Annotated in this window: 51 protein-coding genes and 1 pseudogene (1 of these 52 running past the window's edge); 20 read left to right on the top strand and 32 right to left on the bottom strand. The window is 60.6% G+C overall.

All coding sequences use genetic code 11. The annotated features are described in order from the left end of the window. The 3 genes from EOS_RS01980 to EOS_RS01970 form a co-directional block, all read left to right on the top strand. On the top strand, positions 1-966 hold the final stretch of the coding sequence (locus EOS_RS01980; protein ID WP_235442670.1) for a TonB-dependent siderophore receptor. It extends 1,269 nt beyond the left edge of the window; only the last 966 of its 2,235 coding nucleotides appear in the window; its start codon lies off the left edge, out of view; the stop codon is at positions 964-966. Between the two features lie 44 nt (positions 967-1,010). Then, positions 1,011-1,862 (top strand): hypothetical protein, encoded by an 852-nt coding sequence (locus tag EOS_RS01975; RefSeq protein WP_152693061.1) that lies wholly within the window; start codon positions 1,011-1,013, stop codon positions 1,860-1,862. Positions 1,863-2,319: 457 nt separating this feature from the next. Continuing rightward, complete coding sequence (locus EOS_RS01970) at positions 2,320-2,544, top strand: hypothetical protein (RefSeq protein WP_047844921.1); 225 nt, start codon at positions 2,320-2,322, stop codon at positions 2,542-2,544. Here the strand turns inward: EOS_RS01970 and EOS_RS01965 are convergent. Next, positions 2,533-3,726, bottom strand: a complete 1,194-nt coding sequence (locus tag EOS_RS01965) for a glycosyltransferase (protein WP_047844959.1) — start codon at positions 3,724-3,726, stop codon at positions 2,533-2,535. The genes EOS_RS01970 and EOS_RS01965 overlap by 12 nt on opposite strands. Before the next feature lie 80 nt (positions 3,727-3,806). Then, complete coding sequence (locus tag EOS_RS01960) at positions 3,807-5,270, bottom strand: hypothetical protein (protein ID WP_047844920.1); 1,464 nt, start codon at positions 5,268-5,270, stop codon at positions 3,807-3,809. A gap of 735 nt (positions 5,271-6,005) precedes the next feature. Here EOS_RS01960 and EOS_RS01955 point away from each other — a divergent pair. Together EOS_RS01955 and EOS_RS01950 are read left to right on the top strand one after the other, a co-directional pair. Continuing rightward, entirely contained in the window at positions 6,006-7,151 is a 1,146-nt protein-coding gene (locus EOS_RS01955; protein WP_047844919.1) for an acyltransferase family protein, read from the top strand. 178 nt (positions 7,152-7,329) lie between these two features. After that, the gene (locus tag EOS_RS01950; protein ID WP_053063719.1) at positions 7,330-8,511 is read left to right on the top strand and encodes an acyltransferase family protein; all 1,182 of its coding nucleotides are present in this window, start codon (positions 7,330-7,332) and stop codon (positions 8,509-8,511) included. Between the two features lie 54 nt (positions 8,512-8,565). Here EOS_RS01950 and EOS_RS01945 read toward each other — a convergent pair whose 3' ends face one another. Further along, complete coding sequence (locus EOS_RS01945; RefSeq protein ID WP_407639094.1) at positions 8,566-9,753, bottom strand: glycosyltransferase; 1,188 nt, start codon at positions 9,751-9,753, stop codon at positions 8,566-8,568. Positions 9,754-10,092: 339 nt separating this feature from the next. On the opposite strand from EOS_RS01945, the gene EOS_RS01940 reads away from it, so the two are divergent. Together EOS_RS01940 and EOS_RS01935 are read left to right on the top strand one after the other, a co-directional pair. Beyond that, positions 10,093-11,340, top strand: coding sequence for an oligosaccharide flippase family protein (locus EOS_RS01940; protein WP_047844956.1), 1,248 nt, complete (start codon positions 10,093-10,095; stop codon positions 11,338-11,340). After that, on the top strand, positions 11,340-12,419 hold the full coding sequence (locus EOS_RS01935; RefSeq protein WP_047844918.1) for a glycosyltransferase family 4 protein: 1,080 nt from the start codon (positions 11,340-11,342) through the stop codon (positions 12,417-12,419). The genes EOS_RS01940 and EOS_RS01935 overlap by 1 nt, the downstream gene beginning before the upstream one ends. Before the next feature lie 120 nt (positions 12,420-12,539). Here the strand turns inward: EOS_RS01935 and EOS_RS01930 are convergent, their stop codons facing one another. Beyond that, entirely contained in the window at positions 12,540-12,686 is a 147-nt protein-coding gene (locus EOS_RS01930) for an MFS transporter small subunit (protein ID WP_047844917.1), read from the bottom strand. Positions 12,687-12,719: 33 nt separating this feature from the next. Next, on the bottom strand, positions 12,720-14,117 hold the full coding sequence (locus EOS_RS01925) for an L-lactate MFS transporter (protein ID WP_047844916.1): 1,398 nt from the start codon (positions 14,115-14,117) through the stop codon (positions 12,720-12,722). 708 nt (positions 14,118-14,825) lie between these two features. Here EOS_RS01925 and EOS_RS01920 point away from each other — a divergent pair. Beyond that, the gene (locus EOS_RS01920) at positions 14,826-15,647 is read left to right on the top strand and encodes an alpha/beta fold hydrolase (RefSeq protein WP_047844915.1); all 822 of its coding nucleotides are present in this window, start codon (positions 14,826-14,828) and stop codon (positions 15,645-15,647) included. Positions 15,648-15,711: 64 nt separating this feature from the next. Here the strand turns inward: EOS_RS01920 and EOS_RS01915 are convergent, their stop codons facing one another. From EOS_RS01915 to EOS_RS01895, 5 genes are read right to left on the bottom strand one after another with little or no spacing between them, the layout of a single operon-like run. Further along, positions 15,712-16,821 carry an MraY family glycosyltransferase gene (locus tag EOS_RS01915; protein ID WP_047844914.1) on the bottom strand — a complete coding sequence of 370 codons (1,110 nt, stop codon included), beginning with the start codon at positions 16,819-16,821 and terminating at the stop codon, positions 15,712-15,714. Positions 16,822-16,872: 51 nt separating this feature from the next. Then, on the bottom strand, positions 16,873-17,907 hold the full coding sequence (gene galE, locus EOS_RS01910; RefSeq protein WP_047844913.1) for a UDP-glucose 4-epimerase GalE: 1,035 nt from the start codon (positions 17,905-17,907) through the stop codon (positions 16,873-16,875). Between the two features lie 23 nt (positions 17,908-17,930). Beyond that, complete coding sequence (locus tag EOS_RS01905) at positions 17,931-19,082, bottom strand: glycosyltransferase family 4 protein (protein ID WP_047844912.1); 1,152 nt, start codon at positions 19,080-19,082, stop codon at positions 17,931-17,933. Positions 19,083-19,140: 58 nt separating this feature from the next. Next, entirely contained in the window at positions 19,141-19,959 is an 819-nt protein-coding gene (locus EOS_RS01900) for a glycosyltransferase (protein ID WP_047844911.1), read from the bottom strand. Beyond that, entirely contained in the window at positions 19,956-21,224 is a 1,269-nt protein-coding gene (locus tag EOS_RS01895; protein WP_047844955.1) for an oligosaccharide flippase family protein, read from the bottom strand. Before EOS_RS01895 ends, EOS_RS01900 begins: the two co-directional genes overlap by 4 nt. Before the next feature lie 574 nt (positions 21,225-21,798). Between EOS_RS01895 and EOS_RS01885 the strand changes: the two genes are divergently transcribed. From EOS_RS01885 to EOS_RS47860, 6 genes and pseudogenes are all read left to right on the top strand, one after another. Then, positions 21,799-23,214 carry a phosphomannomutase/phosphoglucomutase gene (locus EOS_RS01885; RefSeq protein ID WP_047844909.1) on the top strand — a complete coding sequence of 472 codons (1,416 nt, stop codon included), beginning with the start codon at positions 21,799-21,801 and terminating at the stop codon, positions 23,212-23,214. Between the two features lie 753 nt (positions 23,215-23,967). Next, positions 23,968-24,972 carry a lipopolysaccharide heptosyltransferase I gene (gene waaC / locus EOS_RS01880; protein ID WP_326972891.1) on the top strand — a complete coding sequence of 335 codons (1,005 nt, stop codon included), beginning with the start codon at positions 23,968-23,970 and terminating at the stop codon, positions 24,970-24,972. A 293-nt stretch (positions 24,973-25,265) separates the two neighbouring features. After that, positions 25,266-26,150, top strand: coding sequence for a Kdo hydroxylase family protein (locus EOS_RS01875; protein WP_047844908.1), 885 nt, complete (start codon positions 25,266-25,268; stop codon positions 26,148-26,150). Between the two features lie 115 nt (positions 26,151-26,265). After that, positions 26,266-27,591: a lipid IV(A) 3-deoxy-D-manno-octulosonic acid transferase gene (waaA, locus tag EOS_RS01870; RefSeq protein WP_047844907.1), complete on the top strand. Its 1,326-nt coding sequence runs from the start codon at positions 26,266-26,268 to the stop codon at positions 27,589-27,591. Positions 27,592-27,652: 61 nt separating this feature from the next. Beyond that, positions 27,653-28,096: pseudogene (locus EOS_RS47865) on the top strand (YDG/SRA domain-containing protein); the annotation flags it as partial. Between the two features lie 99 nt (positions 28,097-28,195). Continuing rightward, positions 28,196-28,558 carry an HNH endonuclease gene (locus EOS_RS47860; protein WP_235442676.1) on the top strand — a complete coding sequence of 121 codons (363 nt, stop codon included), beginning with the start codon at positions 28,196-28,198 and terminating at the stop codon, positions 28,556-28,558. 65 nt (positions 28,559-28,623) lie between these two features. On the opposite strand, the gene EOS_RS01860 is transcribed toward EOS_RS47860, so the two are convergent. The 20 genes from EOS_RS01860 to EOS_RS01765 form a co-directional block, all read right to left on the bottom strand. After that, the gene (locus EOS_RS01860; RefSeq protein ID WP_326972890.1) at positions 28,624-29,901 is read right to left on the bottom strand and encodes a glycosyltransferase; all 1,278 of its coding nucleotides are present in this window, start codon (positions 29,899-29,901) and stop codon (positions 28,624-28,626) included. 121 nt (positions 29,902-30,022) lie between these two features. Further along, positions 30,023-30,673: an urease accessory protein UreG gene (gene ureG, locus EOS_RS01855; RefSeq protein ID WP_047844906.1), complete on the bottom strand. Its 651-nt coding sequence runs from the start codon at positions 30,671-30,673 to the stop codon at positions 30,023-30,025. Between the two features lie 7 nt (positions 30,674-30,680). Further along, positions 30,681-31,361 (bottom strand): urease accessory protein UreF, encoded by a 681-nt coding sequence (locus EOS_RS01850; protein ID WP_047844905.1) that lies wholly within the window; start codon positions 31,359-31,361, stop codon positions 30,681-30,683. Further along, positions 31,348-31,998 (bottom strand): urease accessory protein UreE, encoded by a 651-nt coding sequence (gene ureE, locus EOS_RS01845; RefSeq protein WP_047844904.1) that lies wholly within the window; start codon positions 31,996-31,998, stop codon positions 31,348-31,350. Before ureE ends, EOS_RS01850 begins: the two co-directional genes overlap by 14 nt. A gap of 20 nt (positions 31,999-32,018) precedes the next feature. Beyond that, on the bottom strand, positions 32,019-33,725 hold the full coding sequence (gene ureC / locus EOS_RS01840; RefSeq protein ID WP_047844903.1) for an urease subunit alpha: 1,707 nt from the start codon (positions 33,723-33,725) through the stop codon (positions 32,019-32,021). 22 nt (positions 33,726-33,747) lie between these two features. Then, complete coding sequence (locus EOS_RS01835; protein ID WP_047844902.1) at positions 33,748-34,053, bottom strand: urease subunit beta; 306 nt, start codon at positions 34,051-34,053, stop codon at positions 33,748-33,750. Positions 34,054-34,081: 28 nt separating this feature from the next. Beyond that, on the bottom strand, positions 34,082-34,384 hold the full coding sequence (locus EOS_RS01830) for an urease subunit gamma (RefSeq protein WP_031362362.1): 303 nt from the start codon (positions 34,382-34,384) through the stop codon (positions 34,082-34,084). A 66-nt stretch (positions 34,385-34,450) separates the two neighbouring features. Beyond that, positions 34,451-35,170, bottom strand: a complete 720-nt coding sequence (locus tag EOS_RS01825) for an amino acid ABC transporter ATP-binding protein (RefSeq protein ID WP_047844901.1) — start codon at positions 35,168-35,170, stop codon at positions 34,451-34,453. Continuing rightward, positions 35,157-35,807 (bottom strand): amino acid ABC transporter permease, encoded by a 651-nt coding sequence (locus EOS_RS01820; protein WP_047844900.1) that lies wholly within the window; start codon positions 35,805-35,807, stop codon positions 35,157-35,159. The genes EOS_RS01825 and EOS_RS01820 overlap by 14 nt, the downstream gene beginning before the upstream one ends. Further along, positions 35,804-36,481 (bottom strand): amino acid ABC transporter permease, encoded by a 678-nt coding sequence (locus tag EOS_RS01815; RefSeq protein ID WP_047844899.1) that lies wholly within the window; start codon positions 36,479-36,481, stop codon positions 35,804-35,806. The genes EOS_RS01820 and EOS_RS01815 overlap by 4 nt, the downstream gene beginning before the upstream one ends. A gap of 51 nt (positions 36,482-36,532) precedes the next feature. After that, complete coding sequence (locus EOS_RS01810) at positions 36,533-37,336, bottom strand: transporter substrate-binding domain-containing protein (RefSeq protein ID WP_047844898.1); 804 nt, start codon at positions 37,334-37,336, stop codon at positions 36,533-36,535. 203 nt (positions 37,337-37,539) lie between these two features. Beyond that, a complete protein-coding gene (locus EOS_RS01805; protein ID WP_047844897.1) occupies positions 37,540-38,421 on the bottom strand; it encodes an urease accessory protein UreD in 882 nt (293 codons plus the stop codon). Between the two features lie 43 nt (positions 38,422-38,464). Next, entirely contained in the window at positions 38,465-39,157 is a 693-nt protein-coding gene (gene urtE, locus EOS_RS01800) for an urea ABC transporter ATP-binding subunit UrtE (protein WP_047844896.1), read from the bottom strand. A 13-nt stretch (positions 39,158-39,170) separates the two neighbouring features. Continuing rightward, positions 39,171-39,998 carry an urea ABC transporter ATP-binding protein UrtD gene (gene urtD, locus EOS_RS01795; RefSeq protein WP_407639095.1) on the bottom strand — a complete coding sequence of 276 codons (828 nt, stop codon included), beginning with the start codon at positions 39,996-39,998 and terminating at the stop codon, positions 39,171-39,173. A 59-nt stretch (positions 39,999-40,057) separates the two neighbouring features. After that, the gene (urtC, locus tag EOS_RS01790) at positions 40,058-41,248 is read right to left on the bottom strand and encodes an urea ABC transporter permease subunit UrtC (protein ID WP_047844895.1); all 1,191 of its coding nucleotides are present in this window, start codon (positions 41,246-41,248) and stop codon (positions 40,058-40,060) included. Between the two features lies 1 nt (position 41,249). Then, complete coding sequence (gene urtB, locus EOS_RS01785) at positions 41,250-42,869, bottom strand: urea ABC transporter permease subunit UrtB (protein ID WP_047844894.1); 1,620 nt, start codon at positions 42,867-42,869, stop codon at positions 41,250-41,252. Positions 42,870-43,014: 145 nt separating this feature from the next. Beyond that, the gene (urtA, locus tag EOS_RS01780) at positions 43,015-44,316 is read right to left on the bottom strand and encodes an urea ABC transporter substrate-binding protein (protein ID WP_047844893.1); all 1,302 of its coding nucleotides are present in this window, start codon (positions 44,314-44,316) and stop codon (positions 43,015-43,017) included. Between the two features lie 464 nt (positions 44,317-44,780). Further along, positions 44,781-46,100 (bottom strand): MFS transporter, encoded by a 1,320-nt coding sequence (locus EOS_RS01775; RefSeq protein ID WP_047844892.1) that lies wholly within the window; start codon positions 46,098-46,100, stop codon positions 44,781-44,783. A 191-nt stretch (positions 46,101-46,291) separates the two neighbouring features. Further along, a complete protein-coding gene (locus tag EOS_RS01770) occupies positions 46,292-47,050 on the bottom strand; it encodes an SDR family oxidoreductase (RefSeq protein ID WP_047844891.1) in 759 nt (252 codons plus the stop codon). Between the two features lie 13 nt (positions 47,051-47,063). Further along, on the bottom strand, positions 47,064-48,503 hold the full coding sequence (locus tag EOS_RS01765) for an aldehyde dehydrogenase family protein (RefSeq protein WP_047844890.1): 1,440 nt from the start codon (positions 48,501-48,503) through the stop codon (positions 47,064-47,066). A 349-nt stretch (positions 48,504-48,852) separates the two neighbouring features. Here EOS_RS01765 and ppa point away from each other — a divergent pair, with 349 nt between their 5' ends. Beyond that, positions 48,853-49,380 (top strand): inorganic diphosphatase, encoded by a 528-nt coding sequence (gene ppa / locus EOS_RS01760; protein ID WP_047844889.1) that lies wholly within the window; start codon positions 48,853-48,855, stop codon positions 49,378-49,380. Between the two features lie 73 nt (positions 49,381-49,453). Here ppa and EOS_RS01755 read toward each other — a convergent pair whose 3' ends face one another. Further along, positions 49,454-49,756 carry a GIY-YIG nuclease family protein gene (locus EOS_RS01755; protein WP_047844888.1) on the bottom strand — a complete coding sequence of 101 codons (303 nt, stop codon included), beginning with the start codon at positions 49,754-49,756 and terminating at the stop codon, positions 49,454-49,456. Positions 49,757-49,913: 157 nt separating this feature from the next. Between EOS_RS01755 and EOS_RS01750 the strand changes: the two genes are divergently transcribed. The 5 genes from EOS_RS01750 (at position 49,914) to EOS_RS01730 (ending at position 57,378) form a co-directional block, all read left to right on the top strand. After that, on the top strand, positions 49,914-51,053 hold the full coding sequence (locus EOS_RS01750; RefSeq protein WP_047844951.1) for a GNAT family N-acetyltransferase: 1,140 nt from the start codon (positions 49,914-49,916) through the stop codon (positions 51,051-51,053). Positions 51,054-51,250: 197 nt separating this feature from the next. Further along, positions 51,251-53,302, top strand: coding sequence for an NAD(+) synthase (locus tag EOS_RS01745; protein ID WP_047844950.1), 2,052 nt, complete (start codon positions 51,251-51,253; stop codon positions 53,300-53,302). 163 nt (positions 53,303-53,465) lie between these two features. Continuing rightward, a complete protein-coding gene (locus tag EOS_RS01740; protein ID WP_047844887.1) occupies positions 53,466-53,804 on the top strand; it encodes a P-II family nitrogen regulator in 339 nt (112 codons plus the stop codon). Between the two features lie 218 nt (positions 53,805-54,022). Continuing rightward, positions 54,023-55,783, top strand: a complete 1,761-nt coding sequence (locus EOS_RS01735; RefSeq protein ID WP_047844886.1) for a cation:proton antiporter — start codon at positions 54,023-54,025, stop codon at positions 55,781-55,783. Between the two features lie 119 nt (positions 55,784-55,902). Further along, positions 55,903-57,378, top strand: coding sequence for a gamma-glutamyl-gamma-aminobutyrate hydrolase family protein (locus EOS_RS01730; protein ID WP_047844885.1), 1,476 nt, complete (start codon positions 55,903-55,905; stop codon positions 57,376-57,378). Positions 57,379-57,466: 88 nt separating this feature from the next. Here the strand turns inward: EOS_RS01730 and EOS_RS46915 are convergent. After that, positions 57,467-57,671: hypothetical protein (locus tag EOS_RS46915; RefSeq protein WP_047844884.1), on the bottom strand; the 205-nt coding region annotated here is incomplete at its 5' end.

Raw genomic sequence — 57,671 nt, 5'->3', positions numbered from 1 at the left:
GAAACTTGGCAGTTCCAGCCGGATTTCACCACCTACTACTATACGGCGACGCAGAATTTGTACTCTCCCGTGAGCATCACCCAACTCACCGCAGCGGGGTCGAAAGCGTTCTATGCGCAGCACATCAACAACCGGGGTGCGTATGTGTTCGATCGGATTGATCTGACGTCAGAGCTGCAATTCACCCCGGGATTGCGCTACTCCGACTACCACGCGACACAAGCGTTCACAACGACGCAGGACGTGAACCGCACCTCACCGTCGGCAAGCCTGGTTTATAAGATCACGCCGCAAACGAGCGTGTATGCGAGCTATATAGAAGGCCTCGAATCGGCCGGGAGCGCTCCGGCCACGGCATCGAATGCGTACCAGGTGTTGCCGGCCGCAGTCAGCAAGCAAGAGGAACTCGGCGTACGTCATCGTTTCAGCAACGATTCTCTGGCGTCGATCGCGTTGTTTCAGATTCGCCAGCCCGCGGCGAGTACCGACGCGAATAACGTCTATGCGCTGAACGGTACCGGTCGCTATCGAGGGCTAGAGTTTTCTTACCAGGGCGACATCACGCGCGATCTGTCGATCGTGACTACCGGTATGTGGCTCAATTCCCGTTTGGTCGACAGCTCTGATCCGACGACGCTCGGGAAGATTCCCGAGAACACGCCTCGCTATACGGGCAGTATTTTCCTTAACTACCGCGTGCCCCACTTCGCGGGCTTCTCGCTCAATAGTGGGGCCTATTTTGTAGGATCGCGGCCCATTAACGATGCCAACCAAGCGACTATTCCAGGCTACACGCTGTTTTCGGCCGGCGCCCGCTACGCGACGCGCATTTTCGGCAAAGCCGCGACGTTCCAACTGAATGTGGAGAACGCCTTCAATAAGCACTATTGGGCATCGGCGGGATCGAGCCAATTGGGCATCGGGCTGGAACGGACGGTTTCGCTCACGTCGACCTTCGATTTTTAATTTGTATCGGCTCAACGCCGAACCTGAACAGGGAAGTGAATCTGATGTCTATCTTGTCGATTTTTAGACGCGCCCAAGTTGCTTATTCGGAAGCCACGCGGCGCGGCGAGTTGTTCGTGCCCGGGCGTCGCAAGGCGATCAGTACAGTTGCGATGACCGCAGTGGTCTTCGTTCAATTAACCGGGTGCGCCCTGGCGCAGAAAGTGCCAGTCGACTCGGTAAGCCGACCAGTCACGGATCACAAGAAGGTGCTGTATGTGACGCGCCTTAAACACCGTGATCGGGAGGAAGACGACAAAGTCCGCGCCCATCTCGAGGAACGCGGAATGGTCGTCACGATGGTCGACCAGACCAGCCCGGTAAGCGCGGCGGCAGGTCAGGACTTGGTGATCATCTCGTCGGTTGTCAGCGCGCGAGACATGGTTGGCACTTCCTTTCGGGATGTCCCGCTGCCGTTGCTGACCTGGGAGTCCGACCTTTTCGACTCATTGCGATTCACGGGGCAAAAAAAGGGCGAGGACTTCGGCACGCTAGAGAAGGAGCACTACATCAACGTCGTCAACGCGCCGAGTCCGCTCGCTGGCGGCGTTCCCGCAGGCAAAAGGTGGGTGTATCCTCGTGACGGTGAAATGGGCTGGGGTAAGGCCGCCCCCGGCGCGACCGTGATTGCGACTGTACCCGGTGAGCCGAACGAGGCGGTACTGTTCGCTTATGAGAAGGGCGCTACGATGGACTACGACTTCATCGCACCTGCTCGTCGAGTTGCGGTGTTTCTCGGCAATCGGACGTTCGAAAAACTGAGCGCTGACGGAACCACGCTGTTCGATGCCGCGCTCGATTGGGCTGTGAGCGCGCCTGCCTCGTCAAGCCAGCCCCCTCAACTGCCTTCGAAGTAACGCTTGGAAGACTTTCGATGTAGTCCACCCGACCGGATTTTCAGATTGAATCGCTACGGTAATGCCGCCGTGGCAGAGCCGTGCGAATGTAAACGACGCGTTAGGCCGAGTGCGACTTGGCGGCCATGAAGAATGAATGACTTTTCCACCCTCGGTAGCTGCCATTCGGGTCGCGTGCGATCAAGAGGCCCCTAATGGGTCGTCTACGGAAGTTCGACATCGGTCCGGGTTCGGCCAGTTACGATTATTCGGCGTCGTGACGCACTTCGTTGGCAACCGAAATTGGATGGATCCCGTTGCAATTGCCCGACGGTGGTGAGTACGTCGTGGCGGTCGCGCGGTATTTTCCGATTGAGACAAGTGACGAGAACTTGTCTATCGATGCGCCATCGAATGGAGCGATTGCTGGCAGCGCTACGGCGATGCTCCTGCAGGCATCACGCAGGCGAGTCAGTCGATGTCACGCGCGGGGCGCAGCGTCGGTGTGCGCATGCACGTGCTGGCCCGCGACATCCGCGACGAGGCGCTGGCCGAACTCGAAGCGATGATGGCCAACTCCGACGAAGTCGCGCGCTATCTGCTCGAGTACAAGCACGCAGACGTCAAGCGAGCTCATCCTGTCCGGCTGGCCGACCCGCGGCGAGATACGGCGCTTCTGCGAGCGACCCCCTTACGCGGTTAATGGGCGCTTCTCAACCGTTCCGCCGCCTTCTCTCGCCCCCGCTTGCAACACCCGCAGCAAATCCTTCGACATGGCCTCAACCGTGAAGCGTCGATGAAAAGTCTGCCTGGCCTGCGTGCGCATCGCCGCAGCCAGCGAGGGTTCCAGTTCAAGCCAGTGCCTGAGGCTCGCCACCGTCCCGGCCACCGTATCCGATGCGACGAACCCCGCACCGTCCGCTTCCACTTCGCGCCAGATGTTCACTTTGTCCGAGATCAGCGCAGGCAGGCCGCAGCCCAGCGCTTCAGCTACCGCAATGCCGAAGTTCTCCTGATGCGACGGCAGGATGAACGCATCGCTTGCCTGGAAGGCACCCCACTTCATATCGCCGAGCAGCATGCCGGTCCACGTGATGCGATCGGCGATACCCAGTTCACCGGCAAGCCTTTGCAGCGTGGGAGTCCATTCGCCGCTGTCCGGACCCGCCATCACGAGGTGTGCCGACGGATCGATATCGCGGATCTCGGCGAACGCCTTGACCAGCAGATCGCAGCCCTTTTTCTCATGGATGCGGCCAAGGAACAGGAGCAGGCGTTTGCCATCGAGCCCAGGATAAGCCGCGAGAAAAGCATCGCGTACCGGCGCAGAAAACGCCGGCGGCGGATTGGTGCCGAAGGCCACCACTTCCTCATTCGCCCTATAAAGCCGGAACGATTGCCGCGCGAGCACACGCTCTTCCTCGGCGGTGAACAGCACGCGCCGAGCATCGCGCAACACGCGATATTCCGCCCACGGCCAGTACAGCGATTTTTTCAGATGCTTGAGCGGATAGGTGCGCCTGAACCACGGATCGAGCATGCCGTGCGGGAACACGTAGTAAGGCACGTCCAGCTCGCGCAGCGCCTTCCACGCGCCGTAGCTGTGGTACTGCCACAGGCCGTTGACGATCACTGCGTCGAACCGCGTAGCGTGGCTTTTAAGCCAGGGCACAAGGTGCGGCGTCAGGCCATAGTTGCCACGCGACGGCCCGAGCGCATGCACGGTCAGCGGGAACGCGGCGAGCCAGGGCGCGGCCGGGTCGTCGAGCGTGACGACTTCCACTTCGTGACCCATCGACGTCATGTCGACGCCGCTTTGTCGGACGCCTTCAGTCGGACCGCCCGCGCGCGGGTCGATAGTCGATAACAGATGCAGGATCTTCATTGCAGGCGCCGCTTGATGATTGACCGGTGGATCGATGTGCATCGGTATAGATCGCCAGCCGGCCAAGGCCGGCTTTATCCCTATGCCGACGTAAAGCGCGACAGCGTGTCCGTGGTGTTGCGGCCTTCGTTCAGCGTCGGCGCGCGTGTGGACACGGGCATCGGCATGGCGACAGGTGCCCCGGCCGGTGACGGTGACGGCGGGGGCGTTCCCGGCCGGCGTTTCTTCGGCATGCCTTGTTGCGCGACACGCTGTGCTTCGCGTACCTGCATGGCGTATGAGAGGCGCGTATAAGTCGCGACCAGCAGGCCGAGCGCGACACCGAACACGAGACCGGAGTAACGCGGACCGAGCGGATTGCCGCCGATCGACGTCGCCGGCAAGCCCGCGAGCAACAGCAGCGAACGCCCCATCACGGGCAGGTACAGCAGGTCGGGCACGCGCCGCCGCCATACGCGATACGCGACTCCGCCAAGACCTAGGGCAAGCAGTACTGCAAGCGGCATCCAGAGACCGAATAACAAACCGCCCGCAAAGAACTGGTACACCCAGAAGTTGTGGCCGGCGGCGAATTCCCGGATTGCGTAGAAGTCCTTCTTGGAGATTTGTCCGGCAAGGTCGGGCAGATAGTCGGGCGAATAGTGATATATCGCGCCATAGCCCTTGCCGGCGAGCAACGCGGACGGCGTGGACGTGACCTGATCGTATTGATCCTTCATCTCGGCAAGGCGCGTGATGGTGGTCGGGTCCATGCCCGAAGTCGTTTCCTTCGACGCGTAGATTCGCTGCGTCCAGTGCCCGGCAACATCGGGGAAAAACGAGGCCGCGCCGGCCACCATCGCGACGATCAGCAAGCCGGTGAACACCGCGCGCATGCCTGCCTTGACCAGATGCCGCGCCGACGGCGCCGACAACCACGTAGCGAAGATGAACAGCACGACCGAACCCACCAGCAAGCTGCGCGTCACGCTCAGCAGCTCGATCAGGATAGTGCCGAGGAAGATCGCGAGCGTAACCTTGGTGATGCGTTTGGCCACCACGAACTGATGCAGGATGACGCCCTGCAAGCCAAGGAAGGTCACCGATACGATCCGGTAACGCACGTCTTCGAGCGGCCCGCCGCTGGTCGTCATGCCGTAGACGAAACTGAAGACGAGCGAGATGACCATCGACCAGAACAACGCCTTTTCGAACTGCTCGAGCCGATCGGCTTGCCACGGCCGGCACGCGGCCAGGTAGCCGAGCAGGAACAGCCCGAAGGGCAGCAGCGTGCGCAGGTAGTTGCCGAAGTCATTGCCTTGCATGAGCTGCGCCACGACGCTGCCGACCACCGTCGCGATGACCGCGGCGGTGATGATCGAACGAAACCGGGAGCGGCGCGTGAAGCTCGGCGCGATGAGCCAGAGGATCGCTCCGGCGCCGAGCACCGGCAGTGTCATGACGACCTGCATTACGTGGCTGCCGTCGTCCAGGCCCGCCTTGTAATCCAGCGCGAGAGGGCATAGAAGCAGCCAGATCCATAAGGTCGTGTATTTGTTGCGCATGGCTTGTCTCTCTTCAACTCTCAGGTTTGAGTCTTGGCTGCGGACATTTCGAAGTTCGGCGCCGCATGGGACCTGATAAGGATCCAGGCATCGTTTGCTCAATCGTTTTCCTGAGCATGCCTTGCCGGAGGCATTCCTTCCGTTGCATGGATCGCATAGCGCCTTCGATACCTGTCGGCGGCTTGACGTCCGACGTGAGTCAAGCGAAGGATCCAGATGGCATCACAGCGCCGCATAAATCATTCCGGCAACCGGCAACTGACCAACGCTTCCCGCGGCACAGCGCAGACCAAAAACGCGCTGCCTGTGTTCGATGGTCAGCGCTTTCCCCGAGGCTGCTGACTGGTTGCTCGGAATATAGCAGTGGCCGAATCGGCTGCATCGGAGGAGGCGGTTAAGCACTAGTCTTCGTCTTGAATCGACGGGCCGCCGCGTGCGCGGCGCCGCACTCGACGCCCGGCAAAACCCCTTTCTGCCAGGGATTTCGAGGGTCGGGTGATTGCCGCAGCGCAACGCGCGGCAAGCACCCGAGGCGTCGCTTGCGTGCGACAGCCCGCAGTGCCTGTCCGTGAACGGCGTGATGTTGGCGGATGAAACCGGAGTGCTCAGACGAAGATTCAGGGACTGCCAGTCAAGATTGAACCGGCGGCGGATTTCGCCTGGAGAGTCAGGAAAAAATACCGAAGACAGGTCGGAGACGCGAGGCGCACGCGCCACCGCAAAGGGGGAAATACCATGGGCTTGTTCGGCACACCACGAACACAACAAACATCGAACCGGACGATCGAGCTCGACTTCGTGCGGGGCATTGCGATCATCGCCGTAATGGGTTTTCACTTTCACTCGGTCAAGACAGGTTATTCGTTTGTCAGCTGGATCGAATATCCCTTGAAAAGCTTTGGCCGCGAGGGCGTCAACCTGTTCTTTACGCTGAGCGGTTTTCTCGTGGGCGGGCTGCTGCTGAAGCAATATTCGGAAGCAGGACGTATCGATGCACGGCGCTTCATCATTCGACGCATCTTCAAGATCTGGCCCGCGTATTACGTGCTGATCCTGTTCCATGTGTTCGCCGGCCGCCATCCCACCGACACCTTCCTGTTCCAGAACCTGACGCACTTGCAGAACTACCTGGGCTCGTCGATCAATCAGACCTGGAGCCTGGCGGTTGAGGAACATTTCTATCTGTTCCTGCCCGCACTGCTGCTGCTTTTCGTGCGCTTCAAGGTGGGGGCGAATGCGATCATCGCGACCTTGCTCGGGCTGTGCGGCATCGTGCTGCTCGCGCGTTGCGCAGTGGTGTCGAACGGCGATCTGGATGCCGCGTTCTTCCAGACACAGTATCGCATCGACAGCCTGCTGTTCGGCGTGATCCTCGCCGCGTTCTACTGGATGAAACCTGAGGTCTACAAGAAATTCGCCAGTCAGAAATGGCTGCTGCTAAGCATGGTGGCCGGCCTGATTGCGTGGCTTGTGCTGGCTACGCCGCACATCGCGCTGGATGAAAGTATTGGCTACACGATCCAGGCTATCGGCTTTACGGCCGCGATCGTGCTCGCGGTCGAATACTCGGGGGCTATCCGCGATTCGATCGCGTATCGTGCGGTAGCGTGGATCGGGGTGTATTCGTACGGCATCTATCTGTGGCATTCGCTGGCGCTCGCGCCCGCCGACATCATGATCCGCAAGATGGCTGCCATGCACGTTCCGTCGCTTGCTGCCTGGGCGCTCGTGCTGAGCGCGCAGCTTTGCATCGCGATCGTGATCGGCTACGTGACCACGCGTGCAATCGAATTCCCGTTCCTCAAGATTCGTGACGCATTGTTCCCAGCCAAGCGCAAAGGCGAAATGGAAGTGCCTGTGGTGAGCACGCACGTCTCCTGAGCGCGTCTGTTGAAACCGCGTTTGCCTAAGCGCGGTTTCTCCCCTTGATTGACCGAATTGTTCGGGCGCTTGCCCAAGCCGTGCCAACTTGTTGTCTGGGAACGACCATGGAAGCACTTCATTACTGTCGCGTCAAACACGATTACCGGTCACTGATCGACGACCCGAAGGTTTGCCGATGACGGCGGCTGCGCGCATCGCCGCGCTCGATGTGGGCCGCACGCTTGCCGTGATCGGTGTGATTGCGGTTCACCTTGCGCCGTGGATGGTGACAAGTCCGGTGTGGCTCGATACGCTTGCCAATCTTGGTCAGTACGGCGTGCAGTGTTTCTTCGTGATCAGCGCGATTACGATTTCCGCTTCGCTTGAGCATGATGTACAGCGGTTAAGCGGTACGCGCGAGGTCTTGCGCAATTTTTATGTGAAGCGTTTTGCGCGGATCGCGCCGCTTTATTACCTGGCGATCATCGGTTACACGGCCGTCGATTACGCGGTTCGCCTTGTGCATGGCCACATGCAGATGCCGCACGATTTCTCCGATGTCATCTGCAACCTCATCTTCATCCATGCGTGGGTTCCGTCGGCGATCGACAGTGTCGTGCCGGGCGGCTGGTCCATTGGCGTCGAGATGTTTTTCTACATGATCGCGCCGGCGCTGGTGTTCATTTGCCGGACGACGCGGGGCCTGATTGTCGTGTCGATACTGAGCGCGTTGTTCGCGGTGTCGTGCTGGCATTTTGGCGCTTGCGATGGCGGACCTGCATGCCGCGTAGTGAACAACGAGTATTTCTATTTCTGGCCGCCGATGCAGTTGCCGTGTTTTATCGTCGGGTTCTGGACGTGGCATTTGGCGAAGGATTATTTAATCGGCGACAGGGTGTTGCCATTGCGTGCGTGCCGATGGCTCGTGGCGGGTGGACTGGTCATGGTTGCCGCGCTATTCCTGGCCGGTACCGGGCGCGGGATGGCTCACGGTGTTGCGCCGACGTTCGCGGCGGCGGCGACTGCCGCGCTGATGCTGCCGTTGACGCGCATAGCTACGCGCACGTTGCAGGCGCCCGCGCTGGTGATGCTGGGGCGCTATAGCTTCGGCATTTATGTCTGGCACTTCATCGCGATTCTCGGCGTGCGGGCCGTGGTCAGGATCGATGCCGTCGATGATTTTGCCGAGTATCACGGCGTCCTGGTTTTTGCCGTGTCGATGGTGGTGGCGACCGTCGTGGCTTATGCAGGTGCGCGGTTTACCGCACGGCGCATTGAAGAGCCGTGTTCACGTTGGGCACGGGAATGGTTAGCGAGGGACGCTCTCAGAGCACCGAACGGGCGCGGCGCCGCCGCTGATGGGACTGAAGGAATTTGAGGCGGGTTTGCAGAACCGCTAAAGCGCCAGCCAAGCCAGATCGCGCTCGAACCTTCAAATAATCGCCTGCCGCAGCGTCTGCTTGAAGTGGCTCAAGGTATTGCGTTCCAGCAAATGGTCCCCGGCCGGCGCTGCGGGCCGTTGCTCGAACACTTTATCGAAAGCGCGATTAATCGACGTAACCGATAAATCATCGACCACGGGTCCCAGCTCACCGGTCCGGCAAAACCATCCGATCAGCCCATCGGCCGTGGCAACCACGGGCTTGCCGAACCGGTACGCCTGCACCAGTACGCCGCTCATGCCGTAGTGCCCTTTATAACCAAGCCAGACGACATCGCAGGCGGAAAACAGATCCAGCTCCTCCTCGGCGGTAATGAACCGGTCTATGAACACCGCCGGCGGGGATAACTTGCCTGCTGAAGAAAAGAACGCGCGGGTCTCATCGTCCTGAGCTCCCGCGACAACAAGCGTCGGCCGGTCAGAACCAGTCCGCTGCGCAAGCGCTGCGACCAGTTCCTGAATGCCCTTGCGCTCGGTGATCGCGCCATAGACAAGCACATGCTTGCCGGCGCCAAGCCCAAGGCGCTGACGGGCCGCCAGTGGCTCCGTGGCCGTCGCGTCAGGGAATGGATCCGCGAGATACTGAACTGCCGCGCTACGGGCTGCCTGATGGCCCGCGCACCATTCGGTCAGCGTGGGATCGATCGTGAGCAAGGTCTTCAAACCCGGCGTACGAATAGCACGCTGAAACAACTGCGCCTTGATTGCATTCACAAGCGGCTCGCGCGGCGCTTTCACGCCTACCTTGGCGTGATGAAAATTGGCACGCATGGTGATGCCCACCCACGGTGTTGCGCCAAACGGCGAACCCGTGAACGGCAGCGAGTAAAAGAAATAATCGACGTAGGGCACCACCACGAGCGCCACCTTGCGGTTGCGGCTGGCGACATCGAATGCGTGCTTGAAATCGCGGAAAAACCGCACGTAACTGAGTTTTGCGGCACCACGCCGGTCATGCTCGAGCGGCGCCACAAACTGGATCTGCAATTCCGGCCGTTTCTCCCCGGCTATGCGCTTTGCCAGCGCATGACCCGCGTTGGCGGGGTCGGTCACTATTACGCACCGATACCCCGCTTCCCCATAAGCTGCAGCGGCCCACTCGGCGTAACGCCAGCGATGCCCGGTGAAGTTCGGTTCGACAATCAGCACGGTGTCGAGCGTGTCATTGGCCATAGTCATTATTTTTTTGAAAGCGTACAAAAGGGCATGGTGCCGCGCGGCAAAACGCAAAAACCCCCAAACGCGCCGCACCGCAGCAAACATCAGTCGATATCGCCACACTAGCATTGCCGGACGCTGCGTAACCGCCAAAGTCAGGGTATGGCCCTGGCGAAAAAAGACAGTGAGGCAGCACACACGAGGGCCGATATCGACTACGAGATGGCGCACGGCGCAGGGCGCGCCACGTTACCTTTGCGGAAACCTTGGGCACACATCGCTAATGAAAAGTCACGTCTCGCGGGCAACCCGTTTGCCACGCTCCAACTACAAAAAATCGACCCGACGCGAGGAATGTCTGTGAGAGCAGTTCGCTTACCATTTTCAACCGCGAGCGTGCGTTTCGATCAGGACGCGGCCATCTGGGTCCTGTTGCAACAGATCGTGGTACGAGGTTTCGTCGCGGTCAAGTTCCTGGCCATCGGACGGATCCTCGGACCCGCGGCAATCGGCAGCGTAAGCGTGGCGTTGCTCGCTGTGGCCATAGCAGAGGCGCTGAGCGACACCGGCCTCGCGCAAGCCGTCGTGCAAGGCCGCGAAACGCCGAACCGCTCGCAACTTGGCGCCGTGTGGACGACGCTTGCTTCACGCGGTGTGTTGATCGCGGTCCTGATTGTCTGCGCGGCGCCGCTGATGAACCAGCAGTTTCATCTGGGCGGCTCGCTGCTGCTGTTGCAACTCGCGGCGCTGCTGCCGCTGATTCGCGGCGTGGCGTCGCCCGCCTATTACATCGTTACGCGCGAACGCGGGTTCATGCGCATCGCGGGCGTGGAGATGTCGTCGGCATTCCTCGATTGCGCGATCGGCCTGGCGTTTGCTCTTGGCGGCGCGGGTGCTTATTCGGTTCTGCTTGGCATGGTGGCGGGAGAATCGCTCAAGACGGCCCTGACCTGGACCACCATGTCGCCGCGTCCGCCGCTGCGGTTGTCGTGGAAGGGTATCGGCCATTACGTGAATTTCAGCCGCTGGATCTGGGCAGGCAGCGTGGTGAACCTGCTGCTGAATCAATTCGACAAGGTGATCGTGGCCAAGCTGCTCGGGCCGGCGCAATTGGGCGCGTACCAGATGTCCTCGAAGCTCGCACAAATGCTGCTGGCCGATGCCGCTATCGCCATGTCGCAGTACTTGTTTCCGACCTTCTCCGCGCATCATCGCAAGGATGCGGATTTCGCCGCGCGGCTGTTCCGCCGCTATCTTGCCCTGATCGCGGGTGGCCTCGTGGTGCTGGTGATCTTCCTGCGCTTTGCCGCCGAACCGCTCTTCCAGCTCGTGCTGGGAACGGCGTGGCTGCCCGCTGTGCCGCTGTTCCGCATCTTCGTGGTGAACATGGCCATCGGCGCGATCATCGCGGTGCTGGTGTCGTATCTGCGCGCAGTCGGCCTGCCGAAAGTCGCGACGCATGCGTCCATCATCCAGGCCGTGGTGCTGCTCGTCACCGTGCCGGTCGCAACGCATTTGTGGGGCGTCACCGGCATTGCCTGGGCGATGACCGTCGGCCTTGGCGCCGCCGCCGGCTGGATGCTGTTTCGCATCGTCAGGGAGGCGTGATGCGCATCCTTCATCTCGTTCTTGCACCGCGCCTCTCGGGGGCGGAAGTCCTGGCTAAGGACCTGGCGATTCATCAGCAAAAGAGTGGCGAGATCGTCGGGATGGCGTCGCTGCGGCCGCAACACGACGACTTCGTCATGCTGCGCCGTGAACTCGATGCCAACGGTGTGGAATGCATGTTCCCCAGCGGGTCACACGGCACGCTCGGCAAGCTGTGGCATTTGTACCAGGCGGTTCATCACTATCGCCCCGACGTGGTGTTTGCCCACGCGACCATTCCTGCTTTCTACGTGCGCGCACTGCCGATCGCGGCGCCCGTGGTGTACGTCATGCATTCCGCTACCAACGACTTCGAGCGCGGTTTGTTCCGGCGTATCGAACGGGTGTTGTCGCGGCGCGCGCGCGCGGTGATCGGGGTGTCGCCAGCGAATATCTCCGACTATGTGGCCGCCGTCGGCCAGCATCCGTCGATGCAGCTCATTCCGAATGGCGTGGACATGGCGCGCTTTTCGCCGGGCCTGAACGCCGATCCCGCCGATGACCACGCGCAGATCGTGCAGATCGGGCGTTATACGTCGGTGAAGAACCAGTTGCAGACGGTGCATGCGTTCAACGAAGTGGTCCAGCAGGTGCCGCTTGCGCGCTTGCTGCTGGTCGGCGTGATTGAAGATCCCGCATATTTCACAGCGGTGAAGGATCTTGTGGCGAAGCTCGGGCTCGAGCAGCGGGTCACGGTGGAAGGGCCGCGCTCCGACGTCTCCGACATTCTCTTCAAGGCGAGCGTGTTCGCCATGCCCTCGCGCTCTGAAGGCCATAGCATCGCGTTCCTGGAAGCGCTGGCATCGGGCGTGCCGATCGTCGCCAGCGATATCCGGCCGTTCAGCTTCGCGGCGGATTTCCCGGCCGTGCATCTGCTCGATCCCGAGGACACCTCGACCTATGCACGCGCGCTCGTGATGGCGTTGGGGGAACGGCGTGCGCAGCGGCCGTTAGGTGGCTTGACGCTCGCCGATACCGCCGAACGCTATCTCGCGGTCGCGCGTCAGGTGACGGGCAGCATGGCGGGTGCGGCGGCTTGAGCATAGGGCTGTTAAGGTTGATGCGGAACAAAAAACGCCGGCTGTTCATAGGAACAGCCGGCGTTCTTGTTTTATCGACGCTTGTTCGACGCAATGCGGCGGCGCCGAAGCATCAGTGGTTCAATGAAACAACTTCGTCGCCTGGACCAGCGTGTTGATCACGCCCCATGCAAGCGGCACGATCACATAAATCCAGAACACGCCGAGCAGAAGTTTGTTGGTCGGCGCGGCGTTCAGGTCGTGGTTCAGATTGGTATCGGCGTTCATCGCGTTCTCCGGGCTAGAGTAGGTTCAGTGGATTCATTCTGCCGCGAGTGCGGACGCGCTCATGTGATGTTTCTCGTTCACGCGCCGCACCAGCAGGTTGCAGATGAAGCCGATCACCAAGAGTCCAGCCATGATGTGCAGCGTCGTGGTGTAGGCGTCCGCCTTGACCACGCCATGCGCCACTTCGTACGCGCGAATGTAGTTCACCAGCACGGGACCCGCGATGCCCGCCGCGGCCCACGCCGTCAACAGGCGGCCATGAATGCCCCCCACGTACTTCGTGCCGAACATATCGGCGAGATAGGCCGGGACGGTTGCGAAGCCACCGCCGTACATGGACAGGATCACGCAATACGAGAGCACGAAGAGCGCAACGTTGCCGCTCTGCGCGAACTGCGGCACCAGCAGATACAGCACCGCCCCAAGCGCGAAGAACACGAAGTAGGTGTTCTTGCGTCCGATCCAGTCCGACGCCGATGCCCACACGAAACGTCCGCCCATGTTGAAGAGCGAAAGCAGGCCGACGAAACCGGCCGCGGCCGCAGCCGTAATCGATGCCTTGAAGCTTTCCTGGATCATCACCGACGCTTGTCCCAGCACGCCGATACCCGCCGTCACGTTGAGGAACAGAACGAGCCAGATCAGATAGAACTGCGGTGTCTTCAGCGCCTGGTCGATATGCACGTGATTGCGCGTGATCATCTTGTTGCCGTTGCTTACCGGCGGCGTCCAGCCAGCCGGCGTCCAGTTTGCACGCGGGACGCGGATGGCGAGCGCACCGATCGACATCGAGATGAAATAGATGATGCCGAGCACCACGAAGGTCTCGGTCACGCCGTTGCTGGTCGCGCTCTTGAAGTGGTTCATCAGCGCCACGGAGGCGGGCGCTGCGATCATCGCGCCGCCGCCGAAGCCCATGATCGCCATGCCCGTCGCCATGCCGCGCCGGTCAGGAAACCAGCGGATCAGCGTAGACACCGGCGAGACATAACCGAGCCCGAGCCCGATCCCGCCAATCACGCCGTAGCCGAGATAGACCAGCACGATCTGATGCAGATGCACGCCGAGCGCGGCCACGAGAAAACCGCCGCCGAAGCAGCATGCCGCGGTGAACATGGTGCGGCGCGGGCCGACTTTCTCGAGCCATTTGCCGGCGAACGCTGCTGACAAACCGAGAAACACGATGGCAAGCGAAAAGATCCAGCCGAGTGTGGTGAGCGACCAGTCGTCCGGCGCCGATTCCGTGATCCCGATCACGCGCGTGAGAGGCGCATTGAAGACAGAAAACGCGTAAGCCTGACCAATGCACAAATGCACGGCGAGTGCGGCGGGCGGCACCATCCAGCGTGAAAATCCGGGTTTTGCGACGGTTGCTTCTTTAGAAAAAAATCCGGGCGAACCGGGTATTGTGCTGCCGGTCTGAGAGCTCATTCTGAATCTCCAATCTGGTTTATTTGCGCTGTTTATCGTTTGCTTTTTATAGGCGTACTTCAGCGGCATGTCGGCAGCGCTGCCGACATGCCGCCCAATCGCCCTAGGGCTGTTTGCACGATGAAGGGATGAGAATGCAGGTGATATATGACGTTCAATTTCATAATACTCATGCGCCAGTGCATCCGTACCACCATAGTTAAGCGATCGTCTAGTTGCAATAGGATATCTTCAGACATAAGTATTTGTACCGACAGGGCAACCCTGGTCTTGGCCGGTTTTACTGAGTCCGGATAAGTAAAAAACAGGACTTTCCAATAGACAGCAGGCAGACAGCAGGCAAATATGCGTAATAACGGCTCGGCGCGCGCTTTCTGAAGGGATAAACGAGACTTATCGATGCCGGAAGATTAATTGGCGTTTTCCCAGCAGCAATTTGCATCTGCTGCAGTGCGTATATCCAAGTCTTTGCGACGCGGGTTTCGTGCCCTACCCTGTACGAACGCCGACCGCCTTCCCGGTCAATTCCCTCGCTGTTTTGTACGATCGATCCGGGTCAAAAGAAAACATCAAGGCGTCGCATGAAGGGCGCAGGATTCGCATGGCGGAGGTAGGGCAGCGCCTTCGCTAAACCCCGCGCGTTGCGCTCACGCTGAAGATGATGGACGGTGGACGTAGCGTGTTATCTCACCTTAAGGAGCACGTTCAATGGACACGATCAAGACGAAGGACGGCACGGAGATTTTCTACAAGGACTGGGGTACGGGCAAGACGGTGGTGTTTTCGCATGGATGGCCGTTGAACGCGGACGCGTGGGACGCGCAGATGTTGTTTCTGGTTCAGAAGGGCTACCGGGTCATCGCGCATGACCGGCGGGGACATGGGCGCTCGGGCCAGCCGGGGCGGGGCAACGACATGGACACCTACGCCGACGACCTGGCCGCTGTGCTCGACGCACTGGACGTAAAGGACGCCATGCTGGTGGGCCATTCCACGGGCGGCGGCGAGGTGACGCGTTATATCGGGCGTCATGGGACGGGGCGGGTATCGAAGGCCGTGTTGATCGGGGCCGTGCCACCGTTGATGCTGAAGACGGAAGCTAACCCGGGCGGCTTGCCCAAGGATGTATTCGACGGCATCCGCGCAGGCGTGGCGGCAGATCGCTCGCAGTTCTACAAGGATCTGGCAATGCCGTTCTTTGGCTACAACCGCGACAACGCCAAGAAATCGCAGGGCGTGATCGATTCGTTCTGGGCGCAGGGAATGTTAGGCGGCATCGTGGGGCAGTACGCGTGTATCAGGGAGTTTTCGGAAGTCGATTACACCGAGGACCTGAAGAAGTTCGACGTACCGACCTTGATCCTGCATGGCGATGACGATCAGATCGTGCCGATAGACGCAGCGGGAAGACAGTCGGCGAAGCTGGTCAAGAACGCCACGCTGAAGGTGTATCCGGGCGGCGCGCACGGCATGTGCGTGGTCGAGGCAGAGAAGGTGAACGCGGATTTGCTGGCGTTCGTTTCCAGCTAAATCGAGCTAAATCGAGCTAAAAGGAGGGGACGCGCCGGCGAGAGAAACCGCCGGCGCGGCAACGCTACTTCTTCACCGGATGAGCGCGACGGAACACCATCCATCGCGGTGATTTAAACCTGACGATGCTGACGTAGAGCCAGACGTAGGTGATCGCAAACACCACGACGAAGCAGAACAGATGCAGCGTATGCCGCCAGAACAGCGTGGCGGGAATCACGGCAACGAGGCAGAGCAACCAGAGATAGGGCGAGGTAAGCGAATTGCGCCGTGTGATTTCGCGTGCATTCTGGGCCCCGACTGCCCAGCGCATGAGCCGTTTATAGACCAGCATATGCAGATGCACACCGTCCGGAATTCCCGGCGAAATCCCGCGAATAAACTTCTTCCGATAGATGGAAAAACACGTCTCGAAGATCGGATACATGAACAGCAAGACCGGGAACCACGCTGAGACGTCGCGATTACGCATCACGAGCATGATGGACAGTTCCGCCAGCATGAAGCCGATGAAATAAGCGCCGCCATCGCCGAGAAAAATCAGCCCGGCCGGAAAGTTCCAGATGAAGAAGCCCATCACCGCGCCCATCATGATCAGCGAGGCGGACAACACCACCGGATCGTGGACCTGGAACGCAACGTACGCCAGCGACGCGAACATCATGAACGCGACCATGGACGCGAGTCCGTTGAAGCCATCGATGATATTGATTGCGTTAGCTAAAGCCGCCACCGCGACCACGGTCACGAGACAGGAAATAAGACTGTAGGTCAGCAAGAAGTCCAGCGGCGGAACGCTGATGCGCGTGACCGCGATCCCCAGCACAAAATAGGCAAGCGCGGCCGCGGCCATCGTACAAACCAGGCGCACGACCGGCGTCACCCGCTTGGTGAGATCCTCGACGAGTCCGGAAAAAAACGCCGGCATCCCGCAAGCAACAATGGCCAGGATGCCGCTCGATACAAGCGGATAGGTCCATCGAAGCTGCACGGCCGAGACGGTGAGCCCGACCAGAATTCCGACCCCGCCGATGCGGGGCACGGACCGCGCATGAAACTTCTGTACGCCGGCAAAATCGCTATCGCCGGAAAGGCCTTCGTGCAAATGGGCAAACCGCACGATCAACAGCGTGATGAACAGCGAAACGAGAAAACCGAGCGCAAAACTAAGCATGAAAAAATAACCACTAAAAAGAACGTGTCGGGCAAGGCCCGAACAAAAACGTCAGGCAAAACCCCTCGGATTCTGCGACTGCCAGCGCCAATGATCGGCGCACATACGCTCGATGCCATGCTCCGCCTGCCAGCCGAGCAGCTTCGCGGCGGCGGCCGGATCGGCGAAACACTCGGCGATATCGCCCGGACGGCGAGCCACGAGTTCATACGGCACGGGCTTACCCGACGCCGCTTCGAACGCCTTCACGACGTCGAGCACGCTATAACCCTGGCCCGTGCCCAGGTTCACGACAAAGCTGCTGTCGAGCGATTCCAGCGCATCGAGCGCCTTGATGTGACCGCGCGCCAGATCGACCACATGAATGTAATCGCGCACGCCCGTGCCGTCGTGGGTCGCGTAGTCGCTGCCAAAAATACGCAGGCGCTCAAGCTTCCCCACCGCCACTTGCGCTACATACGGCATCAGGTTGTTCGGCACGCCCGCCGGATCTTCGCCGATCAAGCCGCTTTCATGCGCGCCGACCGGATTGAAGTACCGCAACGTAGCGATGCGCCACGCCGCATCGGAGATTTCCAGATCGCGCAAAACCTGCTCGGCGATAAGCTTCGACTGCCCGTAGGGATTCGTCGCCGACAGCGGAAACGATTCGTCGATAGGCACGCTCTTCGGCACGCCATATACCGTTGCCGACGAGCTGAACACGATCTTCTTCACGTCGCGCGCGCGCATGATGTCGAGCAGCACCAGCAGGCTATCCATGTTGTTACGGTAATACTCGATCGGTTTCGCCACCGATTCTCCTACCGACTTCAACGCGGCGAAATGGATCGCGCCGGTGATCGGGTGTTCGTCGAAGATTCGGGCGAGGGCGGTTTCATCGCGGGCATCGGCTTCGTAGAACGCCAGCGTTTTGCCGGTAATCTGTTCCACGCGTTTCAGCGCCTGAGCGTTGCTGTTCACGAGGTTATCGACCACGACGACGCCGTAACCAACGTTAAGCAATTCGACGCAGGTATGCGAGCCGATAAAACCGGCGCCGCCCGTGACAAGGATCGTGCCCTTCGCGCTTGTGTGACCAGTCATGAATAACGCTCCCGGAGGGTGATTTAGAGTGAAACGCCGGTAACCGCGCGTATTGTGCCTTTATAACGCTCGACGACCACGCTTTCGTCGAATTCGCGCGCGACCTTGGCGCGGCCCGCCACGCCCATTTCAGCACGCGCTGTATAGCTCGATAGCAGCAAGCGCTCGAGTTGCTGCGCGAGGCTGTCGGCGCTTTTTACCTCGCACAGCAAGCCCGTCACGCCGTTTTCGACGACTTCGCGACAGCCGGGGACGTCGGTGGCGACGATCGGGCGTCCCATCGCCGACGCTTCCATCAAGGTTCGCGGCACGCCTTCGCGATACGACGGCAGCACCACGCAATCCGCATTGCCGATAAACGCGCGGACGTCGTGCGCCTCGCCGAGATAATCGATGACACCTTCCCGCTGCCACGCCTGCACTTCGTCCAGCGTGATGGCGCTGGGGTTGTCGACGCCGACGGGTCCGAGCAACTGGAAACGCGCGTACGGATATTTTTGGCGCAGCCGGCGTGCTGCATCGACGTATTCCGCGACGCCTTTATCCCACAGCAGACGGCCAATTAAAATGAAAAAAAAGCCTTCCGTCTGCGGGTTGGCGCGCGGTAGCGGCCTGAAAGCATACTCGCCGAGATCGACACCTTCGCCGTGCAACAGTTGCGCGCGATCGGGATGAACCAGTAAATTCTGGTCGATGAACGCCCGCCGGTCGTCCTGGTTCAGGAACCACACTTCGCGCGGAAACCGGAACGCAAAGCGGTAAAGCCGCTTTGCGACGCTCGCTGTCCGGCTCTTCTGGATGAACACATAACCGAGCCCGGTGGTGACCGCTATGGACGGTATGCGCGCGAATTTTGCAGCGATCGAACCGTAGATATTGGGTTTGATCGTGTAGTGAAACACGATATGCGGCCGGGTCGACCGGTACTCGCGATACAGCGCGGCTAGCGTCCTGAGGTCATCGCGGGGATTCGTCCCCTTCGACGCCACGGGCAACTCCACGCATCGGCAGCCCATTTCCTCGAGCGGCGCGAAGGTACGGTCGCGAGGCGCAATCACCGAGACTTCAGCGCCGCGTTCGATCAGCATCCGCAGCAAGCCGCGCCGGTAGGTGTAGATCGCCCACGCGGTGTTGCAGACAAGGGCAATACGGAGGCGGGATTTCTCTGCGTTCATTCGATCGGTTTTAAAGAGGGCGTTGAATCAGGGGGTTTGTTTCAAGGGCTTAAGCCAGTCAGGCGTGAAACAAGCGCGTTTTCAACGCACGCACAGCGCCGGAAGGCAGCATCAGGTGCGCGATGTTTTTCGCCACGCCGAGCCAGTCGGGCAGGTTCGTCAAGCGCATGTATTTCAGTTGCAGCCGCAGTGTAGACAGCGTCTGTGTCCGGCGTTTCGTCGCGCTGATGCCGTGCTCATTGAGTTCGTAATACACACCGAATTCCGGCAGATTCGCGCAATCGTGACGCTGCATCAGGCGCAAGAACAGATCGAGATCTTCGGCCGCGCGATATTGCGCCCGATAGTTGCCGGCCTCGATCACGGCGGTGACGCGCAGCATCATCGAAGGATGGGAGAAGCACGAGCGCAACAGCATGACGCGGCGAATGGCGGCCGGCTCGGTCGGCGGGCGAAGGTCGAACAGCGGCGCACCCTCCATGCTCACCACGTGCGTCCACATGCCGAGCGCCGCGGTTTGCGGATGTGTCTCCATATACTCGCGCTGCTTTTCCAGCCGGTACGGGGTCGCGAGATCGCCCGCATCAATGCGCGCCGCGTACTTGACACCGCGTTCCGCCAGCGCGGCCACGCCTGTCTGCAGCGCCAGCTCTATGCCGCCATTGCGCGGCATCCGCAGGACTTCGATCACCAGATTCGCGACCGTTGGCGCGACGATGGGCGGCAGGCTGCCATCGTCGACGATCAGCACGCGCACCGGCGCGCGCTCGCAGAAGGACGCGAGCGTGCGGTCCAGGTCGTGCTGGGCGTTGAACACCGGGATCAGCACGGCGACGTCGTCGAGCGTGAGCAGTTGAGCGGGCGTCGTAGGCGTCATACCTGCAGCTTGAAGCGGATGTAATAAAAATTGACCGACGCCGCCGCGAGATACCCTGCCGCCAGCCCGGTCAGTGCGCCGTAGCTGCCCATGCGCGGAATCGCGATCAGGTTGACGACAAAGGCCACCGCGAGCGCCAGCAGCCACTTCGCGAGCAACACGAATTTCGCCTGGTATTTAAGCACGACGAGGTTCCCGATCGCTTCGATACCCGCCGGCACCGAGAGCCACACGGCCCAGCGGAAAATGCTGATGGAATCCGTATAAGCCGGCCCGAACACGCGCGAGATGATGAACCCGGCCAGCAGGTCGAGCACGATCGCGCCGCCGATCATCAGCACTGCCGTCATCGCGATCAACCGGCCGACGTTGCGCTTGAGTTGCACGGCATCGTGCACGCGATACACGAACGCCGGCGCGATGGTCTGCGCGAGCATCAGCGCGAGCGTGATCCAGTTTTCGTTGAGTTGCTGCGCAGCGGAATAACGGCCGAGATCGGCGAACGAGATGTGGCGCTCGAGCATGAGCCGGTCCAGCTTCAGGAACAGGTACATACAAATGAGGCCGAGCCAGAACACCGTTCCCGCGCTGGCGAAATGACGGAACAACGAGCGGTCGACGTGCCAGCCGAGCTTGCCGCCGTGTCGATGGATGTAATACAGCATCAACACCCCGCCGATAACCGCCGCTTCCAGCGCCCACAGCCAGCCGAAGCGCGCCGGGCTTGCTGCCGCGCGCACGAGCACGTACACGAGCGCGGCCTTGGCGACCGCCGTGAGCATGCTGGTGAGCAGTTGCGGCTTGCTGTACGTCATGCTTTGCAGCCACGCGTTGATCACGCCGACAAACGGCTCGCGGAACAGCATGGTCACGGTGAGACCGGCGAGCATGGCGCCGACCAGGGGATCGGTGAAACCCGCTGCAATGCCGATCCACGTCACAATCCACGTTACAAGCAGCGCGGCTGCGGACACGCCCATGCGCAACACGAATGCGCTGCCGAGCACCGTGCCGAGCTGGCCTGCCGGGCGATTCACGATGGTCGGCACGAGGATCTCGGCGCCGCACACCCAGGTGATGGGCGAGAGCACGAGCAGCAGCGTGTTGGCGTATTGCCATTTGCCGAAGACGTCGGGGCCGAAGTAGCGCGCGAGCAGTCCGCTGATGGCGATGGCGACCGCGATCTGGGTAAGACGTTCGAGACCGAGCCAGACGATGTTCGCCAGCGCCTTGGTGATGTCGGGGTTCGTGATCCGTTTCAGCATCCGTGGGCGGTGCCTGAGGTTGTCGTGGCGGTCGTGGTTCGTGTGGCCATAGGCATGGCGCTTGCGGTAAAACACTCGCCCGGACTTGCCGCGTTCCTGTCGGGAGCCGTCAAACAACGTGCGGTTTCCCGCCATTCGATGTGACGTTTGTACTTCGCGGTGAAAAAGCGTCCGGGCATTGGATTAGAATATTTGCGCAGGTCCGCGCGGAAAGACTGCGATTATAGGTGCGAAAAGTGCACGCAACCGCGTGGTTGATGCTCGCGGAGAGATCGCTGGGAATTCGCAACCCGGATCGAGGCTGTGCTATATGACGCGCAATACGAATTTCTTTCGTTATTTTTTCACGCGTCGTCCGGTATCGTTTCTAGCCGTTCGCGCGTTGGCCGAATTGCATGAGTTTGACCACGCGTTTGACCACGCGTTTGGCCGCGCGGTTGGCCACGTATCGGCCCGCGTCGGGCGACGGCGGGTTTTTATCGCCAGCAACAGGTCTGCATCGAGGGGTCTTCATGACCCGGGACGCTTCGGGATGCCCCGGAACCATTTAAATTATTAGTCAGGTAGCCATTCCATGAGCCAGTCACCGCAAGTACCAGTTACCCAGTCCATTTTCAAGGCCTACGACATTCGCGGCATTGTGGGCAAGACCGTCGATGCCGGCGTCGCGCGCAACATTGGCCGCGCGTTTGGCAGCGAGATCAGGAAGCAGGGCGGCGACTCGGTCGTCGTGGCGCGCGACGGCCGTTTGTCCGGGCCGGAACTCGTTGGCGCGCTTGCTGACGGCTTGCGCGAAGCCGGCGTGGACGTTGTCGATATCGGCATGGTGCCGACGCCTGTGGGTTATTTCGCGGCCAGCGTGCCGCTCGCGCTGCCTGCGGGCGAGCGTCGCGTGGATTCGTGCATTGTGGTGACGGGGAGCCACAATCCGCCGGACTACAACGGTTTCAAGATGGTTCTGCGTGGCGCTGCGATCTACGGCGACCAGATTCAGGCGCTGTATCAGCGCATCGTGAACGACGACTTCACAAGCGGTGCGGGCACGTACACCGAGTACGACATCCAAGAGGTCTACCTTGAGCGCATTGTCAGCGACATCAAGCCTGCGCGCCCGATAAAGATCGTGGTCGATGCCGGCAACGGTGTGGCCGGCGATCTCGCGCCGCGTTTGTTCAAGGCGCTGGGGTGCGAACTGGTCGAGTTGTTCACGGATATCGACGGTACGTTCCCGAATCACCATCCTGATCCGGCGCACCCGGAAAACCTGCAGGACGTGATTAAGGCGTTGAAGGAAACGGACGCGGAAATCGGTTTTGCCTTCGATGGCGACGGTGATCGTCTGGGCGTGGTCACGAAAGACGGGCAGATCATTTATCCGGATCGTCAATTGATGTTGTTTGCGCAGGAAGTGTTATCGCGCAACAAGGGCGGGCAGATTATTTATGACGTGAAATGCACGCGAAATCTGGCGAAGTGGGTTCGCGACCAGGGCGGTGAGCCGGTGATGTGGAAGACGGGGCACTCGTTGGTCAAGGCGAAATTGCGGGAAACGGGTGCGCCGTTGGCGGGCGAGATGAGTGGGCACGTGTTTTTCAAGGATCGCTGGTATGGCTTCGACGACGGCCTTTATACCGGCGCGCGGATGCTGGAAATCCTCTCGCGGGTGGCTGATCCGAGCAAGTTGCTCAATGATTTGCCGAACTCGCTGTCGACGCCCGAGTTGCAGCTGAAGCTGAATGAAGGTGAGAATTTCGAGTTGATCGCGAAGATGCAGAAGAACGCGAAGTTTACGGGCGCGGATGATGTGCTGACTATCGATGGATTGCGGGTGGAGTATCCGGATGGGTTCGGGCTTGCGCGCTCATCGAATACGACGCCGGTCGTTGTTATGCGGTTTGAGGCTGACAGCGAGGACGCGCTGAAACGTATTCAGGAAGATTTTCGTCGGGTGATTTTGGCGGAGAAGGCCGACGCTCAACTTCCGTTCTGATTTTTCTGCTTGCGCCAGGGGGTGTTTGCTCGCGCCGGTGGACGGTTTTTGGGGTCTGCCGGGGCGGGTGGTCTTGGTTCTGTGCCGGGTTGGTCGGTTCTGGGGTTTGCGGTGAGGGGGCAATGCCGGGTTGCTGCTGCTCAGGCTTGCGGTCGGTTTAAGTTGGCTGATTTCTTTATCACTATTAGCCACGGTGCGTGGCGGCACACGTCATTTCTTGGTCCAAAGCCGAAAGCGACAAAGAAACGAAGCAAAGAAAGCGCTTTCCAACCACGGGCGAGTTAGTGTCCCTAGCGTGCAGTTTTATTGTCTCTGGCATTTAAATAGCACGGCGCTCGCAAGAACCACGGATGCTTGAACCCCTGCTTCTCGCGAATCCTGACACGAGCACGCTTCGCCCCCAACGCTCTCGGGCAAGCACCGCGCCCCACGGACCATGACGGCCTCACGTGTGCTGGTTGCCTCATTTCCGGGCGGGTTGGCTACGTGATCCGCGTGCTTCTTTTCTGAGGTGGTTGTACGCGGATAGCGCGGGATGTCCCTTGGACAGGTTCAACTGGTTCAATCACTGGTGGCGAAGCCTGTGGGTATAAAGGCCGAAAGCAGCAACCCGGCATTGACCCCGACCACTACGCTGCGAGCACAGCCCAAAACCGCGAGCGCGAGCGAAAACCACCCCCAAACCCGAGCGCCAGCGGTAAACTCCGGCCATCTCAAATTGTCCACGCGCCGTCCAATCCGACGGCGCCCACCGTGTCCAGCGTGCAAAAGATCTTGATTGTCCGGGTGTCGTCGCTAGGCGACGTCGTCCATAACATGCCGGCCATCGCCGATATCCACCGCCTTCACCCCGATGCCCAGATCGACTGGCTGGTCGAAGAGAGCTTCACGGATCTCGTCGAACTCGTCGACGGCGTGCGCCGCGCAATACCGTTCTCGCTCCGGCGCTGGCGCAAACGCCTCTTTTCCTTCGATAACTGGCGCGAAATTCAACGCTTCCGACGCGCACTCGCAGCCGAAAAATACGACCTCGTCATCGATTGCCAAGGGCTCATCAAAACCGCATGGGTCGCGAGCTGGGCGCGCGGCACGCTCGTCGGGCTGGGCAATCGTACCGACGGCGCCGGTTACGAATGGCCCGTGCGCTTTTTCTACAATAAACGCGTGCCCATCGAGCCGCGCACCCACGTCGTCGAGCGCACCCGGCAACTGGTGGCGGCCGCGCTCGGCGATCCGCACCCGGAAGTGACGGACACAATCAAATTCGGCATCGATACCCGCCGCGCCGCGCTGGCCTTATCGCAGGCGGATTTGAACCTGCCAGTGCCCTACGTGGTGTTTGTCCACGCCACGTCGCGCGCCGATAAACAATGGCCCGATACCGCGTGGATCGAACTCGGCCAGACGCTGATCCGGCGCGGAGTATCGATCGTGCTGCCGTGGGGCAGCGACGCCGAACGCGAAACCAGCGACAAGCTGGCGAAAGAGTTCGGTGCGGCAGCAGTCGTGCCGCCCAAGCTCTCGCTGCCGGCAGTGGTCGGCCTGATCGACGGCGCAGCAGCGACAGTGGGCGTGGACACGGGACTCGTGCACATCGCGGCGGCGCTGAAGCGGCCGACCGTCGAGTTGTACAATTTCTCGACCGCCTGGCGCACCGGCGGTTACTGGTCGCCGCACGTGGTGAATCTCGGCAGTGCCAGTCAGCATCCGACGCTGCAGCAAGTCAAGGCGACGCTCGCGGGCTTTGGACTGCTTTGAGCGACGAACACGAGCGGCAGAGGGTGACGCAGGGGCAGCCGAATGCATAAGGAACCGCCTCGATTGACCGATGCGCGTTCACGCAACCCGGCGGTTTGAGGCCCGGTTGAGGCTCGATTTGAGGTCCATCAACGGCCCGCCTTTCACGCAGCGGATTTTGCAGTCGGTTTGAGCGAAAATGCAGCGCGCCCGGTCGGCGCAACGATGCTCGAGGCGTGAATCGAAGTGAATCGAGTCATAGCTGACCGAAGCCGAAGCTAACTGGGCCCGCTCATCCAAACAATCGAAGGCACATGACCGAATCTCAAATTATCGAAGTCGCCTCCGCCGACTGGCAGGGCCAGCAACTCTCCGTGCCCCGCGAGGCGTTGCTGGCCGGCGTCGAGCGCGGCAAGGTCCTGTATTTCCCGCATCTGGCGTTTGCCATCGAAGGCGGTGAACGCGCGCTGCTCGACCCGAAGGTCGCCGATCCCGAGCGCAAGAACATCAGTCTCGCGCCCAACGGTGGCGCGCTCGTCGGTGTGCTCGGCGACGCTGTCATGCAATCCGCCGTGCGGGCGTTGATCGCGCGATATCAGGCCAACGCGCGCTCGCTGGTCGACGGGCTCTTCCCCGAATATCGCGGCAAGTTGCGGGTGGCGCCGACGAGCCTCCGGCTGCATCGCGTGGAAACGCGCGAGACGTCATGGCGCAAGGACGACAGCCGTCTTCACGTCGATGCATTCCCGTCGCGGCCGAATTATGGCGAGCGCATCCTGCGCGTGTTCACCAACGTCAATCCCGATGGCGCGCCGCGTGTGTGGCGCGTCGGCGAGCCGTTCGAGGACATGGCAAAGCGTTTTCTGCCCGCCATCAAAGCGCAGGTTCCCGGTTCGGCATGGCTCATGAACCTGTTGCACATCACCAAGACACCCCGCAGCGAATACGACCACCTGATGCTTCATCTGCATGACGCCATGAAGGCGGATCTTGGCTATCAATCGAAGTCGCCGCAACAGGAAATGCCGTTCCCGCCCGGTTGCGTGTGGGTGTGTTTCTCCGATCAAACCTCGCACGCCGTCATGTCCGGCCAGTACATGCTGGAGCAAACCTTCTTCCTTCCCGTCAATGCCATGGCCCAGCCCGACTGCGCGCCGCTCGGAATCCTGCAGCGTTTGAAAGGCAGGGCGCTGGTTTGAGCGCCGCCTGGTTTTTTGGGCGTTCCCGCGTGCCGGGTTCCGTGGGCTCGGACTCGCATTTCTGCGTGTACCGAGAACAATCGTTGCCGTCGGTCGACTGTCGCGAGGACGGCCGATGCTGAGGCTCGTGTATCGCGCGTTATGGTGGCTCGTCGCGCCGCTCGCCGTGCTGCGCCTCTTGATCCGCTCGCGGCGGGAAAGAGGGTATCGCGAACATATCGGCGAGCGGTTTGGCTTTGGTCCCGCGCGTCGTGCCGACGACCTCGCGCCGCTGATCTGGGTCCACGCGGTGTCTGTTGGCGAGACACGCGCGGCGCAGCCGCTGATCGAAGCGTTGCAGCAGGCGCATCCCGATGCCCGCATTCTGCTCACGCACATGACGCCGAGCGGACGCGCGACCGGCGTGCAGCTCTACGGCGAGCGTGTTTCACGCAGCTATCTTCCCTACGATTCGCCCTCGCTGGTGCGGCGGTTCTTGCGGGCGTGGCGGCCGTCGCTGGGCATCGTGATGGAGACGGAGGTGTGGCCGACGCTCATCGACGAATGCAAGCGGGCCGACATCCCGCTCGTGCTGACCAATGCGCGGATGTCGGCGCGCTCATTCAAGCGCGCGGCGAAATTCGGCAATGCGACGCGCGAGGTGTTCGGCGGATTTACGCGCGTGCTGGCGCAGACCCAGTCCGATGCAGACCGCCTGAGCGCGCTGGGTGCGCGCAATATCGCGGTGCTCGGCAACCTGAAGTTCGACATGACCGCGCCGCCCGAGCTTTATGCGCGCGGCCACGCGTGGCGCGCGGCGATCGGGGAGCGCCCGGTGTGGGTGGCCGCGAGCACGCGCGAGGGTGAGGAAGCGCTTGTGCTGCAGGCGTTCACGACCTTGCGGACCCGCGTACCCGATGCGTTGCTGATTCTCGTGCCGCGCCATCCGCAGCGGTTCGACGAAGTGGCGGTGTTGATTGATTCAGCGGCGTTGTCCTATGTGCGGCGTTCGGCCTGGGCGGGACGCGTGGCGGCGGCGGGATCGGGAATCGATGCGGCGCCGGTTTTGCCTTCGGACGTCAACGTGCTGCTCGGCGATTCGATGGGCGAAATGAGCGCGTATTACGCGGCGTCGGATCTGGCGTTTATTGGCGGGAGTTTGCTGCCGCTGGGCGGGCAGAACCTGATCGAGGCATGCGCTGCGGGCGTGCCGGTGCTGATCGGACCGCACACGTTCAATTTCACGCAAGCGACGAATGACGCGATCGCGGAAGGCGCTGCGCTGCGGGTAAGCGATCCAGCGGCGCTGGCGCGCGACCTGCGCGAGCTTTTCACCGATAAACCCCGCCGGCTGGCCATGAGCGCGGCCGCGTCAGCGTTTGCGGCGAAGCACCGCGGGGCGACGGCGAGGACAGTGGCGATGCTGGGGGCGTTGTTGTTGGACAAAGAACACGAAGTTTAACCGCTTGCTTCCCGGGGCTACTTCGAGACATCCAAGGCAACTCCCTTTAAGGAAAAAAATTATGGGTGATGGAGGGACGTTTGGGCATATTCCGGGGATAGCGGTCGGCGATAAGTTTGAAAGCTACGTCGCAATGCACGCGATTGGATTGCACAATCGAGTCCAAGGCGGAATATCGGGCGTGGCTAAGCAGGGCGCTGAGTCAATTGTTATCTCCGGTGGTTAAGAAGACGATCAAGATTTTGGCGACGAAATCATTTATACAGGGCAAGGTGGTCGCAACGCGGCTGGCAAGCATATAAAAGACCAGCAATTAAAGCGCGGAAACCAGGTCTTGGTGGTGAGCGAGATCGAAGGGCTTCCGCTAAGAGTTATTCGCGGTGCTGATCGCAAAAGCGAATTTGCGCCTGAAAGTGGATATCGCTACGACGGTTTATTTCAAGTTGAAAGCCATTGGTGCGAGACCGGCAAGTCGGGTTTCAAGATATGGCGTTTCCGATTGCTCAAAATCGACGATGGCGAGAGCACTAGCGCTCAGAACGCCAAGCCGATTATCGCGATACCTACAGGCAACAACACAACGCCCGGTCGAGTCAGCAGCACGATGCAACGAATCGTTCGGGACACGGTTTTAGCGAGGCGCCTTAAATTCTTTTACCGGCATAAATGCCAGGCGTGTGGCACCCGACTCGAAAGTGCAGGCGGACCTTATATCGAAGCAGCACATATTCGCCCGCTGGGCAGGCCACATAACGGCCCAGATGTTTGGGAAAACATCCTGTGTCTTTGTCCGAATCATCATGTGATGTTCGACTTGGGTGCTTTCTCGATTGCGGACGATTTTTCGTTGATAGGTATTGCTGGAAAGCTCACTGTAGCCAATGACCACACCATTGGTTTGGCGCATCTGGCATATCACCGCGAACACTTTTTAAATCTGCCCAACAAAACATCGCAATTGAAATAATCTTGTCGGTTGACTTGAGTCAACGATAAATCAGTCGTTGCGTTGGCGCGCGATGTCGCCAACGCCTAACCCCGCTTCTGCAAGATCCGCGTCACGCACGCGGCAAACCGTTCATTGCTCGCTTCCAGGCCATACTCCCGCGCTCGCGCCAGCGCCTCACGCGTAAATCCATCACGCAGGGCGTGATCCGACAACAGCCGCGACAGCGCCGCCGCCATGGCGTCCACATCGCCGACAGGAACCAGCAGCCCGAACCGGCCATCGTCCAGAATCTCTCGCGGCCCCGTTGGGCAATCGGTCGAAATCACCGGCTTGCCGAGCGCGAGCGCCTCGAGCAACACCATCGGCATGCCTTCGTAACGCGAACTGAGCACCAGCGCGCTCGCCCGCGCCACAACCGCGTGCGGATTGTTCCGATAGCCCGTGAAATGCACCCGGTCGCCAATCCCCAACTCCACCGCCAACGCTTCCAGTTCGCTGCGAAACCCGCCATCGCCGACTATCACCAGATCTTCCTGCAGCGCGCCACCAGCAAACGTTTGAGCAAGCTGCGCGTAAGCGCGCAGCAAGGTCCGGTGATCCTTCTGGATTTCATCGAGCCGCGCCACCGAAACGATGTACGGCCCCAGGCATGGCGGCTTTTCCACATACGCTGCGTTCTCGCGAATCCGGTCGATATCGATCGCATTCGGCAGCACAAACACGTTGCGCAGATTGCCGTTGAACAGCGCGCTCGCTTCATCCGCCATGTGGCGGTTCAGCGCCGCGATGCCGTCGTAGCGCTCGTATTGCGTCAGCAGGCGCTTCATTTTCCGGGGCCGGCCTCCGAGCCGTGCATCGAAGCTGAAGTGGTTCACGCCGAGCCACGCCATGCCGAATTGGCCGGCCAGACGGCGCAGCGACATGTCGAAGTCGACGATGATTTCGTGGCGTTGCGCGAGTTCAGCCACACGTGTCTTGACGTAGGGGCGCACGGCAAGCGTGTTGAAGATGTCGCGGCCGATCCGGCCGAGCTTGCTCAACTGATGTGCATAACGACGTGCCTGGAACACGTTGAGCCAGGGTTTGTCGGTGAGAATTTCGATGCCGACATCCGCCGGAATCTGCGCGCGGAAACGCTGCTCGAACGCCGGCGAAGAAAACATCACGGACAGCGTCACCGCAAAGCGCGCACGGTCGTAGATGCGCAGCCACTGCATCAGCGACGATTCAATGCCGCCGTCGTTGAAATCCGCGACGTGGAACAGCACGGCAATGCGCTTCGACGAGGATTGCGCCATGGGTGCCGGCGACGCCGCAGGCGACGATTTCAACCGGACGGCGTTGTCGCGAGTAAGGAGCATGTCAGGGCTGTCGATCAGAGGTCTCCGAAAAACGGGCCTATGGCCGTAAAAAAGTGCAAGGCGACATGCTATCGCACTCGATAGGGTGAGAACAGGTGCTTTCAGGCGCCCACACCTGCATTCAGACCGCGAGCAGGCCCTTCTTTTCAATGAAGCGAACCACGTGGTCAAGCCCTTCAAGCGCCTTCAGGTTGCACATAACAAATGGGCGTTCTCCGCGCATCTTGCGCGCATCGGAGGCCATGATGTCGAGATTTGCGCCTACATACGGCGCGAGATCAATCTTGTTGATGACCAGCAGATCCGACTTGGTGATGCCCGGGCCGCCCTTGCGGGGAATTTTTTCTCCGCCGGCGACATCGATCACGTAAATGGTCAGATCCGACAATTCAGGGCTGAAGGTGGCCGCGAGATTATCCCCGCCCGATTCGATGAACACGATGTCCGCGTCCGGGAAACGTTCGATCATCTGGTCGACGGCTTCAAGGTTGATCGACGCGTCTTCGCGGATCGCCGTGTGCGGGCAGCCGCCCGTTTCCACACCCATGATGCGCTCGGCCGGCAACGCGCCCGCGACCGTAAGCAGGCGCTGATCTTCTTTCGTGTAGATGTCGTTGGTGATCGCGACGAGATCGTATTTCTCGCGCATCGCCTTACAGAGCATTTCGAGCAGCGTGGTCTTGCCCGAGCCGACCGGGCCGCCCACCCCCACGCGCAAGGGCGGCAGTTTCTTGGAGCGGCGGGCAGCGGCGGAGTAGACGGGTGCGTTCATGGTTTTTTTAAGAGCGGAATAAGCGCGAGTACTGCGACTCGTGGCGCGCGGAGAGAATACCGAGTTGCGGCGCGAAGGTGGTGATCTCGTCGGGCGAGGTGGCGAGCGCGCGTTGCACGGCGGTGTCGATCGGTTCGCGCAACGCGACGATGATTCGTTGGCCTGCGATCTGGCCCAGGGGGACCGCTTTCAGCGCGGCCGCGGCCTGGTTTTCGACCCAGGCGAAGGCATAGGCGGCAAGGGCGGCATCGGGGGCGGCATTGTGCGCGTAGGCGGCGAAGGCGAATGCTGTCGGCTGCGAAATCGGTTTGATGGCGTTCAGCGTTGCGAGGCGCGCGGCATCGCCCCATTCGAGCTGTGTGCACAACTGCGCAAGCGACCAGCCCATTTGCTGTGTCTCGCGGCGCAATTCCGCCGACTCGCGGCTGGCGAGGAATTCTTCATCGGCAGTGGCGAGGACTTCGGCTTCGTGATTACGCCAGCGGGTCATCTGGTGCGCGAGGAATGGCAATTCGCCGCGCGCGAGCACGTTAGTCAAACCGCTGGCAATCCAGTCGCGAGCGGTGTCACCGTTGTGGATGAAACCATGTTCTATCGCCGACTCGAGACCCTGCGAATAACTGAACGCGCCGATAGGCAATGCCGGCGACGCCAGATGAAGCAGGGCAGTGAGCTCAGCGGTGCGCATGGCCGTGGTCGTGATCGTGGCCTTCGTGGCTGCACTGCGAGTGGTCGCCGTGATCGTGGCCTTCGCCGTGGTCATGCGCGCCGTGACTATGGCTATGACCGTGCGCGCCGTGCTCATGCGCATGCCCGTGATGTTCATCGAAGACCTTTTGCGCGAGCGCGTAGTCCTCTACAAACGTCTCGTCATGCCCATGCTTATGACCGCCGCCATACGCACCCGTCTCTGGTTGGAACGCAGCCGTCGCGTGCGCAACATGCGCGCCGAGACGCTTCAGCATGTCTTCCAGCACGGGATCGGCTTCCAGTTTCAACTGGCCCGCGCTCACTTCCACGGGCGTGTGTCGATTCCCCAGATGATAGGCGGCGCGCGTGAGCGTAATGGCATCGTGAGCATGCACGACCAGCACATCCTGTGCAGCCGCGATCACGCGCACGAGGTCGCCATCGTCGGCGACGAGCATATCGCCATCGCGCAGCACCGTGCCGCGCGGCAGCACCAGTGCCACTTCTTCACCGTTATCCAGCGTGGCAGCGAGGCGGCTTTTGCAGCGCTCATCGAAGGGCAGGGTGAGCGTCGGCGCGCGCTTGATCAGCGGCGCGGCCAGTTTCGCTTCGATACGTTTATCGATCGTGCGCATGAAAATCTCAGCAAAGGTACTTAAAACAGGAAGTAGCGCTGCGCCATCGGCAAAACGGTTGCCGGCTCGCAGGTGAGCAACTGGCCGTCGGCTACAACCTGGTACGTTTCCGGATCGACGGTAATCGACGGCCTGTACGCATTGTGAATCATGTCGGCCTTCGAGATGTTCCGGCAGTTCTTCACCGCGACCACTTGCTTGCGCAAACCATACCGTTCGCCGACGCCATCATCCAGCGCCATCTGCGAAACGAACGTGAGGGAAGTCTTCCCCAACGCGCCGCCGCGCGTTGCAAACATCTCGCGATAATGCACCGGTTGCGGCGTCGGAATCGATGCGTTCGGGTCGCCCATCTGGGCCACCGCGATCATGCCGCCTTTGAGGATCATTGCAGGCTTCACGCCGAAGAACGCCGGTTCCCAGAACACGAGATCGGCCCACTTGCCCGGCTCGATGGACCCCACTTCATGCGCGATGCCGTGCGTGATGGCCGGGTTGATCGTGTACTTGGCGACGTAGCGTTTTGCGCGGAAGTTGTCGTTACGCGATGAGTCTTCCGGCAGCGCGCCGCGTTGCGTTTTCATCTTGTGCGCCGTCTGCCACGTGCGCATGACGACCTCGCCGACGCGGCCCATTGCCTGCGAATCCGACGACAGCATGGACAACGCACCGAGGTCATGAAGAATGTCTTCAGCGGCAATCGTCTCGCGACGAATCCGCGATTCCGCGAACGCAATATCTTCCGCAATCGATGGATCGAGGTGATGGCAGACCATCAGCATGTCGAGGTGTTCATCGAGCGTGTTGATGGTGTACGGGCGCGTCGGATTCGTCGATGAAGGCAGCACATTCGACTCGCCGCAGACCTTGATGATGTCGGGTGCGTGCCCGCCGCCTGCGCCTTCCGTGTGATATGTGTGGATCGTGCGGCCTTTGAACGCGGCCACCGTCGTTTCGACAAAACCCGCTTCGTTCAACGTGTCTGTGTGGATGGCGACTTGCGTGTCGGTATCGTCGGCAACGGATAAACAGTTGTCGATTGCAGCAGGCGTCGTGCCCCAGTCCTCATGCAGCTTCAGCCCGATCGCACCGGCCTTGATCTGCTCGATAGCCGGCGCCGGCAAACTCACGTTGCCCTTGCCGAGAAAGCCAAGGTTCACCGGCCAGCCATCGGCGGCTTGCAGCATGCGTTCGAGATGCCACGGTCCCGGCGTACAGGTCGTGGCGTTCGTGCCGGTCGCGGGACCGGTGCCGCCGCCGAGCATTGTCGTGATGCCGGAGGCCAGCGCCTCATCAATTTGCTGCGGGCTGATGAAGTGAATATGCGAGTCGATACCGCCCGCCGTCACGATCATGCCTTCACCGGCAATCACTTCGGTAGCCGCGCCGATTGCAATCGTCACGCCCGGCTGAATATCCGGATTGCCCGCCTTGCCGATCGCAAACACGCGCCCGTTCTTGATGCCGATATCCGCCTTCACGATGCCCCAGTGATCGAGGATCAGCGCGTTCGTCACCACTGTATCCACCACGTCAGCGTGCACGCGCTGCGACTGGCCCATGCCGTCGCGAATCACCTTGCCGCCGCCGAATTTCACTTCTTCGCCGTAGGTCGTGAAGTCGCGTTCGACTTCGATCAGCAGGTCGGTATCGGCGAGACGCACGCGGTCGCCGGTGGTCGGGCCGAACATCTCCGCGTAGGCGCGGCGTCCGATGCGTAGCGTCATAGTGCTGGTCCTAAAGAGAAGTTCAAAGCGGGCCCATCACGAGGCCATTGAAGCCGTACACCGTGCGGTCGCCCGCCAGTGCGACGAGTTCGACCGTGCGTTCCTGACCGGGCTCGAAGCGCACGGCCGTACCCGACGCAATGTTCAGCCGAAAGCCTCTTGCCTTGTCGCGTTCGAAGGTAAGCGCCGTGTTGACTTCGTAGAAATGAAAATGCGAGCCGACCTGCACAGGCCGGTCACCTGTATTCGATACCGTCACGGACACCGTCTCGCGGCCCGCGTTGAGTTCGTGTTCACCATCGTCGATCAGATATTCGCCGGGAATCATGCGCGGCTCCTTTTAGCGTGCTGCACGTTCAGGGAATCGGATGGTGGACGGTCACGAGCTTGGTGCCGTCGGGGAAGGTGGCTTCGATCTGGATGTCCGGGATCATTTCCGGCACGCCGTCCATCACGTCGTCGCGGGTGAGCAGCGTAGTGCCGTAGTGCATGACATCGGCAACGGTGCGGCCGTCGCGCGCCGCTTCCATCAGCGCCGCCGAGATGAACGCGATAGCTTCCGGATAATTCAGCTTCAGCCCGCGTGCGCGACGCCGTTCGGCGAGCAGCGCGGCGGTGAAGATCAGCAGCTTGTCTTTTTCGCGGTGGGTGAGCTTCATGGGTTCGCAGCGTGATTTAGGTAGGTGTCAATTTTGAAAGAATCCTAGCATTGCAACCCTACGATTTCATTGGATGAACTTGCGCAACTCGATGGTCGTCGGCCGCTCGAAAATCTCCTCCGGCGTGCCGCTTTCCCACACGCGTCCCTGATGCATGAACACGACCTTGTTCGACACACGCCGCGCGAAGCGCATCTCGTGCGTGACCATGATGAGTGTCATGCCATCGGCGGCGAGGCTTTCCACTACAGCCAGCACTTCGCCCACCAGTTCAGGATCGAGCGCGGAGGTGATTTCGTCGCAAAGCAGGACCGTGGGCTTCATTGCAAGCGCACGCGCGATGGCCACACGCTGTTGCTGTCCACCAGACAGTTGCTCGGGATAGGCGTTGAATTTATCGGCGAGACCGACCCTCTCCAGCACTTGTTCAGCGGTGGCGCGCGCCTTCGCCTTGTGGACTTTCTTGACCACGGTCTGCGCGAGCATCACGTTTTGTCCCGCGGTGAGATGCGGAAACAGGTTGTACTGCTGGAACACCATGCCAACCTTCAGGCGCAATGCACGCAGATCGGCGTGACGGGCATCCATGTGTTCGCCATCGATTTCAATCGACCCTTCATCGATACTTTCCAGTCCGTTCAACGTCCGCAGCAAGGTACTTTTACCCGAGCCGCTGCGTCCGATGATTGCTACCACCTGTCCCGATTCCACCGAAAAATCGATGCCCTTCAGGACCTGGTTCGCGCCGAACTGCTTCTTGAGGTTTTGAGTTTCAACGAGCGGCATTCCATTTCCTTTCGAGCGTGCGCGCGTAGCGGGTAAGCGGATAACAAATCACGAAGTAGATCACCGCGACCAGGCCATAGACCACGAATGGCCTGAATGTAGCGTTCGAAATCATCGTGCCGGCTTTAGTGAGTTCGGTGAAGCCGATGATCGAGACGAGCGCCGTGTCCTTCACGGCTTGCACACCGAAGCCGACCGTCGGTCCGATAGCGATGCGTGTGGCTTGCGGAAGAATCACGTGGCGCAATTGCTCGAAGTAATTCATCGCGAGACTGGACGACGCTTCCCATTGCCCCTTGGGAATCGCTTCCACGCAGCCGCGCCAGATTTCGGCGAGATACGCGCTGGTGAACAGCGTGAGGCCGACAGTTGCCGCTATCCACGGCTGAACTTCTACGCCGAGCAGCGGTAAACCGAAGAATACGAGGAACAGTTGCATCAAAAGCGGCGTGCCCTGGAAGATCTCGATGTAGAGCTTCACGATGGTCCGCAGCACGCGCGAACTCGACACGCGCATGACAAGCAGCACGAAGCCCACGATCCCGCCGGCGACGAACGACACGATCGACAGCACGATCGTCCAGCGCGCCGCAAGCAGCAGGTTGGTGAGGATCTGCTCGAAGGTGAATTCGATCATCGGGCACCTCGCAGATTGCGTGCGAACAGGCGTTTGCCTGCTTCGTTGAGCAAGAAGCGCAAGAGGATCGCCATCACGAGATACGCGGCCGTGATCAGAAAATATGTTTCGAACGCGCGGAAGTTGCGCGACTGGATGTAGCTCGCGGCGTAGGTCAGGTCGGCAACGGATATCTGCGATACCACCGCCGAGCCGAGCATGGTGATCACGATCTGGCTGCTCAGCGCCGGGAACACCTTGGCGATGGCTTGCGGCAACACCACGTGCCGGAACGTCTCGCCACGTGTCATGGCTAGCGACGCCGCCGCTTCAAGATGCCCCTTCGGCACGGCCGCGATGCCCGAGCGGATGATCTCCACCGAATACGCGCCAAGATTGAGCGTCATCGCGAGCACGGCGGCGACGTATTCATCGATACGAATACCCAGCGCCGGCAGCCCGAAGAACACGAAGAACAGTTGCACGATGAACGGCGTGTTGCGGATCGCTTCCACATAGCCACCGACGAACGAGCGCACTGCCGGAAACTTGCTGCCTTTGCCGGCCGCGCCGAGGATGCCGACCGCGAGGCCGAGCACGGTTGAGACGGCGGTCAGCCCGAGCGTGACCGCCGCGCCGCTCGCGAACATGCCGGCGTACTGCCCGAGATCGCCGAACTGGAGTTGATAAGCCATTAAAGCGGCGCCTTCTTATTTAAGCTTGACGGTGTTGATTCACGAGTCGATTTACAAACCAGCCGGCAGCGGCGCCTTGAACCACTTTTCCGACATGGCTTCGAGCGAGCCGTCCTTTTTCGCCTGAGCGATGGTGGCATCGACTTTGGCCAGCAGGCGCGGTTCGTTCTTGTTCATGCCGACGAAACACGGCGAGTTCTTGATCACGAATTTCGGCTCAGGACGGCGCGGCGGATTCTTCGCGAGGATTGCTGCTGCGACGATATTGCCCGCTGCGATCAGTTGCACCTGACCGGAGAGAAACGCCTGGATGGTCGCGTTGTTGTCTTCGAAACGCTTGATGGTCGCGTTCGGCGCCATTTGCGTGAGCGCGATTTCCTCGAGTGCGCCGCGCGTCGCGCCGACGGTCTTGCCGGTGAGATCGGCGGGACCGGCGACCTTGACATCGGCGGGACCGAACACGCCCTGGAAGTACGGTGCGTAGGGCGCTGAAAAGTCCATAACCTTCTCGCGATCCGGCGTCTTGCCCAGCGATGAAATCACCAGATCCACTTTGTTCGTCGTCAGATATGGCACGCGATTCGCGCTGTTCACCGGCACGAGTTCGAGCTTCACGCCCAGCGACTTGGCGAGCAGCGCGGCCATGTCGATGTCGTAACCCTGCGGCTGCATATCCCCGCCGACTGCGCCGAAGGGCGGGTAATCCTCGGGCACGGCGACTTTCAAAACGCCGGCTTTCGTGACGTTATCGAGCGCGTCGGCGTGAGCGGTGAGCGAGGTTAAAGCGAGAGCCGGAATGGCGAGGAGGGCGGCAGCGAGGGTGCGAACAGCGGTGCGGCGAAGCGTGTTGGTCATTTGATTCTCTTTCCTTAAATCGCGATGTGGCGCGGTGCGTGTCATGGTTGACGCACTCGTCGGAAAGGTGATCAAGCGAGAGTCGTGCCAATGCCTTTGTGCCTTGCGGGGCGGGCTCAAGCGAGAGGCATGCGGCAGCCATGCACAAATAATGGGCTTAATTGTGCGCTTTTGTGGTGCGGTTTTTAAGAGGAATTACCCGCTTATGTGGTCCATAGCCTCAGCGGTTGGGCATCGACGCCGTGAATCAACGGGCGCAGCGTGGTCCAGCATTCGATCATCGCACGTTGGAGTGGCTCCATCGAATGGCTCGCGGCGCGGATGATCAACACGCCCGGTGTGACGCATGAGGCGGCGGCGCGCAGCGTGGAATCGAAGGGGAGGTGAGCTGTCAGAGATTCCGCCAATGCGTCGTCGCAGGCCGGACCGATTGCCCACAACGTGCCGTAGGCCGCGAACCCGCCAAGACCTTGCCGCGCGAGGCGCAATGGGTCGTCGGCGCTCAGCCGGGTGCGTTCGAACCAGCGCAGCCGGCCCTTGCTGTCTTTGATCCGCGCCGCGGAAACCAGCCGTCCGTCGGACCATCGTTCGCCTGCTGCCTGACGACCCAACTGCATCGCCTCCCAGCCGATAGCCGTCGCCGTTTCATCCATCGTCAGCGTGAAATCCAGCGCCACGTTCGACGACTCGAACACAATGTTGTTCTGCGGCAGCCAGTCGAGTTTTGCATGTGCTCCAACACGGATATCGATGCGCTGCGTCGCGAGCTTGCCGTTCGCCTTGTACCACTTGGTCGCGCCGGGCGTCGTGATAACCGCGTGCGTGTCGGGAGCCAGATCGATATCGATTGCAAGCCGGTCACCGCCCGCCACACCGCCCGGCGGATGCACGATCACCGCGTGGCAGATGGTTTCGCCTTCGGGGTACAAGGGCCGTTGCATGCGCAAGGGTCCAACGTGCTTGCGATGCGTGAGCGCCGTCCGCCCCGCAGGCTGATGCGTGAAGCCGAGTTCGAGTTTGCCGTGCCACTCGTTGGAGTCCGAGGCGCTCGATGGCAAGAGTGCGGCTATAGGTTCGTGATGCATGAGGCTTTAAGGATCGGAACGAGCCGCCATGGTACGGCGAGCATCAGACGGCGATCAACTCCCGCACGCCATGCGCTTCCATATCCGCGCCCGCGCCACCCGCCACAATTTCACCGCGGCTCATGACCCAATACCGGTCTGCCAACTCGCGGGCGAAGTCGTAATACTGTTCGACGAGCAAGACCGTCATGCCCATTTCATCGACGAGTTGGCGCAACGTCCGCCCGATATCCTGAATGATGGATGGCTGAATGCCCTCGGTGGGTTCATCGAGGATCAGCAACTGCGGTTCGCTCATCAACGCGCGGCCGATTGCAAGTTGCTGTTGCTGGCCGCCTGACAAGTCGCCGCCGCGACGGCTTTTCATCTCCTTGAGCACCGGAAAAAGTTCGTAGATCCGGTCCGGTACTTTCGATGGCGCCTTGCGGCTCGCCGCGCCCACCAGCAAGTTTTCTTCAACGGTCAGTCGGCCGAAGATATCGCGACCTTGCGGTACATAAGCAAGACCGCTCGATACGCGCTTGTAGGTCGGCATCGATGAAATCTTCGCGCCGCGCCATGAGATCGTGCCGCTTTTCGTGGGTACGACGCCCATCAGGCAGCGCAGCAGCGTAGTCTTGCCGACACCGTTACGGCCGAGCAAGACCGTCAGTTTTCCATCGGGCACGGTCATCTTCACATCGCGCAGGATGTGGCTGCCGCCGTAGAACTGGTTGAGTGAATCGACTTCGAGCATTTCTAAAATTCCTTTATCGACCGAGGTACGACTCGATCACCTTCTCGTTGCGCTTCACTTCGTCGAGCGTGCCGTGCGCGAGCACGCTGCCTTCGGCCATTACGGTCACGCGTCCGGTATCGCCGGAAAGCGCCGCGACGAATTCCATGTCGTGTTCGACAACCATCATCGAACACGTGCCGCGCAGCTTGTTGAGCAACTCCGCTAACTGCATGGTCTCGTGGTCCGTCATGCCGGCGGCGGGTTCATCGAGTAACAGCAGGGCAGGCTGCTGCATCAGCAACATGCCGATCTCCAGCCGCTGCTTTTGACCGTGCGACAACTCACCGGCAAAACGCGTCGCGTCGGCTTCGAGATGGATCAGCTCCAGCGTCTCTTCGATGCGCGCCTGCGCCTCGCGATCGAGCTTCGATCTGAGCGAGGCGAGCCAGCCCTTGTTCGTTTTCATCGCGAGTTCGAGGTTTTCCCACACCGGATGATTCTCGAACACGGTCGGTTTCTGAAACTTGCGCCCAATACCCGTGCGCGCGATCACCGGCTCCGACATGCGCGTGAGGTCGAAGGTCTGGCCGAGAAAAACCTTGCCCGAATCCGGACGTGTCTTACCGGTGATGACGTCCATCATCGTGGTCTTGCCGGCGCCGTTCGGGCCGATCACGCAGCGCAGTTCGCCCACATCGATAGACAACGTCAGCTTGTTCAGCGCGCGGAAACCATCGAAGCTCACGGTAACGTCTTCGAGATACAGGATCGTGCCGTGCGAGACATCGATCTCGCCCGGTTCCAGCACGTGGCCCAGGCCCGTGATGCCGTGTTGATTGCGTTCGTTCAGTTCCGGCAGCGGCGGCAGGTCCACGATCAAGGCGTTGTACGCGTTAGCCAATGGGATTGAAAAGGCGGTCAATGTGAATGTCCTCCCGCTTTCTTCTTGCGCAGCGCGATATCGATGAGACCCATGATTCCGCTCGGCAGCAACAGGGGCACGAGCGTGAAGATCAGGCCCAGAAAGAACAGCCAGTATTCAGGGAAGTTCGCTGTGAAAAAGCTCTTCGCGCCGTTCACCGCGAACGCGCCGATGATCGGCCCGATAAGCGTCCCTCGACCACCGACGGCGACCCAGATCGCCATTTCGATGGAGTTCCCCGGCGACATTTCATTCGGGTTGATGATGCCGACTTGCGGCACGTACAACGCGCCGGCGATACCGCACAACACAGCAGAAACGGTCCAGATGAACAGCTTGTACGACAGGGGGCTATAGCCGAGAAACATCAGCCGCGCTTCACCGTCTCGCACACCGGTCACGACGCGTCCAAGCTTCGACGTAACGATCGCCCGTGCCGCGATAAACGCAAGGATCAGCACGCCGAGGGTCATGAGGAACAACACGGTGCGCGTACTGGCCGAGGTGATCGGAAAGCCTGCGATGCGCTTGAAGTCCGTGAAGCCGTTGTTCCCGCCGAAGCCTGTTTCGTTGCGATAGAACAGCAGCATTGCGGCGAAGGTCATGGCTTGCGTGATGATCGACAGATACACGCCTTTCACACGCGAGCGGAAGGTGAAGAAGCCAAACACCCAGGCGAGAATGCCCGGCACCAGGATCACCAGCAGCAACGCGTACCAGAGATGTTCAGTGCCTTGCCAATACCACGGCAGCTTGTGCCAGTCGAGGAAGACCATGAAGTCGGGCAGGTCGCTTTGATAGTTGCCTTCACGACCGATGGAACGCATCAGATACATGCCCATCGCATAGCCGCCGAGGGCAAAAAACAGCGCATGGCCCAGGCTCAAAATGCCGCAATAGCCCCAGACGAGATCGAGCGCCAGCGCGCCGATGGCATAGCACATGAGCTTGCCGACGAGCGTCATTGAATAGGCGCTCAGGTGGAACGTGCTCGACTCCGGCAGCACGAGCGCTGCGACCGGCACGCAGATGCCCATCGCGATGATGAACGCGATCAGCGCAATCCAGCCACTGCGCGGCAAAAGCGCGGCGCGCGGCGGCAGGCCGAGCGCAAAGCCTGCACGCTTGGCCTGCTCATCCGGTTGCGGCGCGACGTCCAGATTCGCGGAGACGTTGGGCGTATTCATCTCAAATCTCCGCGCTGCGGCCCTTCAGGGCGAACATGCCCTGAGGACGCTTCTGGATGAACAACACGATCAGCACGAGCACCGCGATTTTCGCGAGCACCGCGCCCCAGAACGGCTCGATCGTCTTGCTCACCAACCCCAATCCGAAGCCGCCGATAACCGTCCCCGCCAGTTGTCCGACGCCTCCCAGCACAACCGTCATGAATGAATCGATGATGTAGCTCTGCCCCAGATCCGGCCCGATATTGCCGATCTGTGAAAGCGCACAGCCGCCCAATCCGGCGATGCCCGCGCCGAAAGCAAACGCATACGAATCTACCCGCGCCGTCTTTACGCCGACACACGCTGCCATGCGGCGGTTTTGCGTCACGGCACGTACGAACAGGCCAAGGCGCGTCTTGGTCAACACGACCCACGCGAGCAGCACGACGACTAGCGAGAAGCCAAGAATGGTCAGCCGGTTATACGGCAAGATCAGGTTCTGCATGACGGAGACGCCGCCGCTCATCCACGATGGATTCGTCACCTGCACGTTCTGCGCGCCGAAGATGGTTCGCGTCGCCTGAATCAGGATCAGGCTGATGCCGAACGTAGTCAGCAGCGTTTCAAGTGGCCGGCCGTAGAGATGTTTCAACACCAGCCGTTCCAGCACGATGCCGACCAGGGCGGCCGCTGCGAACGACACCGGCACGGCGAACAGCGGATACCAGTTGAACGCGCCGGGCGCGTAATGCTGGACGAGGTTCTGCACCACGTACGTGGCGTAAGCGCCGATCATCAGGAATTCGCCGTGCGCCATGTTGATCACGCCGATCAAACCGTACGTGATCGCGAGACCGAGCGCCGCGAGCAACAGCACGCTGCCAAGCGACAAGCCCGCGAAGATCGTGCCGACGATCTGCCCGCGTCGCTGAATGGAATCCAGCTCTTCAATACCCGCCTGCGCTGCCGCACGAACGCGCGCATCGGGTTCGGCGAAGGTGCCGTCCGCGTTTTTCACGACAATCGGGCGCAAGAGTTCGTTCATATCCAGGTCGTGACGTGCCGCGACCAGTTGTACGGCTTCGAGCCTTTTGTTGGCATCGGTATCGTGTAGAGCGGTGGTGGCCCAGAGCGTATCGAGGCGCTTCTTGAGCGTCGGGTCGGTCTCTTGAGCACGGGCTTTATCGACCAAAGGCTTAATCGACGGATCGGCGTTCTTCAGCAATTCATCGATGGCCGCGCGGCGCTTTTCAATATCCGGCGACGCCAGTTGCAACCCCGACACCGCGCCCGATACCTTCGAGCGCAGCAGATTGTTTAGTGTGACCGGCTGCGCATCGGGCGCGTCCACGATCTTGTTTGTCAGCGGGTCCTTGTTGCCATCGTCGGTTTGAATCAACACCCGGCCGGCATCGGTCGCGACGAGGGAACCATCGGCGAGCGCATTCAGCACGGCGATCGAGGGCGCATCGGCGTTGGCGATCAGCTTGTCGATGGCGGCGGATTTGGCGTCGAAATCGTCGGCGGCAAGGGGGGCGAGATCGTCTGCCGAAAGGGCGGCAAACGCGGCAAGCGGCATGCAGGCAATCAGGATTGCGCAGAGGCCACGGCGAGCGAAGCGAAGAATCGAATCAGTCATGAATGGCCTGTCAGGTAGAGCGGAGTGGGGCGTGGCGTGTTGCTTGCTGCCCGGACTCGTACGAACCGCCGCTCTTGTTTTTGTGCTTCGAGCGCGGCGGTCCGGTGTTTCAACGTTCGTACTTAATGAGGCTTAATACCGAGACTTAAGCAACGCGCCGGCGGCGCAGGAAATCCGGAATCGAACTGACCACGTCCGGCTTGCCTTCGTTGCCCGGAATGTACGGGCTCCACGGTTGCGCGCGGATGGCAGTCTTGGTGTGCCACACGACGTTGAACTGGCCGTCGGCACGCACTTCACCGATCATCACCGGCTTGTGCAGATGGTGATTGCCGTCCATCTCAAGCGTGAAGCCCGAGGGTGCGGCGAACTTCTGGCCGATCATCGCCACGCGCACCTTGTCCACATCCACGCTCTTCGCCTTTTCAGCCGCCTGCTTCCACATATGGATGCCGACGAAGGTTGCTTCCATCGGATCGTTCGTCACGCGCTTCGTGCCGCCCGGCAGGTTGTTCTTCTTCACCCACTCGGCGAACATCGCCTTGAACTTCGTGTTCTCCGGGTTCTTCAGCGACTCGAAGTAGTTCCACGCGGCCAGATTGCCGACCAGCGGTTTTGTATCGATACCGCGCAGTTCCTCTTCCCCTACCGAGAACGCGACGACCGGCACGTCGGTCGCTTTCAGCCCTTGATTGCCGAGTTCTTTATAGAACGGCACGTTCGAGTCACCGTTCACCGTCGAGATCACGCAGGTCTTGCCGCCTTGCGAGAACGTCTTGATGTTCGCGACGATCGTCTGATAGTCGGCGTGGCCGAACGGCGTGTAGACCTCCTGGATGTCCTCGTCCTTCACGCCCTTCGAATGCAGGAACGAGCGCAGGATCTTGTTCGTCGTGCGCGGGTAGACGTAGTCCGTGCCGAGCAGGAAGTAGCGCTTCGCGCCGCCGCCTTCCTTGCTCATCAGGTATTCGGTGGCCGGGATGGCTTGCTGATTCGGCGCTGCGCCCGTGTAGAACACGTTCTTCGACATCTCCTCGCCTTCGTACTGCACCGGGTAGAAGAGCAGGCCGTTGAGTTCCTCGAACACTGGCAACACCGATTTACGCGAAACGGAGGTCCAGCAGCCGAACGTCACTGCCACCTTGTCCTGCGAGATCAGTTGGCGGGCTTTTTCGGCGAAGAGCGGCCAGTTCGAGGCCGGGTCTACGACGACCGGTTCGAGTTGACGGCCGAGCACGCCGCCGCTCGCATTGATCTGGGCGATGGTCATCAGCGCAGTGTCTTTCAGCGATGTTTCCGAAATCGCCATCGTGCCGGAGAGCGAATGGAGAATGCCGACCTTGATCGGCCCGGTATCGGCGGCTTGTGCCTTCGATAGGGGCAATTGGCCCGCAATCGCGAGCGCGCCCGACATGGAGCCGAACTTCAGGAGACTGCGTCGTTTCATGTAATTCCCCTTGCCGATTGTTTGTTTTAAAGCGGTGTCTGGTGGATTTTTATCGAGCTGACGGAGGGGTCAGCATTATTTGCACTGCAAGGGGTATGCCAATGAGTTGTTTGTACTGATGGTTGGCGGGTTTGAAGCAGGGAAAAGGCGACAGGCTGAATGTAGGGATGATCGGTCTCGCACCTGTTTGGTGCGGAAACGAGTGGCGCGCCTTTTGGCGGTGCGTCAGGCGTGGGGGTGGAGCGTGGGGAGTGGTTGCAGCCGTGCGGCGTGTCGCTTCTGGCGTATTTCGCCGTTAAATCCGGATTAACGGTACCTCCGCGAATGCCTTAATTCGTTGACGCTTTCATAGCATAAACGCGGTTGAGCAAATGGCAGCCAGGCTTTGAGTAGTAATTGTTCGGTGGCGTGCGGCGCACCGAACGTGAGTACGTTCGAGGGTGTTAAACCATCTGCAAGTGTGTCTATCGATTCACCATCCGTGCAGGCACACTCAACGCCAGCAACCCACCCAGCACCATGAACGCGGCGAGCATGTACATGCCACTCGCATTAGACGCCGTCACTTGCTTGAGCCATCCCACGAGATACGGACTTAAAAACCCCGCCAGATTCCCAAGCGAGTTGATCATCGCGATCCCGGCGGCGGCACCTGTTCCAGCAAGAAACGCCGTCGGCAAACTCCAGAACAGCGGCAGGGTAGTGAGAATGCCCATCGTTGCCAAGGTTAAGCCGAGCATCGCCAAAGGCGTATTCGTCGACCACACCACCGACAACACCAGCCCCAACGCCCCCACAGCCGCCGGCACAGCAATATGCCAGCGCCGTTCGCCTCGCTTATCGGCGCTGCGCGCAACGAGCAACATGCCAATCACCGCCGCCCCAAACGGAATCGCGGACAGCAAGCCGATGTTCAGCGCGTCCGTCACCCCCGTCGCCTTGATGATCGTCGGCAGCCAGAAGCTCACGCCATACAGCCCCATCACGAAGGAGAAGTACGTCAGGCTCATCAACCAAACCCGGCCACTCTTCAGCACCTGAAGCACTGGCATATCCACCTTCTCGACGTTGTCCTTCGCGATATTCCTCTCCAGCAACTCCCGCTCTTCTGCCGTGAGCCACGTCGCTTTCGCAATGCGGTCATCCATCACCAGGAACACGACAATACCCACGACGATCGATGGAATGCCTTCGAGCAAGAACAGCCATTGCCATGAATGCCAGCCGTTCACGCCATCGAAGTGCTTCATGATCCAGCCCGATACCGGCCCACCGATCAACCCGGACAGGGCAATCGCTGTCATGAACAGCGTCGTCATGCGGCCGCGCCGTTCCGCCGGAAACCAATACGTGAGATACAAAATGATGCCGGGGAAAAATCCCGCTTCGGCCACTCCGAGCATGAAGCGCATCACATAGAACATGGTGGGTGTGGTAATGAACATCGTGAGGGCCGAGATGATGCCCCACGTGATCATGATCCGTGCGATCCACACGCGAGCGCCGACCTTATGCAAGATGACGTTGCTGGGAATCTCGAAGATGAAATAGCCGAAGAAAAAGATGCCCGCGCCGAAGCCGTAGACGGCATCACTCAAGCCCAGATCGGTCGACATCTGCAGCTTCGCGAAGCCCACGTTCACGCGATCCAGATACGCGACCACATAGCAAATCAGCAGCAGCGGCGAGAGCCGCCATGCGACCTTCTTATACGTCGCCGTTTCGAATTCCGAGGGCGGCGCGCCCGCGCCCGGTCGATGCAAATCACCCGCAGTACTGGCCATGTTGTCTCCTGACTATTTTTATCGATGGAAAAACGTGCTGTCGATTCTAGTCGCTGACCATGAGGCTCAACCGTCTGTTTTCCATGGGGAAAACACCGATGATTGGCATCCGGCGGCAAGCATCGGATGCCCTTTCACACGCCCTTAAAAACGCATGCTTTCAAGGGCCAGTCAGCGCGCAGCGAAAGCCCTCAAACGCAGCGGCCGCCATCCACTTCCAGCGCCACGCCTGTGATGAACTCAGCCTCATCGGAGGCGAGATAAAGCGCCGCGTTCGCGATGTCCTGCGGCGTCGAAAGCCGTCCCAGCGGAATGGTCGCCAGGAACTTCTGCCGGTTCGCGGGCGTGTCCTCCATGCCCATGAACTCGGAGAGCAAACCCGTTTCGCCCATCACCGGATTGATGCAGTTGACGCGAATCCGGTCCGGCCCAAGCTCGACCGCCAACGCCTTGCTCGCGATAATCACCGCTGCCTTGCTGCCGTTGTACCAGATCAAACCTGGCCGCGGCCGCACGCCTGCCGTCGATGCAATATTGATGAACGCGCCCCCGCCGAGCTTGCGGAAGTAGGGCACGAATTGCGACACGCTGAAGTAGAGGCTCTTCACATTCACCGCATAAACGCGATCGAATTCCGCTTCGCTCACTTCCATCACCGGCTTGTTCCGATGCGTCGTGCCCGCGTTGTTCACCACGACCTGCACACTGCCGAAGTCTTCGATGGTGGCATCGAAAAGCGTTTGCCAGTCGGCTTGCTTCGTCACATCGCCGGGTACTGCGATCGCCTTGCCGCCGCTCACGGCAATCTCGCTTGCCACGCGCTCGGCCGCCGCGCCGTTGAGATCGTTCACTACGACGTTCGCGCCTTCGCGCGCAAATGTCTTCGCGATTCCTTCGCCAAATCCCGATCCGCCGCCGGTCACAATCGCGGTCTTGCCTTGCAGTCTCATGTCGTCTCCCTTTTTAGCCATGCTTGATGGCGATGGTTTTGAGCACCGTGAATCCGTACAGCGCTTCGAAGCCTTTTTCGCGACCGTGACCCGAATGTTTGACGCCGCCGAACGGCAACTCCACGCCGCCGCCTGCGCCATAGTTGTTGATGAACACCTGACCCGAACGCACCTTGCGGGCAACGCGCATCATGCGGCTGCCGTCGCGTGTCCAGATGCCGGCGACAAGACCAAAGTCCGTCCCGTTGGCGAGCTTCAGCGCTTCGGCTTCATCGTCGAAGGGCATGGCGGCGAGGACCGGGCCGAACACCTCTTCTCGCGCCAGACGGTGCGTCGGTGGCACGTCGCGCAAGAGCGTTGGCGCTTGATAAAAGCCCGCTTCCGGTGCTTCCGCGACCACTTCGCCGTGTGCCGCCATCGCGATGCCGTCGTGTTGGGCATCGGAGAGAAAATCCCATACGCGTTGCTGCTGCTTCGCGCTGATGAGCGGACCGCAATCCAGATCGAGCTTGCTCGGGCCGACCTTCAACGCGCTGAACGCCTCCGATAAACGCTCGAGCAAGGGCTCATAAGCCGACCGCTCGATCAGCACGCGGCTGCCCGCCGAGCACGTTTGCCCCGCGTTCTGTACGATCGCCGAGACGAGCACGGGCAGGGCGGCATCGAAATCGGCATCGGCGAAAACGATCTGCGGCGACTTGCCGCCGAGCTCCAGCGTAACGGGGACGTGGTTATCGGCGGCCATCTTGACCACCGCCGCGCCCGTTGCCGGCGATCCCGTGAACGAGATGTGATCGATGCCCGGATGCCGCGCGAGCGCAGCGCCTGCTTCGTATCCATACCCTGTGACGATGTTGAGCGCACCCTCCGGCAAGCCCGCTTCGGCGGCGAGTTCGGCAATGCGCAGTATCGATAAACACGCGTCTTCCGCCGGCTTGACCACGCACGCGTTGCCGGCCGCGAGTGCCGCGCCGACGCTGCGGCCGAAGATTTGCAGCGGGTAGTTCCACGGCACGATATGCCCGGTCACGCCGTGTGGTTCGCGGATGGTCAGCACGGTGTAGCCGGTTTGATAAGGCAGCGTCTCGCCGTGGAGCTTGTCGGCCGCGCCCGCGTAGAACTCGAAATAGCGCGCAATGCCGGCCGCATCGGTGTGGGCTTGCTTGAGGGGTTTGCCGGTATCGCGTGCTTCGAGGTGCGCCAGTTCGTCCTGGTGAGCAGCGATGATCATCGATAACCTGAACAGCACGCGTCCGCGATCCGCAGCGCTTGCGTGGCCCCACGGGCCCTCGTACGCGTGCCGCGCTGCCTGGACGGCGCGATCGATATCGGCCGCGTTGCCACGTGCGAGTTGCGCGAAGATTTGGCCGTCGGAGGGATCAAGAACGGGAATTGTCTCGTGGCTTGCCGCCCCCACCCATTGGTTGCCGATGAAATGCTTTGCCTCTTCCATGCCTGACTCCTGTCTCCGTGGCTGTTTTCGGGGTGCCGCACGCCGGTGAAATCTAACCAGCAATGCTCCTTTTGCTTCCTCAGGCGCGACGCTTCGAGCTTATTTTGCGCTGTTTTCCTGTGCGTCCGCTGACGCCGGAGCGTACCCTTCGATTGGCTATAATGACGTAAATACGCTGTCGCATGGGTGCATGCGAGGTGCATGCGGGCGCATGCGCCGCCACGAAGCAGCGTTGCACCCAGAACATTCACGCTTGACGTGTATTGTCGCAATGCAGCAAAACGCGACATGAGCGCGTACCGAATTCGTCTATCTCCGACACAGAATTTCCACTTCGAAGAGAGTGCATATGAGCTTTAACAACGTACCCGCAGGCAAGGATCTTCCGCAGGATTTCAACGTGATCATCGAGATCCCGGCGCAAAGCGATCCGGTGAAATACGAAGCGGACAAGGACATGGGCCTGCTCGTGGTCGACCGTTTCATCGGCACCGGCATGCGTTACCCGGCCAACTACGGTTTCATTCCGCAGACGCTTTCCGGCGATGGCGACCCGGTCGACGTATTGGTGATCACACCGTTCCCGTTGCTGGCTGGCTCGGTGGTTCGGGCACGCGCATTGGGCATGTTGCAGATGACGGATGAATCGGGTGTGGATGCGAAGCTGGTGGCGGTCGCTCACGACAAGATCTGCCCGATGACGGCGCACATGAAGACGGTGGACGACGTGCCGGAATACCTGAAGGACCAGATCAAGCATTTCTTCGAGCACTACAAGGCGCTGGAGAAAGGCAAGTGGGTGAAGGTCGAAGGCTGGCAGGGCGTGGAAGCAGCCCACAAGGAAATCACGGAAGGCGTAGCTAACTTCAAGAAGTAAGCTCACTTAGATCGTTAAAAGCCACCCGGTCTTGCCTTCAGGCAAGACCGGGTGGCTTTTTTTATACGGGCGCCTATGTCTCGATTTCAGGAGCGTCTTCAACTTCGGCCGGCATCACGGCATCCAGCGTCAATTCTCCCCCAACCAGGGCCCATTTGCGCGCCGCTGAAAGTCGCTTGACCCAATACTCGGCCCGGGAAGCCTCCGCGCGCCCATCCAATAAAAACGAAGCACGCACGCAAACCGGCTTATGCGAGCGCGTATACCGCGCGCCCGTGCCGCAGACGTGCTTGGCGAACCGCGCATCGACATCGGTGGCAATCCCCGTATAGAGACTGCCGTCGGCGCATTCGATGAGGTACAGAAACCATGGCATGGAGAAAGGCAAAAATAGCGAAAGTCGCAATGCCGCGCATTATCCCTCAAGCCCCGGCGACGAACCCCGCCCGGACAAAAACCCGCGACTTCGGCGAGAATAACTGTTCCGCGCTGCACCAAGCGTCTTGTACAAAGCCCGAAGCGAGGTAAGCCTGTTGAACCGCAAGGTCGAAATACATGTGGTGGATTCGCTCGACAACGTCACCCCGGACGAATGGAACCGTCTCGCCGGCGATAACCCCTTCGTGCGGCACGAATTCCTGTCGGCGTTGCAGGACACGGGCTGCGCGGTGGCGCGAACCGGCTGGCGTTCGCACTTTCTCCTGCTCAAACGCGACGGCGAACTCACCGGCGCCATGCCGCTCTACCTCAAGAAGCACTCCCGCGGCGAGTACGTCTTCGACCACGCCTGGGCCGACGCCTTCGAGCGAAACGGGCTTCGGTACTATCCGAAGGGATTATCGGCAGTACCGTTTTCGCCCGTGACCGGCCCGCGCCTGATCGCCGCCACCCATGAGGAGCGTGTGATGCTCGCCCGCGGGGCGATCGAATTGACCAAGCAGCTGGAACTGTCATCGCTGCATGTGCTGTTTCCTCAGGAACAGGATCTCGAGGCGTTGACTGAAGCCGGCTACATGCTGCGCGAAGGCGTTCAGTTTCATTGGGAAAACGCGCCGGGCGGCTATGACAGCTTCGACGCGTTCTTGGCCACCATGAGCCACGACAAGCGCAAGAAGGTAAAGCAGGATCGCCGGCGCGTAGTCGATGCAGGCGTCACCTACACGTGGTTGCGCGGTGCGCAAATCGATGAGCAAGCGCTCGATTTCTTCTACGCGTGTTACGAGAACACCTATCGCGAGCACTGGAATCCACCGTATCTGTCGCGCGAATTCTTCGGCCAGATCCACGCGGCCGCGCCCGATAGCGTCTTGCTCGTGATCGCCGAAGCGGATGGCCAGCGGCTCGCGTGCGCGCTGAACATGATCGGCGGCGACGTCATGTTCGGGCGCTACTGGGGCACGAAAGAATTCATCTCGGGATTGCACTTTGAAACCTGCTACATGCAGGGAATTCAATATTGCATCGAGAACGGGCTTGCCCGGTTCGAGGGCGGCGCGCAGGGCGTGCACAAGATGTCGCGCGGCATGCTGCCCACGCCGACGTGGTCCGCGCACTGGGTCGCGGACCCACGGTTTGCGCACGCGATCAGTGAGTTCCTCGATGAGGAAACGGCGGCGATGGACCAGCATATCCAGGAGCTGGAAGCGCATACGCCGTTCCGAAAGAAGACGTAGTTTGATTGGCGGTTTCGGGCTGCTGATTCGCTCCAAACCTGACCGGATGGCTCACGCTTGATCCAATAGACGCCCGGAAACCGCAACTCGACTTATCATCATGTCGAAATGCTTTCGCTTTCACAGCGATAACCCTTAACCCGTTATGCGCCGGAACAGGATCCCCAAATGCGGGGCATCGTATGGATAAGCTCAAGATGAAAAACCGATTCTTCAATCTCTACAGCCACGATTTCGCACGCGTGGCGGTAGGCGTGCCCCGTTGCCGCGTCGCCGATCCGGCGTTCAACGCGGCCGAAACCATCGAGCTGGCGAAGCAGGCAGCGGCGAACGGAGCGGTGCTGGTCGCGTTCCCGGAACTCGGCCTGCCTGCCTACACCTGCGACGACCTGTTCCACCAGCGCGCCTTGCTCGACGCCTGCGAAGAGGCGCTCGCGTCGGTCGTGGCGGCATCGAAGAGTCTCTCCATCGCGATGATCGTGGGCATGCCGCTGCGTGTCGACCATACGCTCTTTAACTGCGCGGTGGTGGTCGCGGGCGGTCGGATTCAGGGCGTCGTGCCGAAGAGCTATCTGCCCAACTATGGCGAGTTCTACGAAGCGCGCCAGTTCAGCGCGGCCGAGAACGCATCCACGGATCGCGTCAATTTGCTGGGTACCGACGTGCCGTTCGGGTCGTCGCTGCTGTTCGAAATCGCCGACATGCCGCTGTTTCGCTTTCACGTGGAAATCTGCGAGGACGTCTGGGTGCCGGTGCCGCCGTCGTCGTTCGCCGCGCTGGCGGGCGCAACGGTGCTGGTCAATCTGTCCGCATCGAACGTGGTGGTCGGCAAGTCGAGTTATCGGCATCAACTGGTTGGGCAGCAGTCCGCCCGGTGCCTCTCCGCGTACCTGTACACCTCGGCGGGAAGGGGAGAGTCGACCACCGATCTGGCTTGGGACGGGCAGGCGGTGATCTACGAAAACGGCGAGCTGCTCGCCGAATCCGAACGTTTCCTGGACACCTCGCATCTCGTTTTCGCCGATGTCGATCTCGAGCGGCTGTCGCGCGAGCGCATGCGCCAGACCACGTTCGCCCAGTCGGTGCGCAGACACGCCGACGAAGTATCGAAGTTCGAAACGGTTCGCTTCAACCTCGATCTGCCGCTCAACCGCGCCTTGCCGCTTGAGCGCGTCGTGGAGCGGTTCCCCTACGTTCCGTCCGATCCGAAGCGCCGTGACGAACGCTGCAACGAGGTCTACAACATCCAGGTGCAGGCGCTGGTGCAACGGCTCTCGGCGAGCGGCATATCCAAGGTCGTGATCGGCATATCGGGCGGGCTCGATTCCACGCATGCGCTGCTTGTGTGCGCCAAGGCCATGGATCGGCTGAAGCTGCCACGCACGAATATTCTGGGCGTGACCATGCCCGGTTTCGCCACCAGCGACCGCACGCTCTTGCAGGCGCGTCAACTGATGGAGATTGTCGGTTGCTCGGCGAGCGAGATCGACATCCGGCCGAGTTGCGAGCAGATGCTGAAGGATCTCGGCCACCCGTACGCGTCGGGTAAAGAGGACTACGACATCACGTTCGAGAACGTGCAGGCCGGCGAGCGCACGAATCACCTGTTCCGGCTGGCGAACTTCAAGGGTGGCATCGTGATCGGCACGGGTGACCTGAGCGAGCTCGCGCTCGGCTGGTGCACGTACGGCGTGGGCGATCACATGTCGCACTACAACGTGAACGCCAGCGTCCCGAAAACGCTCATCACGCACCTGGTCCGGTGGGTCGCGGAAACCGGGCAAATCGGCAACTCGGGTTCCGACGTGTTGGTGAACATCCTGAATACCGATATCAGCCCGGAACTCGTTCCCGGTAAATCAAACGGCGATCCGGAGCAAAAAACGGAAAGCGTGATCGGACCGTACGAGCTGCAGGATTTCAACCTCTACTACACGTTGCGCTTCGGTTTTGCGCCGTCGAAGGTCGCGTTCCTCGCGTACACCGCGTGGAAGGACCGCGACGCGGGTGCCTGGCCGGAAGGCGCGCACGTTGCGCGAAACCAGTACGCGTTGCCGGCTATCAAGCACAACCTGGGCATTTTCCTCGACCGCTTCTTCCGTACCAGCCAGTTCAAACGGTCCTGCGTGCCGAATGCGCCGAAAGTCGGGTCCGGCGGTTCGTTGTCGCCCCGCGGCGACTGGCGCGCGCCGAGCGATTCGGAATCGGTCGTCTGGATGAACGATTTGAAGAATATTCCAGTGGAATGAGGTGTTTGCACCAGATTTGCGCGTAAATGCGCGGATATCTGCGTGATCGCTAGGCTATGGCGCGAGATCACTGCGGTTAACTGTGAAAACGCAGCTAGAATCAAAGCATCGATTCCAAAATCCGTTTTCTCGCTTATCCGCATAATTTTCGAAGGGGCGCGCCATGAAACGCATTACCGCAGTCATCAAACCGTTCAAGCTCGACGAAGTCCGCGAAGCGCTCGCCGGCGCCGGCCTCACCGGCCTGACAGTCACCGAGGTCAAAGGCTTCGGGCGCCAGAAGGGTCATACGGAGCTGTATCGCGGGGCGGAATACGTGGTCGACTTCCTGCCGAAGGTGAAGATCGAAGTGGTCGTGGCGGACGCCCAGACGGATCAGGTCATTGATGCAATCATCGGCGCTGCGCGTACCGGCAAGATCGGCGACGGCAAGATCTTCGTGACCGACGTCGAACGCGTCATCCGCATTCGCACGGGCGAAGAAGACGAAGCGGCTGTCTGAGCGCGCTTCGTCCGATGTCCAGCCTCCAGCCTGATCCCGTTCAGGCTGGCCCGCGCCTAGTGTCACGCACGCCTAACGACCGCGTGTAACACCGTCATCGGCTCCTGCCCGGTGGCGTCTTTCGCTTTGCCCCCTCGTTCTGAGCGTTTCCGTCACCAACGTAAAAAACCGTTGCGGTACTATCAGCATCCCTGTCTGCTTTTTGTAAGGATTTGTGGATGCATCACGCGATCGGCTTCATTCAGGATCTAGCGGTAATCATGGCGATTGCGGGCGTCGTCACGGTGTTGTTTCACCGTTTGAAGCAGCCGGTCGTGTTGGGGTACATCGTGGCGGGCGTGATTATCGGGCCGTATACGCCGCCGTTCCAGCTTATCCACGACGAAGCCACGATCCAGACGCTGGGCGAACTCGGCGTGGTGTTCCTGATGTTTTCTCTTGGGCTCGAGTTCAGCCTGAAGAAGCTGTTCAAGGTGGGCGCAACCGCGTTCGTGGCTGCGGCGTCCGAGATCGTGCTGATGATCTGGATCGGCTATGAAATCGGGCAGTGGTTCGGCTGGAACGCGATGGATTCGCTGTTTCTTGGCGCCATGCTCGCCATTTCGTCGACAACGATCATCGTCAAGGCGCTTTCCGAACTTGGCATGAAGGGCGAGCCATTCGCTCAACTGATCTTCGGCATCCTGATCGTCGAAGACATTCTTGCCATCGCAATGCTGGTGCTGCTGTCGGGCATCGCGCAGACGGGCTCTGTGTCGGCGGGCGTGGCGTTTGTCACGCTGGGCAAGTTGCTGCTGTTCATGACCGTGTCGATGGTGGTCGGCATCCTGATCGTGCCGCGCGCGCTCGACTATGTCGCGAAGGCCAAAAGCGACGAAATGCTGCTGGTCACCGTGCTCGGGTTCTGTTTCGGCTTCTGCCTGCTGGTCGTGAAGCTCGACTACAGCATCGCGCTCGGCGCTTTCCTGATCGGCGCGATCATGGCCGAATCGCGGAATCTGCAGCGCGTCGAACACCTGATCGCACCGGTTCGGGACATGTTTTCCGCGATCTTCTTCGTGACCATCGGCCTGATGCTGAACCCGGCCGTGCTCGTGGATTACTGGTGGCCGATTGCGGTCATCACGGTCGCGGTCGTGTTCGGCAAGATCGTGTCGTGCGGGCTCGGCACCTTCCTCGCCGGCCGCGACGGGCGCACGTCGATGCGCGTGGGCATGAGCGTCGCGCAGATCGGCGAGTTCTCGTTCATCATCGCGTCGCTGGGCTTGTCGCTGAAGGTGACCAGCAGTTTCCTGTACCCGATCGCCGTCGCGGTTTCGGCGCTGACCACCTTGTTCACGCCGTATCTGATCAAGGCTGCGGACCCGATCACGCGCCGCATCGCCCGCTCGATGCCCGTTCCTGTTGCGAACACGTTCGGTCTGTATTCGCAATGGCTCGCAAGCCTTTCGCCCGATACCGGCGGCCCGACGCTGTTCACCATGACGCGGCGGATCGTGGTGCAGATCGCGGTGAATCTCGCGCTGGTGGCCGCGATCTTCCTCACCGCGTCCTACGCGGCGCCGTTTGCCACCGAATATCTGTCGCGCTGGTTGCCCACCAACGACGCCCAGCGCGTGGCTTTGTGGAGCGCGGCGTTGCTGATATCGATGCCGTTTCTGGTCGCGGTCTATCGCAAGCTGGGCTCGCTCGCGTTGATGCTCGCCGAAGTCAGCGTGCAGCCTGCGAAAGCGGGGCGCTTTACGCGCGCGTTGCGCTCAGCCATTTCCGGCTTGATCCCGATTCTCGCGATGTTCGGCGTTTTCTTGCTGGTGACGGTGCTCTCGGGCGGCATCCTGCCGCGGTTCGGCTTGATGATCGCGGTACTCGTCTGCGCCGCGTTGTTGCTCACGGTATTGTGGCGCTGGTGCGTCAAAATCCACGCAACCATGCAGATCGCACTGCGCGAAACATTCGAGGAGCCGAGAGATCATCCTTGAGCATGAAAGCTTTGTTTTGCCCGATAATGTGAGCAATTGTTTGATGGTTTGCCGCCCCCGGACCAGAGGCGGATAATTAAACTCTGACCATTCTCACAGCGCTTTGCGCCTAAAACGGAATGAGCGAAAACAAGTCGTCAAGCCCGGGCACGCCCGGCACGGGTTCTCTCGCCGCCGATTCTTCGGGTTCCGTCCCAGGCAGTCATAGTCCGGCTGTCCCGCCCGCGTCATCCCAAAAAAGCTCCGATATTCCCGCCGCCGCGCAGCCTGGCCGAACAGCCAGTGCGGCTGAGCGGGCATCGACGGATGCGCCCGAGAGCGCATCGGCAGTAGAGCCCGTCGATACCGCCAAAGCACAACGCGACGATGCAGCCGAAGCCCGCGTGTTAGCGGCAAGAGCGACGTCGGCGCAGGAAACGGCAGCGCGTGAAACCACGTCCGCGTCTGGGTTCGCCGCGAACAAAACACTCGATCCCAAAGCGAGCCTTGCCGCGAAGCTCGAGACTGCTACGGACGCAGAAGCGAGTCTCGCGGCGGAGGTTAAAAACGCTACCGAGGCGCAAGCGGCTGAAACAGCGGAAGCCAAAACCGCTGGCGCAACAGAAAGCGTTGCGCCGCCGCCGGCTTCCAGCTTGCCGCCGGAGTTTGCTGCCGCTCCCGATTTCGGCACCTTCCGTCCGCCGCCTCCGCCTGACGCAGCGGAAGCGAAGGCACCGCCTGCTTATTTGCGTCAAAGCGATTCGGCGTGGTCGGTGTTCGGCCGGGTGATGAAGGCGCGTGCGCGTCAGATCTTCGATCGTGCGGGCCAGCGCATCACGCAGCGGACCTTGAGAATCGGCGTATCGGCGCGAATTTTTCACCCTGAACCGGGTGCGAAGGGTCTGCGCGGCAAGACGCTGCAGTATCTGGAGGAATCGATTGCGCACTGGGTGATGTCGCGCGACGTGCTCGTGTTCATGATTCCCACGGTCGGCCATCAGGGCATGCTGCATCCGAGCAACATCCGGCTGCGCGACTATGCAAAACATCTCGATGGCTTGCTGCTGCAAGGTGGCGCCGACGTGTCGCCGCAATCCTATACGGAGGCGGCCACGCGCCACGAATGGCCCGGCGACCGCGTGCGCGACATGTACGAGCTGGAATTACTGCATGAATTCATCGAGTCGGGAAAGCCCGTGCTCGGTGTGTGCCGCGGTTGTCAGCTGATCAACGTTGCGTTCGGCGGAACGCTTTATCAGGATATTGCAACCGATGTCCCAACAGCCGGTGTGCATGTGAACGACCAATACGACCAGCATCGTCACCCGATTCGTTTCCCCGACGGCTCCACGCTCGTCAACATGTTTCCGGGCCATCGCGAAGCGCTCGTCAACTCGATCCATCATCAGGCGGTCAAGACGATCGGCCGCGATCTGAACATCGAGGCAGTATCGGCGCATGACGGGATTATCGAAGCGGTGCGTTATCGGCGTGCGCCGTTCGTGATGGGCGTGCAATGGCATCCGGAGTTCCATCGCGCGGGCGGCGACGAGTTGCTCGATTGCACGCCGTTGCTCGATACCTTCCTGCGGGTGGCCCGCGAAACGCGTTTCTAGGATTGCGGCTACGAGACGCCGTTTAAATACTGCGTCGTGAGCCCCGGTTCACCTCGCAGGCCGGCGGGGTTTTTACGAGATGCGCAACTCACTTCGCGCCATTCATCATCAACCCTATCTTGATCACCGAGGAGACGATCGCCAAGACAAGTCCCCACCAGATCTGACGGGTATCGAGGGGAGACCAGGTCTGGAATGCCTCAAGAAACTTGCCTTCTTGGTATCGCGCCTTTTCGGCAGTTTTGCCCGTGCGCGACGTCACCTGCTTCGCTATCGTGTGACCTATGAACTCG

It is taken from the genome of Caballeronia mineralivorans PML1(12) (assembly GCF_001028175.1).
In the GTDB taxonomy this organism is placed as follows: domain Bacteria; phylum Pseudomonadota; class Gammaproteobacteria; order Burkholderiales; family Burkholderiaceae; genus Caballeronia; species Caballeronia mineralivorans.
The sequence above is the reverse complement of the archived record's forward strand: the minus strand, read 5'-3'. Positions and strand labels throughout refer to the sequence as shown.

Bases quoted from the DNA above. Each gene is read 5' to 3' on its own strand.
- EOS_RS01975 (WP_152693061.1), top strand. From the start codon at position 1,011: ATGTCTATCTTGTCGATTTTTAGACGCGCCCAAGTTGCTTATTCGGAA.
- EOS_RS01970 (WP_047844921.1), top strand. From the start codon at position 2,320: ATGTCACGCGCGGGGCGCAGCGTCGGTGTGCGCATGCACGTGCTGGCC.
- EOS_RS01965 (WP_047844959.1), bottom strand. From the start codon at position 3,726: ATGAAGATCCTGCATCTGTTATCGACTATCGACCCGCGCGCGGGCGGT.
- EOS_RS01960 (WP_047844920.1), bottom strand. From the start codon at position 5,270: ATGCGCAACAAATACACGACCTTATGGATCTGGCTGCTTCTATGCCCT.
- EOS_RS01955 (WP_047844919.1), top strand. From the start codon at position 6,006: ATGGGCTTGTTCGGCACACCACGAACACAACAAACATCGAACCGGACG.
- EOS_RS01950 (WP_053063719.1), top strand. From the start codon at position 7,330: ATGACGGCGGCTGCGCGCATCGCCGCGCTCGATGTGGGCCGCACGCTT.
- EOS_RS01945 (WP_407639094.1), bottom strand. From the start codon at position 9,753: ATGACTATGGCCAATGACACGCTCGACACCGTGCTGATTGTCGAACCG.
- EOS_RS01935 (WP_047844918.1), top strand. From the start codon at position 11,340: ATGCGCATCCTTCATCTCGTTCTTGCACCGCGCCTCTCGGGGGCGGAA.
- EOS_RS01930 (WP_047844917.1), bottom strand. From the start codon at position 12,686: ATGAACGCCGATACCAATCTGAACCACGACCTGAACGCCGCGCCGACC.
- EOS_RS01925 (WP_047844916.1), bottom strand. From the start codon at position 14,117: ATGAGCTCTCAGACCGGCAGCACAATACCCGGTTCGCCCGGATTTTTT.
- EOS_RS01920 (WP_047844915.1), top strand. From the start codon at position 14,826: ATGGACACGATCAAGACGAAGGACGGCACGGAGATTTTCTACAAGGAC.
- EOS_RS01915 (WP_047844914.1), bottom strand. From the start codon at position 16,821: ATGCTTAGTTTTGCGCTCGGTTTTCTCGTTTCGCTGTTCATCACGCTG.
- galE (WP_047844913.1), bottom strand. From the start codon at position 17,907: ATGACTGGTCACACAAGCGCGAAGGGCACGATCCTTGTCACGGGCGGC.
- EOS_RS01905 (WP_047844912.1), bottom strand. From the start codon at position 19,082: ATGAACGCAGAGAAATCCCGCCTCCGTATTGCCCTTGTCTGCAACACC.
- EOS_RS01900 (WP_047844911.1), bottom strand. From the start codon at position 19,959: ATGACGCCTACGACGCCCGCTCAACTGCTCACGCTCGACGACGTCGCC.
- EOS_RS01895 (WP_047844955.1), bottom strand. From the start codon at position 21,224: ATGCTGAAACGGATCACGAACCCCGACATCACCAAGGCGCTGGCGAAC.
- EOS_RS01885 (WP_047844909.1), top strand. From the start codon at position 21,799: ATGAGCCAGTCACCGCAAGTACCAGTTACCCAGTCCATTTTCAAGGCC.
- EOS_RS01875 (WP_047844908.1), top strand. From the start codon at position 25,266: ATGACCGAATCTCAAATTATCGAAGTCGCCTCCGCCGACTGGCAGGGC.
- waaA (WP_047844907.1), top strand. From the start codon at position 26,266: ATGCTGAGGCTCGTGTATCGCGCGTTATGGTGGCTCGTCGCGCCGCTC.
- EOS_RS47860 (WP_235442676.1), top strand. From the start codon at position 28,196: ATGCAACGAATCGTTCGGGACACGGTTTTAGCGAGGCGCCTTAAATTC.
- EOS_RS01860 (WP_326972890.1), bottom strand. From the start codon at position 29,901: ATGCTCCTTACTCGCGACAACGCCGTCCGGTTGAAATCGTCGCCTGCG.
- ureG (WP_047844906.1), bottom strand. From the start codon at position 30,673: ATGAACGCACCCGTCTACTCCGCCGCTGCCCGCCGCTCCAAGAAACTG.
- EOS_RS01850 (WP_047844905.1), bottom strand. From the start codon at position 31,361: ATGCGCACCGCTGAGCTCACTGCCCTGCTTCATCTGGCGTCGCCGGCA.
- ureE (WP_047844904.1), bottom strand. From the start codon at position 31,998: ATGCGCACGATCGATAAACGTATCGAAGCGAAACTGGCCGCGCCGCTG.
- ureC (WP_047844903.1), bottom strand. From the start codon at position 33,725: ATGACGCTACGCATCGGACGCCGCGCCTACGCGGAGATGTTCGGCCCG.
- EOS_RS01835 (WP_047844902.1), bottom strand. From the start codon at position 34,053: ATGATTCCCGGCGAATATCTGATCGACGATGGTGAACACGAACTCAAC.
- EOS_RS01830 (WP_031362362.1), bottom strand. From the start codon at position 34,384: ATGAAGCTCACCCACCGCGAAAAAGACAAGCTGCTGATCTTCACCGCC.
- EOS_RS01825 (WP_047844901.1), bottom strand. From the start codon at position 35,170: ATGCCGCTCGTTGAAACTCAAAACCTCAAGAAGCAGTTCGGCGCGAAC.
- EOS_RS01820 (WP_047844900.1), bottom strand. From the start codon at position 35,807: ATGATCGAATTCACCTTCGAGCAGATCCTCACCAACCTGCTGCTTGCG.
- EOS_RS01815 (WP_047844899.1), bottom strand. From the start codon at position 36,481: ATGGCTTATCAACTCCAGTTCGGCGATCTCGGGCAGTACGCCGGCATG.
- EOS_RS01810 (WP_047844898.1), bottom strand. From the start codon at position 37,336: ATGACCAACACGCTTCGCCGCACCGCTGTTCGCACCCTCGCTGCCGCC.
- EOS_RS01805 (WP_047844897.1), bottom strand. From the start codon at position 38,421: ATGCATCACGAACCTATAGCCGCACTCTTGCCATCGAGCGCCTCGGAC.
- urtE (WP_047844896.1), bottom strand. From the start codon at position 39,157: ATGCTCGAAGTCGATTCACTCAACCAGTTCTACGGCGGCAGCCACATC.
- urtC (WP_047844895.1), bottom strand. From the start codon at position 41,248: ATGAATACGCCCAACGTCTCCGCGAATCTGGACGTCGCGCCGCAACCG.
- urtB (WP_047844894.1), bottom strand. From the start codon at position 42,869: ATGACTGATTCGATTCTTCGCTTCGCTCGCCGTGGCCTCTGCGCAATC.
- urtA (WP_047844893.1), bottom strand. From the start codon at position 44,316: ATGAAACGACGCAGTCTCCTGAAGTTCGGCTCCATGTCGGGCGCGCTC.
- EOS_RS01775 (WP_047844892.1), bottom strand. From the start codon at position 46,100: ATGGCCAGTACTGCGGGTGATTTGCATCGACCGGGCGCGGGCGCGCCG.
- EOS_RS01770 (WP_047844891.1), bottom strand. From the start codon at position 47,050: ATGAGACTGCAAGGCAAGACCGCGATTGTGACCGGCGGCGGATCGGGA.
- EOS_RS01765 (WP_047844890.1), bottom strand. From the start codon at position 48,503: ATGGAAGAGGCAAAGCATTTCATCGGCAACCAATGGGTGGGGGCGGCA.
- ppa (WP_047844889.1), top strand. From the start codon at position 48,853: ATGAGCTTTAACAACGTACCCGCAGGCAAGGATCTTCCGCAGGATTTC.
- EOS_RS01755 (WP_047844888.1), bottom strand. From the start codon at position 49,756: ATGCCATGGTTTCTGTACCTCATCGAATGCGCCGACGGCAGTCTCTAT.
- EOS_RS01745 (WP_047844950.1), top strand. From the start codon at position 51,251: ATGAAAAACCGATTCTTCAATCTCTACAGCCACGATTTCGCACGCGTG.
- EOS_RS01740 (WP_047844887.1), top strand. From the start codon at position 53,466: ATGAAACGCATTACCGCAGTCATCAAACCGTTCAAGCTCGACGAAGTC.
- EOS_RS01735 (WP_047844886.1), top strand. From the start codon at position 54,023: ATGCATCACGCGATCGGCTTCATTCAGGATCTAGCGGTAATCATGGCG.
- EOS_RS01730 (WP_047844885.1), top strand. From the start codon at position 55,903: ATGAGCGAAAACAAGTCGTCAAGCCCGGGCACGCCCGGCACGGGTTCT.